Origin of the sequence: Marinobacter alkalisoli, assembly GCF_045449795.1 — a bacterium.
GTDB lineage: Bacteria > Pseudomonadota > Gammaproteobacteria > Pseudomonadales > Oleiphilaceae > Marinobacter.
In genome coordinates, this window is sequence record NZ_JBJJLB010000043.1 from 1 (window position 1) to 49,053 (window position 49,053).

44 protein-coding genes are annotated in these 49,053 nt (G+C 59.2%); 21 read left to right on the forward strand and 23 right to left on the reverse strand.

The annotated features are described in order from the left end of the window. Positions 1-88 precede the first annotated feature (88 nt). Positions 89-355 carry a hypothetical protein gene (locus tag ACJO3M_RS18600; RefSeq protein ID WP_012137124.1) on the reverse strand — a complete coding sequence of 89 codons (267 nt, stop codon included), beginning with the start codon at positions 353-355 and terminating at the stop codon, positions 89-91. Between the two features lie 134 nt (positions 356-489). Next, a complete protein-coding gene (locus ACJO3M_RS18605; RefSeq protein ID WP_407002879.1) occupies positions 490-2,049 on the reverse strand; it encodes an inorganic phosphate transporter in 1,560 nt (519 codons plus the stop codon). A gap of 250 nt (positions 2,050-2,299) precedes the next feature. On the opposite strand from ACJO3M_RS18605, the gene ACJO3M_RS18610 reads away from it, so the two are divergent. From ACJO3M_RS18610 to ACJO3M_RS18620, 3 genes are all read left to right on the forward strand, one after another. Continuing rightward, complete coding sequence (locus ACJO3M_RS18610; protein ID WP_407002880.1) at positions 2,300-3,403, forward strand: GGDEF domain-containing protein; 1,104 nt, start codon at positions 2,300-2,302, stop codon at positions 3,401-3,403. Positions 3,404-3,493: 90 nt separating this feature from the next. Beyond that, a complete protein-coding gene (locus tag ACJO3M_RS18615; RefSeq protein WP_407002881.1) occupies positions 3,494-3,940 on the forward strand; it encodes a flavodoxin in 447 nt (148 codons plus the stop codon). A gap of 108 nt (positions 3,941-4,048) precedes the next feature. Continuing rightward, complete coding sequence (locus ACJO3M_RS18620) at positions 4,049-6,613, forward strand: EAL domain-containing protein (protein WP_407002882.1); 2,565 nt, start codon at positions 4,049-4,051, stop codon at positions 6,611-6,613. A 31-nt stretch (positions 6,614-6,644) separates the two neighbouring features. Here the strand turns inward: ACJO3M_RS18620 and ACJO3M_RS18625 are convergent, their stop codons facing one another. From ACJO3M_RS18625 to ACJO3M_RS18635, 3 genes are all read right to left on the reverse strand, one after another. Next, entirely contained in the window at positions 6,645-7,508 is an 864-nt protein-coding gene (locus ACJO3M_RS18625; RefSeq protein WP_407002883.1) for an acyl-CoA thioesterase, read from the reverse strand. Positions 7,509-7,577: 69 nt separating this feature from the next. Continuing rightward, the gene (locus ACJO3M_RS18630) at positions 7,578-8,732 is read right to left on the reverse strand and encodes an NAD(P)/FAD-dependent oxidoreductase (RefSeq protein WP_407002884.1); all 1,155 of its coding nucleotides are present in this window, start codon (positions 8,730-8,732) and stop codon (positions 7,578-7,580) included. Positions 8,733-8,774: 42 nt separating this feature from the next. Next, positions 8,775-8,942 (reverse strand): rubredoxin, encoded by a 168-nt coding sequence (locus ACJO3M_RS18635; RefSeq protein ID WP_008173532.1) that lies wholly within the window; start codon positions 8,940-8,942, stop codon positions 8,775-8,777. 263 nt (positions 8,943-9,205) lie between these two features. Between ACJO3M_RS18635 and ACJO3M_RS18640 the strand changes: the two genes are divergently transcribed. The 5 genes from ACJO3M_RS18640 to phoR all read left to right on the forward strand — a co-directional run bounded on the left by ACJO3M_RS18640 (position 9,206) and on the right by phoR (position 13,581). Continuing rightward, entirely contained in the window at positions 9,206-9,763 is a 558-nt protein-coding gene (locus tag ACJO3M_RS18640; RefSeq protein WP_407002885.1) for a hypoxanthine-guanine phosphoribosyltransferase, read from the forward strand. After that, entirely contained in the window at positions 9,744-10,325 is a 582-nt protein-coding gene (locus tag ACJO3M_RS18645; protein WP_407002886.1) for a chorismate--pyruvate lyase family protein, read from the forward strand. Before ACJO3M_RS18640 ends, ACJO3M_RS18645 begins: the two co-directional genes overlap by 20 nt. Before the next feature lie 83 nt (positions 10,326-10,408). After that, positions 10,409-11,296, forward strand: coding sequence for a 4-hydroxybenzoate octaprenyltransferase (gene ubiA / locus ACJO3M_RS18650; protein WP_407002887.1), 888 nt, complete (start codon positions 10,409-10,411; stop codon positions 11,294-11,296). A 235-nt stretch (positions 11,297-11,531) separates the two neighbouring features. Further along, the gene (phoB, locus tag ACJO3M_RS18655; protein ID WP_406989423.1) at positions 11,532-12,224 is read left to right on the forward strand and encodes a phosphate regulon transcriptional regulator PhoB; all 693 of its coding nucleotides are present in this window, start codon (positions 11,532-11,534) and stop codon (positions 12,222-12,224) included. A gap of 40 nt (positions 12,225-12,264) precedes the next feature. Continuing rightward, positions 12,265-13,581, forward strand: a complete 1,317-nt coding sequence (gene phoR / locus ACJO3M_RS18660) for a phosphate regulon sensor histidine kinase PhoR (RefSeq protein WP_407002888.1) — start codon at positions 12,265-12,267, stop codon at positions 13,579-13,581. On the opposite strand, the gene ACJO3M_RS18665 is transcribed toward phoR, so the two are convergent. Further along, on the reverse strand, positions 13,582-14,469 hold the full coding sequence (locus ACJO3M_RS18665) for a response regulator (protein WP_407002889.1): 888 nt from the start codon (positions 14,467-14,469) through the stop codon (positions 13,582-13,584). It abuts the gene before it with no gap. Positions 14,470-14,753: 284 nt separating this feature from the next. Between ACJO3M_RS18665 and ACJO3M_RS18670 the strand changes: the two genes are divergently transcribed. Genes ACJO3M_RS18670 through ACJO3M_RS18680 form a run of 3 tightly spaced genes read left to right on the forward strand, consistent with a single transcriptional unit; the run spans position 14,754 to position 17,695 of the window. After that, positions 14,754-15,950 carry a lytic murein transglycosylase gene (locus tag ACJO3M_RS18670; RefSeq protein ID WP_407002915.1) on the forward strand — a complete coding sequence of 399 codons (1,197 nt, stop codon included), beginning with the start codon at positions 14,754-14,756 and terminating at the stop codon, positions 15,948-15,950. Positions 15,951-15,968: 18 nt separating this feature from the next. Then, positions 15,969-17,000 carry a metal-dependent hydrolase gene (locus tag ACJO3M_RS18675; protein WP_407002890.1) on the forward strand — a complete coding sequence of 344 codons (1,032 nt, stop codon included), beginning with the start codon at positions 15,969-15,971 and terminating at the stop codon, positions 16,998-17,000. A 2-nt stretch (positions 17,001-17,002) separates the two neighbouring features. Beyond that, a complete protein-coding gene (locus tag ACJO3M_RS18680) occupies positions 17,003-17,695 on the forward strand; it encodes a pseudouridine synthase (protein ID WP_407002891.1) in 693 nt (230 codons plus the stop codon). Positions 17,696-17,702: 7 nt separating this feature from the next. Here the strand turns inward: ACJO3M_RS18680 and ACJO3M_RS18685 are convergent, their stop codons facing one another. Then, entirely contained in the window at positions 17,703-18,182 is a 480-nt protein-coding gene (locus ACJO3M_RS18685; RefSeq protein ID WP_407002892.1) for an asparaginase domain-containing protein, read from the reverse strand. Between the two features lie 24 nt (positions 18,183-18,206). Further along, the gene (pbpG, locus tag ACJO3M_RS18690) at positions 18,207-19,148 is read right to left on the reverse strand and encodes a D-alanyl-D-alanine endopeptidase (protein ID WP_407002893.1); all 942 of its coding nucleotides are present in this window, start codon (positions 19,146-19,148) and stop codon (positions 18,207-18,209) included. Between the two features lie 304 nt (positions 19,149-19,452). Between pbpG and ACJO3M_RS18695 the strand changes: the two genes are divergently transcribed. Further along, complete coding sequence (locus tag ACJO3M_RS18695; protein ID WP_407002894.1) at positions 19,453-22,062, forward strand: EAL domain-containing protein; 2,610 nt, start codon at positions 19,453-19,455, stop codon at positions 22,060-22,062. Here the strand turns inward: ACJO3M_RS18695 and ilvD are convergent. The 4 genes from ilvD to ACJO3M_RS18715 all read right to left on the reverse strand — a co-directional run bounded on the left by ilvD (position 22,046) and on the right by ACJO3M_RS18715 (position 27,277). Beyond that, entirely contained in the window at positions 22,046-23,722 is a 1,677-nt protein-coding gene (gene ilvD, locus ACJO3M_RS18700; protein ID WP_407002895.1) for a dihydroxy-acid dehydratase, read from the reverse strand. The two genes, ACJO3M_RS18695 and ilvD, sit on opposite strands and share 17 nt — an antisense overlap. 70 nt (positions 23,723-23,792) lie before the next feature. Continuing rightward, the gene (locus ACJO3M_RS18705; protein WP_407002896.1) at positions 23,793-25,337 is read right to left on the reverse strand and encodes a flavin-containing monooxygenase; all 1,545 of its coding nucleotides are present in this window, start codon (positions 25,335-25,337) and stop codon (positions 23,793-23,795) included. Positions 25,338-25,496: 159 nt separating this feature from the next. Beyond that, positions 25,497-26,420 carry a ferritin-like domain-containing protein gene (locus tag ACJO3M_RS18710; protein WP_407002897.1) on the reverse strand — a complete coding sequence of 308 codons (924 nt, stop codon included), beginning with the start codon at positions 26,418-26,420 and terminating at the stop codon, positions 25,497-25,499. A gap of 29 nt (positions 26,421-26,449) precedes the next feature. Further along, positions 26,450-27,277: an SDR family NAD(P)-dependent oxidoreductase gene (locus tag ACJO3M_RS18715; protein ID WP_407002898.1), complete on the reverse strand. Its 828-nt coding sequence runs from the start codon at positions 27,275-27,277 to the stop codon at positions 26,450-26,452. Positions 27,278-27,373: 96 nt separating this feature from the next. Here ACJO3M_RS18715 and ACJO3M_RS18720 point away from each other — a divergent pair, with 96 nt between their 5' ends. Further along, positions 27,374-27,988 (forward strand): TetR/AcrR family transcriptional regulator, encoded by a 615-nt coding sequence (locus ACJO3M_RS18720; protein WP_406989436.1) that lies wholly within the window; start codon positions 27,374-27,376, stop codon positions 27,986-27,988. Positions 27,989-28,094: 106 nt separating this feature from the next. Further along, entirely contained in the window at positions 28,095-28,721 is a 627-nt protein-coding gene (locus ACJO3M_RS18725) for an HPP family protein (RefSeq protein WP_407002899.1), read from the forward strand. A gap of 24 nt (positions 28,722-28,745) precedes the next feature. Here the strand turns inward: ACJO3M_RS18725 and ACJO3M_RS18730 are convergent, their stop codons facing one another. Beyond that, a complete protein-coding gene (locus ACJO3M_RS18730; RefSeq protein WP_406989438.1) occupies positions 28,746-29,036 on the reverse strand; it encodes a type VI secretion system PAAR protein in 291 nt (96 codons plus the stop codon). Between the two features lie 188 nt (positions 29,037-29,224). Here ACJO3M_RS18730 and ACJO3M_RS18735 point away from each other — a divergent pair, with 188 nt between their 5' ends. Continuing rightward, positions 29,225-31,639 carry a phosphoketolase family protein gene (locus ACJO3M_RS18735; protein ID WP_407002900.1) on the forward strand — a complete coding sequence of 805 codons (2,415 nt, stop codon included), beginning with the start codon at positions 29,225-29,227 and terminating at the stop codon, positions 31,637-31,639. Positions 31,640-31,672: 33 nt separating this feature from the next. Here ACJO3M_RS18735 and ACJO3M_RS18740 read toward each other — a convergent pair whose 3' ends face one another. The 3 genes from ACJO3M_RS18740 to ald all read right to left on the reverse strand — a co-directional run bounded on the left by ACJO3M_RS18740 (position 31,673) and on the right by ald (position 34,081). Beyond that, positions 31,673-32,281, reverse strand: a complete 609-nt coding sequence (locus tag ACJO3M_RS18740) for a Yip1 family protein (RefSeq protein WP_407002901.1) — start codon at positions 32,279-32,281, stop codon at positions 31,673-31,675. Positions 32,282-32,367: 86 nt separating this feature from the next. Next, positions 32,368-32,940: a glutathione S-transferase family protein gene (locus ACJO3M_RS18745; RefSeq protein WP_407002902.1), complete on the reverse strand. Its 573-nt coding sequence runs from the start codon at positions 32,938-32,940 to the stop codon at positions 32,368-32,370. Between the two features lie 22 nt (positions 32,941-32,962). After that, positions 32,963-34,081 (reverse strand): alanine dehydrogenase, encoded by a 1,119-nt coding sequence (gene ald, locus ACJO3M_RS18750; protein WP_407002903.1) that lies wholly within the window; start codon positions 34,079-34,081, stop codon positions 32,963-32,965. Positions 34,082-34,188: 107 nt separating this feature from the next. Between ald and ACJO3M_RS18755 the strand changes: the two genes are divergently transcribed. After that, complete coding sequence (locus ACJO3M_RS18755) at positions 34,189-34,992, forward strand: dienelactone hydrolase family protein (RefSeq protein ID WP_407002904.1); 804 nt, start codon at positions 34,189-34,191, stop codon at positions 34,990-34,992. A gap of 21 nt (positions 34,993-35,013) precedes the next feature. Here the strand turns inward: ACJO3M_RS18755 and ACJO3M_RS18760 are convergent, their stop codons facing one another. The 7 genes from ACJO3M_RS18760 to ACJO3M_RS18790 all read right to left on the reverse strand — a co-directional run bounded on the left by ACJO3M_RS18760 (position 35,014) and on the right by ACJO3M_RS18790 (position 44,151). Further along, on the reverse strand, positions 35,014-35,709 hold the full coding sequence (locus ACJO3M_RS18760; RefSeq protein ID WP_407002905.1) for a lysophospholipid acyltransferase family protein: 696 nt from the start codon (positions 35,707-35,709) through the stop codon (positions 35,014-35,016). A 165-nt stretch (positions 35,710-35,874) separates the two neighbouring features. After that, complete coding sequence (locus tag ACJO3M_RS18765; protein ID WP_008172950.1) at positions 35,875-36,081, reverse strand: cold-shock protein; 207 nt, start codon at positions 36,079-36,081, stop codon at positions 35,875-35,877. Positions 36,082-36,320: 239 nt separating this feature from the next. After that, complete coding sequence (gene crcB, locus ACJO3M_RS18770; protein ID WP_407002906.1) at positions 36,321-36,701, reverse strand: fluoride efflux transporter CrcB; 381 nt, start codon at positions 36,699-36,701, stop codon at positions 36,321-36,323. Positions 36,702-36,718: 17 nt separating this feature from the next. Beyond that, positions 36,719-39,166 carry an acyl-CoA dehydrogenase gene (locus tag ACJO3M_RS18775; protein WP_407002916.1) on the reverse strand — a complete coding sequence of 816 codons (2,448 nt, stop codon included), beginning with the start codon at positions 39,164-39,166 and terminating at the stop codon, positions 36,719-36,721. Between the two features lie 102 nt (positions 39,167-39,268). Continuing rightward, complete coding sequence (gene rapA / locus ACJO3M_RS18780; protein WP_407002907.1) at positions 39,269-42,130, reverse strand: RNA polymerase-associated protein RapA; 2,862 nt, start codon at positions 42,128-42,130, stop codon at positions 39,269-39,271. Between the two features lie 60 nt (positions 42,131-42,190). Next, positions 42,191-42,949: a sulfate transporter CysZ gene (gene cysZ, locus ACJO3M_RS18785; RefSeq protein ID WP_407002908.1), complete on the reverse strand. Its 759-nt coding sequence runs from the start codon at positions 42,947-42,949 to the stop codon at positions 42,191-42,193. Between the two features lie 536 nt (positions 42,950-43,485). Continuing rightward, on the reverse strand, positions 43,486-44,151 hold the full coding sequence (locus ACJO3M_RS18790; protein WP_407002909.1) for a class I SAM-dependent methyltransferase: 666 nt from the start codon (positions 44,149-44,151) through the stop codon (positions 43,486-43,488). A gap of 136 nt (positions 44,152-44,287) precedes the next feature. On the opposite strand from ACJO3M_RS18790, the gene mnmH reads away from it, so the two are divergent. The 5 genes from mnmH to ACJO3M_RS18815 all read left to right on the forward strand — a co-directional run bounded on the left by mnmH (position 44,288) and on the right by ACJO3M_RS18815 (position 48,783). Then, positions 44,288-45,379 carry a tRNA 2-selenouridine(34) synthase MnmH gene (gene mnmH, locus ACJO3M_RS18795; protein WP_407002910.1) on the forward strand — a complete coding sequence of 364 codons (1,092 nt, stop codon included), beginning with the start codon at positions 44,288-44,290 and terminating at the stop codon, positions 45,377-45,379. 62 nt (positions 45,380-45,441) lie between these two features. Continuing rightward, positions 45,442-46,299 carry a mechanosensitive ion channel family protein gene (locus ACJO3M_RS18800; protein ID WP_407002911.1) on the forward strand — a complete coding sequence of 286 codons (858 nt, stop codon included), beginning with the start codon at positions 45,442-45,444 and terminating at the stop codon, positions 46,297-46,299. A gap of 154 nt (positions 46,300-46,453) precedes the next feature. After that, the gene (locus ACJO3M_RS18805) at positions 46,454-47,011 is read left to right on the forward strand and encodes an aminoacyl-tRNA deacylase (protein ID WP_407002912.1); all 558 of its coding nucleotides are present in this window, start codon (positions 46,454-46,456) and stop codon (positions 47,009-47,011) included. Between the two features lie 80 nt (positions 47,012-47,091). After that, positions 47,092-48,387, forward strand: a complete 1,296-nt coding sequence (locus ACJO3M_RS18810; protein ID WP_407002913.1) for an FAD-dependent monooxygenase — start codon at positions 47,092-47,094, stop codon at positions 48,385-48,387. Positions 48,388-48,417: 30 nt separating this feature from the next. Further along, entirely contained in the window at positions 48,418-48,783 is a 366-nt protein-coding gene (locus tag ACJO3M_RS18815) for a histidine triad nucleotide-binding protein (protein ID WP_407002914.1), read from the forward strand. Positions 48,784-49,053 lie beyond the last annotated feature (270 nt).

Sequence of the window (49,053 nt, forward strand, 5' to 3'; positions counted from 1 at the left end):
CATGGATGGCGGAGCGGAGCGTACAGGGACGTATTCACAGCGTGTTTTTGAAGCCGCCCCCGCACCGCTCACTCCCCCCAAGGCAAGATCAATACAACGCCTCTTCGTCATCCAGCACTTCGTGCAGGATATCCAGGAACATGTGATCCGCCTCACTCCAGTTCTCGGGGATACGGATCGTAGTGTTGGCGCTGATTTCCCTGGCAATCACCTCATTGGCCTTCGGCTCATTACGGTGCTTGCGGGCAATTTCCACGGATTTGACCGCAATGGTCGGATCGCTCAGTACCTTCTTGATGAACACTCGCAGCTCATCGATCATGCGGGCCTGACGGCTTTCGGCAGACGAACTCATCATTTACTCCCGGATAGTTTGACGTTCAGGGGACAGCCCTCAACCTACAATAAACAGTATGGCCAATTCGGCGGACTGCAACCAGCCCGTAAAGATTCTGCCCGCTTCACCAACGAAGCGGGCGGAGGCAGGCATTACATCAGCAGGCCGCGCAGAGTGAAGAACAACATGGCGGCCATCAGCGCGGAGGCTGGCACGGTGATGATCCACGCCGCCACGATGCGGGTCAGGTGGGAGCGCTTGACCATTTCCTCGCGATAGATTTTCTTCAAGCGCTTGCGCTCACCCTTGGACAGCGGCACCTGCTTTTTCTTCTTGGCCTCTTTGAGCAGATTCTCCATCTCCTCGACCGAGGCATTGCGGAAGTCTTCCAGGAACGGGCGCAGGCTCTCCCGCTCGGCTTCGTCATGGTGTTCCATGATCTTGTGAAGCTGGGTCGCGTAGTTGGACTTGAGGTATTCCCGCAGGAAGCCCACACCGAACACGCCACCAATCGCGATGTGGGTGGAGCTGACCGGCAGGCCCAGCTGGGAGGCAATGATAACGGTCAGGGCGGCGGACAGGGCAATACAGAAAGCCCGGGTCTTGTCGAGCTCGGTAATTTCACTGCCGACGGTCTTGATCAGGCGCGGGCCAAACAGCATCAGGCCCACTGAAAGCCCCAACGCACCCACCAGCATGACCCACAACGGAATGGCGGCGGCGGTGACCACAGCACCCGCGGACAGGGCATCATTGATGGCGGCCAGGGGGCCAATCGCGTTGGCCACGTCGTTAGCGCCGTGAGCGAAGCTCAGCAGAGCGGCTGCGAAAATCAGCGGCCAGGTAAACAGGGTGTTCACGCCAGCGGCGCTGTTTTCCATGGTGGCCGCGCGACGGCCAACCGCGATCCGCATAATCACGAAGACCATTGCAGCCACCGCCAGGCCAACCAGTGAGGCGCCCAGGAAATCCACCTGGATGATTTTTTTGACGCCCTTGACCATCAGGTAGGTGCCAAACGCCCAGGCCATAATGGCCACCAGCCACGGCACGAACGTCCGCGCCGCCGGAATCAGGTTCTCGCGATAGAGCACGGTCTTTTTGATGGCAAACAGGAACAGCGCCGCCAGCACACCGCCCATGACCGGAGAAATCACCCAACTGGCAACAATCTTCGCCATCACCGACCAGTCAGCGATACCCCAGCCGCCGGCGGCAATCCCCGCGCCCAGCACGCCGCCTACAATCGAGTGGGTGGTGGATACCGGCGCACCCATCCAGGTTGCCAGATTCAGCCACAGAGCCCCCGCCAGCAGGGCAGCGGTCATCAGCCAGACGAAAGCGTTGACGTCTCCCAGGCGGTCAGCAGCGATAATCCCGCCCTTGATGGTGGACACCACGTCACCACCGGCGATGATGGCGCCGCCGGCTTCGAATATGGCGGCAATCAATACTGCTCCACCCAGGGAGAGCGCACCCGAACCAACCGCCGGGCCCACGTTGTTGGCGACATCGTTGGCGCCAATATTGATGGCCATGTAGCCACCGATAACGGCGGCTGCCATCAACAGCATATTGTTGGGCATGCCACTGCTCAGCTGACCAACGATCAACCAGATGCCAAGCAGGAAAAATAAACTGAAGCCGATGCGATATCGTTCGGTGGTAGGACTGGTGAGAAGGGTATCAAGAAATCCGCTTTTCGGGGCCATAACAAATCAGGTCTCGTGGATGCTGAATGAGTTGCAACGTGTCGCGCCATCCCGGCCAGTCAGATTACGCCGTCCCTGGGGGTAGTCTACACTGCGTCGCAACTATAAATTTTTTGCCATGAAATTGAAACAAAAGGCGACAATGCCAGGCATTGTGAAATATCGGGGGAAATGGTGCCAATTCCCGTCAGGTTCACTCATAATCGTTGCTAAAAAGCATCAAAATACAAAAACAGCAATCTAGGCCTGAATGAAAGACTCGACCGCTTCCAGCCACCAGGGCGTCGGAGAAACCGAGGACATCCGGATATCCCGGATTCTGACCTGGCTTTCTCTCATGGCCATCCTGTTCCTTACAGGCATCGGCGCCAAAGCCTGGTTCGCCAGCCACTACGATCACGCCATGGTCTTGTGGGCTTTTGCCGTTCCCCTTGCGGCAAACATGCTGTGGTTCGCCCATACAGGCAACCGGACGATACAAAAGACCGGGTTGATTGCCACCGTCGGCGTGCTGTTTGCCTACCTCATTGCCTCCGGCGGAGAAAACAATACCGGTCCGTTATGGTTCTATGTCTTTCCACCCCTGCTGTTCTACCTGACCAATCTGAAAACAGGTACGGCCATTCTGTTATTCTGCTATCTGGTTGCCATTCTGGTCTTTCGGTTCCCGGAGCTGCCCATGGTCAGCGCCGAATACTCCACGGACTTCAAGATCCGCTTCTTTGCCACCCTGACCTTCGAGTCCATCTTCTGTTTCGTGCTTGAATCCAGCCGACTGAAAGTGAGAAATGAGCTGTTGACGCTGGCCCGGGTCCATGAACACGCCGCCCGCACCGATGAACTGACCAGTCTCGCCAACCGTCGGGAGATGCAGCATCGGTTGGCCGCCGAGTTTTCCCGCTACCAACGATCGGGGCATCATTTCTCGATTGCGCTGATCGATCTGGACCTGTTCAAGGGCATTAACGACCAATATGGCCACCACGCCGGGGACGAGACACTGAAAACCTTCTCCGATCTTACCCGCCGGATTATCCGCCAGTCTGACGTTGCTGCCCGCTGGGGCGGCGAGGAATTCCTGTTGTTACTACCGGACACCTCCCTGCTGCAGGCCCTTGCACTGGCCGAACGTCTTCGCTCTGAGGTGGAAAACTCCCACTTTACATTCCACGGGCAACGACTGCCCGTCTCCATCAGTGCCGGGGTCTGTTCCATCGCCAAGGCCGGCTCGGTTGATGAGCTGCTGAAACAGGCGGATATTCACCTTTACAGCGCAAAAGAAGCTGGCCGCAATCAGATTGCCCCCCGGGTACGACCCCGTCAGGACGAAGGCGGCAACCGTCCTGCCACCTGACCTTGAGACTACGCCGGCCAGTCGCTATGATCATCCGCCAACGTGACCGGCGGCCATTCAGGGCCGCTGCAGACAGAAACAGGTTCAACCATGGCAGCAATACGAATTCTCGTGGGCAGCGTGTACGGCGGTGCCCTGTTGACGGCAAGGGCCATCAGAAAGGGGCTGGAATCCGAGGGCCACTCGGTGACCGTGCTGGAGAATCCGGCTCTCGATGACATTACCAGCAACGACGATGCCCTGCTGGTGTGCACCTCCACCACCGGCCAGGGTGAAGTCCCCCCCAACCTTCTGCCTTTTTACCTGTCCCTGCGGGAACAGTTGCCACAACAGCCGGGCCGCCCGTTCGGCGTCATCGTGCTGGGCGACAGCTCCTACGGCGACACTTTCTGTGGCGCTGGCGATTTGCTGGAGGAAGCCCTGTATGAAACCGCCGCCCGCAAAGTCGGTGAGACCTTGAGAATCGATGCACTGGAAACCACGGAACCGGAAATGGAAGCCCTGCCCTGGACTCGGAACTGGATCACTACCCTGTAATCCTGTGGCCTGAACTACAGCTGACCGGAAATATCCCGCATGCGGTCTTGAGCGGTAACCGGGCTGAGGCCATACTGCAGGAAACAAACATAACAAGCTTGGTATTTTGTGCGCCATATTGCTCTGATTTTCGCCCTGATCGGCGGCTTTATCCTCATGGCCCCCGGCGCTCACGCGGAACCGTCGGCATCGTCCCGACTGCCACAACCGTCGATTGCTTTCCTGAAGGCCCCGCCAGCAAAGAAAGATGCCGTGCCTGGACTGCTGGACCGGCCGGACTGGCAGCCGCTGGCGGAAGAGACGCCGAATTTCGGGTACGTGACTGACAATTACTGGTATCGGATGCCGCTGGAGAGCAGCCCTGGCAATCAGGTGCTGGAAATCAGCTATCCGCAACTGGACTATGTCAGGTTTTATCTGCTGGCGGACGGAGAGATAGTCCAGACCGTGGTCACCGGGGACCACCTGCCGTTCTCGGAAAGACCGCTCTATCACCCCAGCTTCCTGATTCCCTACACCGTCGAGCCCAACGTCGAGTACGAAATCCTGCTCTCGGTGAAAACCAGCGGCGCGCACCAGGTACCGATCCGGCTCTGGCAACAGAACGCCCTGTTCGATGCCCTGACTACGGAGGACCGGCTACACAGCCTCTATTACGGCATCCTGATCACCACCATTTTCTTTAACCTGTTTATCTTCCTGGCACTGCGGGAAGCCACTTACCTGTACTACGTGCTGTCGACATTCAGCTACCTGTTCCTGATGGCCACCCTGCGGGGGGTGACGTTCCAGGTCTTCTGGCCAGACAACCCGTGGCTGCAGAATCAGGTTATGCTGATGGTGGTGCCGTTCGCGGTGCTGTTTGCACTGCTGTTTGCGCGCTCGTTCCTTCGCCTGTGGGAAGCCGCCCCAAGAACCGACCTGCTGCTCCAGTTTCTCAGCGGTGTCAGCCTGCTGGCGATCCTTGGCACCTTCGTGCTGGAGTTCAACACGTCCATCAAGTCCTCGGTGGCCCTGGCGCTGTCAGCGTTCCTGGTGCTGATCATCATTGGCCCACTGCAGTGGATAAGGCGCAACCCGCAGGCGGGTTTTTACACCATTGCCTGGGGACTGCTGATCATTGGCACCATGCTGACCGCATCCAACAAATACGGATTATTGCCAACCAATTGGCTGACCACCTACGGCATGCAGGTAGGCTCGGCCCTGGAAGCCATTCTGCTGACCATCGCCCTGGCGAAACGCCTATACAACGAACGTGAAGACAGGCTCCACGCCCGGGAGGCGGAACTGAGAGCCATGGCCGCACGACGCTCGGCGGAACTGCGGATGATGGATCAGGCACTCCACAACCCGCTGACCGGATTACCCAACCGCACCTGCTTTGAAATGATGATTAACGACCTCATTGCCCGGGTACCGGATCGGAGATACGCCATTGCGGTGATCCACCTGAACAACCTCCAGTCCATCACCAAGACCCTGGGCCACCGCAATACCGATCGCCTCATTGAACTGGCCGCGACCCGGTATCACAGTGTTGTACGAGAGATTCCGGGAATACTGGCGATCGAGGAAACAGACCAGCGCTCGGTTTATCTGGCCTCCCTGGAGCCCGCCACCTTCGGCTTTGTGGTGGATGCCGACCAGATCAGCGCCGCTCCCCGCGCCATTGTTATCGGCCTTGAGGAACTGCGGGAGCCGATCGATTACCTTGGCATGCAGCTTCCGCTGGATCCGCAGATCGGCACGGCGATCTTCCCCGATCATGCCCAGGACACCAATTCCCTGATTCGTCGGGCCCACATTGCCCAGGACTCGGACGAGGCCCGCGATCGCGGGCTCGCTTACTATCAGCCGACAAGGGATTCCTACAGCGCAGACCGGCTGACACTGGTATCGGAACTCAGACAGGCCCTGCAGAACGACGAACTGGCCCTGCACCTGCAGCCCAAGCTGTCCCTGGCGTCTCATACTGTCGTGGGGCTGGAAGCACTGATTCGCTGGCCACGACGCAAATCGCCCATTCCCGCGGACGAAATCGTTGCCATCGCGGAGCAAACCGGCCTGATCAGACCCCTCACCCGGTGGGTACTGGAGCAGTCGCTGGAGCTGCGTACCCGGCTTCTGGATCGGGGCTGGCCACTGAGTGTTTCGGTCAACATTTCCCCCAACAACCTGAGGGAGCCGGACTTCCCGGACTTCGTACAGCGGCTGATGAACAACCACCATCGCCATCGGGGCGCCATCACCCTGGAAGTAACCGAAACATCCATGATGCAGGACCCCGCCAATTCCCTGAAGGCCCTGAATTCCCTACACTCGGCGGGCATCCCGGTGTCCATTGACGATTTTGGCTCAGGGTATTCGTCGCTTTCCTACATCAAGCAACTGCCGGCCAGCGAGATCAAGATCGACCGCTCCCTGATCACCGATATCACCACCCAGCCGGGAGACCGGGTTATCGTGCAGACCACCATCGACATGTGTCATTCCCTGGGCTACACAGTGGTGGCCGAGGGCGTGGAGGATGAGGAAACCGCAGACCTGCTGAAGACTATGGGTTGTGACATGATTCAGGGCTACTGGCTGACACCGCCCCTGCCCATTGATGAAATGCTGGTGTGGCTGTCGGGCCACACCATGTCCGCCATCAGCCGCAAACTTGGCTGACGGTACCCGGAGTATCCGGGTACCGGAAATGCTAGCGGCGGGAGCGCCTGCGGATCAGGGCTTCCTGAGTGGTGGAAGCCACCAGCCCGCCCCGCTGATTGAAGAAGTTACCACGGTTGAAGCCACGGCCAGCGGAAGCGCTCGGGCTGTCCTTGTCATACAACAGCCACTCATCCATGCGGAAATCCCGGTGGAACCAGATGGCGTGGTCCAGGCTTGCCACCTGCATATTCTTACTCATGAACGTCACGCCGTGGGGGTTCAGAGAGGTCCCCAGGAACGAGAAATCCGAGGCATAGGTCAGCAGGCAACGGTGCAGTACCGGATCATCCGGCAGGTGGCCCTGGGTTTTGAACCAGCTTTGCTTATGGGGCGGGCGGGTTTCCGGCTTGAACGGGTTAACCGGATCCACCGGGCGGATTTCAATCGGCCGATCACGGGTCAGGCTATCCCTTAGCCGCTCAGGAACGTGGGGCGCCAGCATTTCCCCGTACTCCTGCTCCGACTTCAGGGATTCCGGATCCGGCGCTTCGGGCATATCCAACTGATGCTCGAAGCCTTCCTCCGCGACCTGGAACGATACCGAACCGGTCAGGATTTCCTTACCATCCTGACGGGCAATCACCCGCCGTACCGAAAAGCTGCCGCCGTCCCGTACCCGCTGAACCTCATAGTCGATCGGCATGCTGTGGTTACCGGGACGCAGGAAGTAGGCATGAAGAGAATGGGGGAGCCGGCCCTCGACCGTGCGACTGGCTGCCATCAACCCCTGACCCAGCACCTGGCCACCAAATACGTTGGGGAAACCAAGGTCTTCACTGTCGCCCTGAAAATGGTCATCCCCGATTGGTGAAAGATCCAGAAGATCCACCAGCTTTCTGGTTACTTCAAGCATGCCTACTCCTGTTGATTCGTTAGCTCACGAATGGATTTCTACCCCAAGCGAGCCAAATTCGCAACAGGCTTAACCGTGAATCGGCGGCACTTCCTTGGACAGTGCCTGCTTCTCCACCGCGTAACTACCGGTGACGGCGAAGCCCAGTACGGTTCCATCCGCTGACTTGAACAGGGCCTTCACGCTGGTGCCGTCCTGCTCAACCTCCCATTCACCCTCCGCATTCGATGGCGGAGGGCAGACGGACGTGGGGCAACACGGTGTCTTGATCAGCACGGGCATAGTGCCGTAGGCCACTTCGGTTCGCTCACTGGTCAAGGTCTTTGCCAGCGCCCGGGCACAAGCCATCAGCGGCAGAACGTAGAGCAATACATGGCCGTCTACTTCCGCGCAGTCTCCCAGGGCGTAGACATCCGGAGCTGACGTCTCCAGCGCACGGTTCACCATGATCCCGCGGTTGATTTCGATGCCGGCAGCCTGTGCCAGATCGGTCCGCGGGCGCAGGCCAACCGCCGAAATCACCAGATCCGCCATCAGGGTCTCGCCATTGGCCAGGGTCAGTTTCACGCCATCGCCGTCACGGTCGATGCGGTCAACAACGGTTTCCAGGTGGAAACGTACACCGTGACTGGCCAGCTCCTCCCTCACCGCTTCAGCGGCCGGCTGTGGCAGCAACCCCGGCATAAGCGTATCGGAAGGCGCAATGACATCCACTTCGTAGTCGCCGTTACGCAGATCGTTGGCAAATTCACTGCCAATCAGGCCCGCGCCCATGATAGCGACGCGCTTCTTACCCGCCAGCGCTTTGCGGAAAGCACGGTAATCCATCAGGTCGTTGATGGAATACACACGATCCTGGCCGTCACCGTCAATGGACAGGCGGATCACATCCGCGCCCCAGGCCAGCACCAGTTTGCTGTACCGGATACGCTCATCGCCGATCACCAGTTCATGGGCTTCGGTATCGATACCGGTGACCGTGGTGTAGGTCCGCAGGTCAAGATTGAGCTGTTCAATCATCGCCTCGGACGTTGCCTGGGCCAGCTCCTCGGCTTCCTTACCCTTGGTGAATCCGGTAGACAGCATCGGCTTGGAATAACTGAAGCCGTCGTCGGCCGTTACCATGACAATGGGGATTTCCTTGTCCTGCTTGCGGATTTCCCTGGCCAGTGAGTAACCCGACAGACCGGTACCCACGATAACGATAGGGGCTTCTGTAGTCATTCCTGTTCTCCGTCTCTATTGAACCTGTAATGAGTGCTGGCGTTAACCAATCTCGATCATTTCAAAATCTTCCTTACCAACACCGCAATCCGGGCATACCCAGTCTTCCGGCACATCTTCCCACTTGGTGCCCGGCTCGATACCGTCTTCCGGCCAGCCCTCGGCTTCGTCATAGATCAGGCCACACACCACACACTGCCACTTTTTCATAATCTCTCTCCGCAATTTTTGTCAGGGCGCAATGATAATTGTCAGACAATCATGCGCGCAAGTTTTGTAGCAACTGCCCATTACTCATATCGGGCCACCATCATACCCACCCCTCCACAATTGACCAATGCCACTCAGGACAGTGACCTAGCGGTTTTTCTGCCAATAGCAACAAATACCCATGGCACTGCAACCCGGTTGCCCCTCCCTTTGGCCCGACTCCTCCGGTATAATCGCCCGTTTTACGACAGGATCCGACCGCTATGACCGATACCGTCGCCGAAATGAAACAGGTAATGGACGAAGCCGATTGCCTGGTCAGTGAACAGCAGGTACAGGTTGCCATTCGCTCTCTTGCAGGCGACATCACCAACCGTCTGGAAGACAGTAACCCGCTGCTGCTCTGCGTGATGAACGGCGGGCTTATACTGACCGGACAGCTGCTGCCGCTGCTGAAATTTCCGATCCAGGCGGAATACCTCCATGCCACCCGCTACCGGCAGGAAACCACCGGCGGTATCCTGGAATGGAAATTACGCCCGGAAGCGGACATGCAGGACCGCACCATCCTGATCGTGGACGATATCCTTGATGAGGGCACCACCCTGTGCGCCATCGCCGATTACTGCCTGGCCCATGGTGCGAAGGAAGTACTGACCGCCGTACTGGTGGACAAGCAGCACGACCGCAAGGCCCGCCCCGACCTGAAAGCCGATTTCACCGGCCTGGAAGTGGAAGACCGATTCCTGTTCGGCTTTGGCATGGACTACAAAGGCTACTGGCGCAACGCTCCCGGAATTTATGCCGTTAAAGGGCTTTAACCTCCTGGCAGGCGACCACACCGGACCGGCCCGGGCAGACGCCCTGGCCATCCCCCCCACCGACTGGTACCGATCCCTGGCCGCTGCCGGCCTCCGCAACCCCACGGTACACGGTCCGGTGCGTTACTGGCTCCAGGTGGAAGGATCACTGACACGGGAACTGCAGTTACGCTGCACCCGCTCATTCCACGTGGACGTCACCCATGAGGGCTTTGCCCTGCCAACACGGGAAGAAGCCGGCACCCTGAACATCCCGGAACGCCAACTGGCCTGGATTCGTGAAGTCCACCTGTGCGGCGACGGCGAGCCCTGGGTACTGGCCCGCACCATCATTCCCCTGGCCACCCTGCAGGGTGCGGGACGACGTCTTCGCCACCTGGGCCGCAAACCCCTTGGCGCCTGGCTGTTCAGCAATCCCCACTGGCAGCGGGGCCCGTTCGAAACCGGCATCTGCCACACCAACCATCCGGCACAGCCCCCGGTTGCACGACGCTCCCGTTTCTACAGCGGCGACAAGGCCTTGCTGGTGGGTGAGTACTTCCTGCCACGGTTCTGCCACTAAACCCGGCCTTTAACCACCCGCTACCCACTGGCTATAATTCACGCCTGAATCCAAGCCAGACACACCAACCCGGACCACACCCTATGCTGCTGAATGCCATGCCCGACCACATCCAGAGCCGCCTGGCGGATTACGCCAGACTGCTGCGCCTGGACCGCCCCATCGGCAGCCTGCTCCTGCTCTGGCCCACCTATTGGGCGCTGTGGCTGGCCGCCGAGGGCGCGCCCGACATCGGCAACCTCATCATCTTTACCCTGGGCGTATTCCTGATGCGCGCCGCCGGCTGCGCCATCAACGACTTCGCCGACCGCAAGGTTGACCGCCACGTCAAACGCACCAAAGACCGCCCCCTGACCTCCGGCCGCATCGACGCCTGGGAAGCCGTCGCCCTGTTCCTCGGAATCTGCCTGCTGGCTTTCCTCATGGTCGTACTGTTCACCAACCCACTGACCCTGTACCTCTCCTTCGGCGGCGTCATACTGGCCTTCATCTACCCCTTCATGAAGCGCTACACCCACCTGCCCCAACTGTTCCTGGGCGCCGCCTTCTCCTGGGCCATCCCCATGGCCTGGGCAGCACAGGCCAACGAACTCACCCAACTGACCTGGCTGTTGTTCACCGCCAACGTCCTCTGGACCGTGGCCTACGACACCCTCTACGCCATGGTCGACCGTGACGACGACCTGAAAATCGGCGTCAAATCCACCGCCATCCTCTTCGGCGACGCCGACCGCGCCATCATCGGCTTCCTCCAGGCCCTGGTGGTGATCATTCTGGTGATGGTGGGGCAACAGGTGGAACTGGGCGTTATCTATTACCTCGGCGTACTGGCCATGGCCTGCCTGTTCGGCTATCAACAATACCTGGCCCGATTCCGCGAGCGGGAGGGATGTTTCAAGGCCTTCCTGAACAACAACTGGGCTGGGTTTGCGGTGTTTACTGGGCTGGTCATCGACCTTCTCATTCAGTAATTCGTGGAAGGCCCGAACATGGTTGGCGTGCCGGAGTGGGCCGGGCCTCCACAAACCCTGCATTGCCAGGGATGGCAATGCGGAGCCCCCAGGGGTGGGTTTACGGCGTGTCTGGGAAGAGGTGTCTCGTAGCCATGCTAACTCCGGTTCAAAAGCAGTTTGTGTCATATACTTGTAACACTGGGGCGTTGTAATGAAGCAGCAACAATACTAAGTCTGATACAGGTTAATGCTCATGACTGGAAAAACTGTCCTGATCGTCGATGACGAAGCCCCGATCCGCGAAATGATCGCCGTGGCCCTCGAAATGGCTGACTACGACTATCTGGAGGCATCGGACGCCCTCGAAGCGCATGCCCTGATCGTCGACAAACAACCCGACCTCGTCCTGCTCGACTGGATGCTCCCCGGCACCAGCGGCGTGGAACTGGCCCGACGCCTCAAGAGAGAAGAAGCCACCGCCGATATACCCATCATCATGCTGACCGCCAAAGTCGAGGAAGATAACAAAATCCAGGGCCTGGAAGTCGGCGCCGACGACTACATCACCAAACCTTTTTCACCCAGGGAACTGGTCGCGCGCCTCAAAGCCGTACTGCGCCGCGCCACGCCCCCCGGCGTCGACACCCCGATCGAAGTCGAAGGCCTGACCCTCGACCCCATCGGCCACCGTGTCTCCACCGAAGACGGAGCCCTCAACATGGGGCCCACGGAATACCGATTGCTGCAATTCTTCATGACCCACCAGGAACGGGTATATACTCGCTCACAGTTACTGGATCAGGTCTGGGGAGGCAACGTCTATGTGGAAGAACGCACGGTCGACGTTCACATTCGCCGATTGCGCAAGGCCCTGGGCGACCAGTATGACCACTTGATCCAAACCGTCCGTGGTGCTGGCTACCGTTTTTCGACCCGAGCGGCATAATTGGCCGGCACCCGCGCCATACCAATCGTAAGGCTGTTGCATGCAACACAACTGGTCACGATATTTACGACTGATTATCGGCTTCCTGGTCATCTGCACCGCCGCTGGCGCCTTTTTCGGCTACCCGATCTACGGCCTGACCATCGGTCTGGTTGCCTATCTCTGGTGGACACTGATCCAGGCCAAACGCCTTTACCACTGGCTCGGTCATCCCAGTGCCACCAGCGAGGCGCCTCAAAGCGTGGGGTTGTGGGGCGATATCTTTGATGGTCTCCACAAACTGCACCAGAACCACCTCCGCCTCCAGGACCGACTGAGGGCGCAGATCAACCGGGTACAGGAATCCACCAATGCCATGCGTGATGGCGTCATCATGACCGACGCCAGTGGCGCGATGGAATGGTGGAACGGCTCCGCGGAATACCTGCTGGGGTTTCGCCGCAACACGGACCGGGGCCAGTACATCCATAACCTGATACGCACACCGGCATTCAAGGCTTACTTTGATGCCCGGGACTATCGGGATTCTCTGGAGATCCATTCACCGGCCAAACCGCACATCCGCCTGCAAATCCAGATCAGTCTGTTTGGGGACGATGACCGCCTGATCGTCGCCAAGGACGTCACCCGGCTCTACCAGTTGGAACAAATGCGCCGCGACTTCGTGGGCAACGTGTCCCACGAGATGCGCACGCCCCTGACGGTGATCAGCGGCTATCTCGAAACCCTGGTGGACAATGCCGATAGTCTTCCCCCCAAATGGCGGCGCGCCATTAACACCATGGCACAACAGTCCTCGCGGATGGAGGCACTGATTACCGACCTGATCCTGCTGTCAAAGATTGAGACCGGGGAGCAAACCGTCAACGACACCGTGACCGATATCGAAGCCCTGCTCAGACAGATCTGTCACGACGCCAGAGCCCTCAGTGGAGACAAACAGCATGAATTCAGCGTCAACATCACCGATCACCGACTGCTGAAAGGGGATGAAAGCCAGTTACGCAGCGCGTTCTCCAACCTGGTGTTCAATGCGGTGAAGTACACACCGGCAAAAGGCCATATCACCATTAACTGGAGCGCAAACCGCGAAGGCGCCCATTTGTCGGTCCGGGATACCGGCATCGGCATCGATCCGGTGCACATACCACGTCTGACCGAGCGCTTTTATCGCGCCGACCCCAGCCGCCACAAGGAAACCGGCGGCACCGGCCTGGGCCTGGCCATCGTCAAACATGTTCTGCTGAACCACGATGGCAACCTGGAAATCCGCAGCCGGATTGGTGATGGCAGCGAGTTCATCTGCCACTTTCCGAGGGAGAGACTGGTCGAGCGGGCGCCGGAAAAGATCTCCTGATCAGCGACTGCCGGCACGAAAGCGGGCAATAAAGCGGGACAGGTCTTCCATTTTCTTCGGGTCTTCATCGACAAAACGGATGGTGACACTGACAAAGTCGGTGTCCTGCCGCTTGTCGACCGCCTGCAACTGGTGAATATAGCCGTTCAGCCTGGCCATCTGTCCCTCGGCAATTTCGATGTCCACGACCGCCTGATCGAGAATACCGGGAAAATCCTGATCACGCCGGGCGATCACCCGGACCTCCGTCAGGGTGATGTCCTTGACCACGGATTTGAGGGTACTGTCAGCGAACCGGATCGACGCCACGCTCATTGCTCCCCGGGCCACGGGTGATTTTTCACTGGTCCCCGCACCCGACTTCAGCAGCGGCGATGCCGTCGGGCGGTTCTCACCCACAGCAGGCGCAGGCTCGGGCTTCCGCTTCTGGGTCAACAGGTCGGCGGATTCCTTGAAAGCATCCGCCGGGCCACCCATGGATTTGCCGCCACGATCCATCGCGTTTTTCAGTGTTGGTCCCATCACCTTGATGATCTTCTTGCTGAGGCCATCCGGACTGAAGGGCTTGCCGAGGTACTCGGACACTCCCTCCCTGACGGCCTCAACCACGTGGTCCTTGTCACCACGACTGGTGATCATGATAAAGGGAACCTTTTCATACTGGGGTTGCTGCCGCATCCACTGCAGCAGCTCCAGGCCGGACATTTCCGGCATTTCCCAGTCACAAAGGATCAGATCAAACACCGTGCGGGACATCAGCGACTGGGCCCGTCGACCGTTCTGGGCATCGGTGGTTTCAATGACAGGAAAACGCTGGCGCACCGTTCGCTTCACCAGATCCCGGACAAAACTGGCGTCATCAACCACCAGCGCTTTCAGCGTTGCCATGTTTTTCGACCTTCTCACCGCCAACTGGATAAATATACGCAACAAACTATAGAACAAAGCCGGCGGCCAGGGACCCCATGGCTACAAAAACACCACAATTCATATCAACAGTGGAACCGCCGGGTTAAAGAATTGTCACCCAGAGAGGCCCAAACCGGTATTTCCGTTCGTAGAAAAAAGGCTAACATGGGGCAGCCGATGCGAGTTGGACACCTCATCATTCGTTTATCACACCGAGGTTTTGCGTGCTTAAGAGACAATCAGGGACTACCCCAGGCAAAAGGATTCTCCGTTACCTCTCAGTGACTGGCATTCTTGCCGTTTTTTCACTACCGGCATCTTCAGATACCAGCTCCAGTGACAGCTTTCAGGAATGCGTCGCCGGACTGAAGACCCATGCCATCGAAGCGGGAGTGGCGGAGGCCACGGCCAGCGATGTGCTGTCACAGGTGGAGCACCTGGATCGCGTCATCGAACTGGATCGCCGGCAACCGGAGTTCACCACTACCTTTGCCGATTACCTGAACCGACGGGTCAACGACGACCGGATCAGCAACGGGCGCGCGCTGTTACTGGAACACCGGGAACTGCTGGCCAATGTCACCCGGGAAACCGGGGTGCCCGCGCCGTATCTGCTGGCTTTCTGGGGTCTGGAGACCAACTTTGGCACCTACTTCGGCAAAATGTCCGTGCCCAGCTCCCTGGCGACCCTGGCCTGCGATCCCAGGCGCAGCAGCTTCTTCACCGAACAGTTGACGGCCGCGTTACAGATTATTGACGAAGGCGCCATTCCCGCTGAGCAAATGGAAGGCTCCTGGGCCGGCGCCATGGGCCACGTCCAGTTCATGCCCACCGTGTTCCTGAAACACGCCGTGGACGCCGATGGCGATGGCAAGCGCGACCTCTGGAACAGTCTGCCAGACGCGATGATGTCCGCTGGCAAATTCCTCGCAGACCTGGGCTGGGACAGCGACTACCGCTGGGGTCGGGAGGTACTGCTGCCGGAAGACTTCGATTATGAACTGGCCGATGGGCGCCGCCTCACTCTGGACGAATGGAACAAACTGGGAGTGACCGACGCGTTTGGCGACCCGCTGTCGAACGAACCGATCAAAGCCGCGCTGGTGGTGCCATCCGGCCACCGGGGCCCGGCCTTTCTGGCGTACCGGAACTTCAACGTGATCATGGGCTGGAACCGTTCGGAATTCTACGCCATTGCGGTCGGCCACCTGGCGGACCGGATTGCCGGTGCCGGCGCACTGCGGAACCCGCCACCGGAGGATCAGCCAAACCTGTCCCGGGACGATATCCTGGCCCTGCAACAGGCCCTCAACGACAACGGTTTCGACAGTGGCGAACCTGACGGCATCATGGGCCCGGCCACACGCTCGGCCATCCGCAAATTCCAGGCAAGTCATGACATGGTCGCTGATGGTTACCCGGGAGAAACGGTCTTTTCCAGGCTCGACCTTGATCTCTGATGAAGCATAGCTGAGCCCATGGATTCGATAACACAAGCAGCCCTGGGCGCCACCATCGCCGGCGCCGTGGCAGGCAAGACACTCGGACGCTCCGCACTCCTGGCCGGGGCGGTCCTTGGCACCCTTCCGGATCTGGACGTGGTCATAGATTACGGGACCGCGGTGGCCAATTTCACCCAGCACCGCGGATTCACCCACTCACTGTTCATACTGGCGCTTCTGTCTCTGCCGCTGGCCTGGGCACTGTGGCGCTGGAAACCGGTAATCAGCTACCAGCGCTGGCTGGCGCTCACCGGGCTGATACTGCTGACCCACCCCCTACTGGATGCCTTTACTACCTATGGCACCCAGCTGTTCTGGCCACTGGGGCCGCCCATCGCCCTGAACAGCATTTTTATTATTGACCCGCTGTATACCGTGCCACTGCTGGCGGCCATTGCCTGCTTCCTGGTGAGACCGGAAAAAACCGGGAGCCTGATGGCCGGCCTGGGCGTTTCCACGCTTTACCTAGTGTGGACCCTGGTCGCGCAACAGGTCATATCCAACCGGGTTGAACCTGCGCTCGCCGATGCGGGACTCGCGGATGCACCGCGCATGGTCCAGCCAATGCCGTTCAACACCATTCTGTGGCGTGTCACCGTCGTCAATGACGATCGCCGGGTAGAGATGGTGACCGGCTTCCTCGATGGGGACACGCCACTGACGCTGGAGTCGTTCCCCCGGGATCCGGCCCTGGCAGAGCAGGCAAGCACTCTGAAGGAGGGTCAGCGCCTGGCGTGGTTCACCGATGGGTTCCTTCATTATGAACAGGTTGATGACTTGCTGCTGGCCACCGATGTGCGGCTGGGTGTGCCCGGCGCGCATCCGTTTACCTTTGTGCTGGCAAGGTATAATGGCGATGCTCTGGAACCTGCCCCCAGTTATCGCCAGGACCGCCCAGCCCTGCGCCGTGAGTTGCTGGGCGCGCTCTGGGCCAGGCTGACCGGCGCGGCACCGGTCCTGTGCCTGGCGAACCTGGAATTGCCACCGCCGGGGGAAGGCTGCTCGTAATCATGCGACTGGATCAGTTCATTGCCACCACAACTCCGTTGTCCCGCAAGGAAGCCAAGCGGGCCATCGGGCAGGGGCGCGTGATTGTGGACGGTCGGGCGTGTCGTCAGGTAGCCACCCACATCAGCACCGATGCCAGGGTATCTCTGGATGATCATCCGCTGGCCTTGCCCGGAGACCGCTACCTGATGCTCAACAAGCCGCAAGGCGTAGTGAGCGCAACCACCGACAGCGACCACCCCACGGCTCTGGACCTGCTGCCTTCGGGGCTTCGGCCTGACCTTCACATCGCCGGTCGCCTGGATGCCGACACCACCGGGCTGTTATTGCTGACATCGGACGGTCAGTGGTCGCACCGCGTGACTTCCCCCCGGGTAAAATGCCCCAAAACCTACCGCGTCACCCTTTGCGATCCGATCACCGAAGTCGCTCTTCAACAGCTGCGGGACGGCATCGAACTGAGGAACGATCCCAAACCCACCAAGCCGGCCGAAGTGCTTTGGCTCAGTGAGCAAGAGATTGAACTCACCATCGCGGAGGGTCGTTACCATCAGGTCAAACGGATGCTGGCCGCCACCGGCAACCGCGTCTCGGCGTTGCACCGGCTACGCATCGGCGCCATTGAGCTGGACAGCCGTCTTGCGCCGGGCGAGTTCAGGGAACTGACCGAAGCGGAAATCAACGCCATCCCCTGACAAACCCTCAGATTCGTTCGAAGCGCTGGGCTTTCAGGTTCTTGCGAACCGCCCCGGCCTCAAATACCTCGCCGTTCATGGCAATGTAGACACCCGCGGGCAACAGCTGGACCGCCGCCCAGGCAAAGCCAAGGTTGAACACAGCATCGCTGCGCCGCATTCTCGCCGGCTGCATCGCCCCGAGCAGAACGATGGTTTTGTCACCGACCGTCTCCAGCGCCTGCGCGGTTTCCGCCATGGTGTCGGTGCCGTGGGTTATCAGGATCTGACCGGACTCCGACGACGCCACCGCCTGCCGGATCTGCTCTCGGTCCTCATCGTTGATTTCCAGACTGTCCTTTCGCATCAAGCCGGTGATCTTATACCCGTCGTGAATATTGGATTCACTCAGCAGCTCCGGCAACAGGGAGTCGCCGACTTCGAACTCGCTGTTGGCATCGAAATAAACTTTGTCGATGGTGCCACCGGTCGTCATTATCTCGATCATCGGTTTGTTTCCCGCCTACCTTTATCAGTTGACGTCGGCTGTCGAATGCTCACCGACCGCCGTGTTATTCGCCGCTGCGGCGTAGGCAGCGTTCTTTTCCCGTTCATAGGCCTTCGCCGCCGCGGCCACCTTGCCGACCGCGCCAGTGTCCAGCCAGCGGCGGATACGACCGGCATCCCCCATGGGCGAACGAGTCCCCAGCGAATCAAGCAGCACGGTCACCACCTGCTCACCATTCATATTGGACACCATGACCAGACAGCGTCCAGCCTCTGACAGATAACCGGTTTTGCTAAGCGACACGCCCCAGCTATCCCGGTGAACCAGAACGTTGGTGTTACCAAACGACAGGCTGTAACGGGGCTGGCGGAAATGACCAGTGAAGTAGCGTGTGGTGGAATAGTCCCCGATCTGCGGGTGCCTGGCCGCCGCATTCGCCAGCCTGACCAGATCCGAGGCGGTGGAGGTGTTTTCCAGGGACAACCCCGTTGGGTCCACAAACTGTGTGCGGGTCATGCCCAGCTCCCGGGCCTTCTCATTCATCGCCCGGACAAAACCGTCGTATCCGCCGGGATGATGACGCGCCAGGGTGTAGGCGGCGAAGTTTTCCGATGACATCAGGGCAATCCGCAGCATGTCCGAACGGCGCATTTCCGAGCCCACGCGAATTCGGGTGTAGGCGTTGGCCGCTGCAGGCACATGGCGTTCCCGGAATTCCAGCCACTCATTAAGAGGTTCCCCCGAGTCCAGCACGACCAGTGCGGTCATCAGTTTGGTGACCGATGCGATGGGCACAACCCTGTTCGCGTGCTTGTCGAACAGCAGCCCGTTATCGCCCGCGTGTGCCACGGCAGCATTGACGGACGCCAGTTGAACGGGCTCCCCATCACGGTTATGGGCGTGGGCCTGGGATACTGCGATACCGCACATCAGAAGCATCATGCCGGACAGGACAATTCGGAGCATCAATCTACCTCGGGGACATCTCGTTAACGGTGGCAAAGGTGCCGCCTACTATACCAGCGAATCCCGGCGATGGACTGCCCCCTGAAGGAATCGGGCATTAACACTCTTTCAGAAATGCACGGTCCGCGAATATCGTGCCCGCGATCACACTTTTCACTCATCCGTTTTAAACGGCAAATGCAAAACACTATAAAATGCCGTAAAATTACTTGGAATTCATAATGTTACACAATATTTATATTTGTAATCACTGTGTAACGGCCAACTCTGGCATATCGGACAGACCACAGGACCATTTCCCTGAATGGACTCATCGGCAAACCAGCAAACTCACCCGGGCATCCTCCTTGCCAATACCTGGCGAAAAATCCCGGGTCTGATCCGGCGCTGGTTACCCCTTAGCCTCCTTGTTTTCGGCCTGTCTTACGGACTGCTCGCTGTATCATTCCTCGCTTCAGAGCGTGATATCACGCCAGGATACGAGCTGGCGGAACTGGGCACAGAAGATCACGCCGACCACGTGGGAATGGCATTCACACTACACCCGCTGGAAGACATACTGACCGCGCCGGCTTCGTCTGCCCCGTCCTGGACCGCCACGTCAGAGAACCACACCGGCATTGGCTACCTGAACCAGCCGGCCACCTTCCGTTTCACTCTGGACAATCCGGATTCGCAACCCAGGCGCAAGCTACTGGTGGTTGCCGCCCCCTCCCTTGATCACATTACGCCGGCGATGATCACCCCGGCCGGACGAGTTGAACGGCTACCACACATGGGCGATGTCCACCCGTTCCACAACCGCCTCTTTGACCTGCCACAATGGATCTGGCCCGTCACCCTCGAACCGGGCACAACCACATTCCTGTTTGAGGTTGAAAACTCCGGCCCGACCCTGCTGCCGCTCTCCATTCACGAGCCGGAGACCATTCTCGGTGACACCGCCTTCACCCTGGCATGGAAGGCCTTCATCGGCGGATTGCTCGCTTTCGCCCTGCTATTCAACATCAGTATTGTCATCATGCTGCGACGCCCGGGCCTGGCATGGCTGAGTGTGCTGATGGTGGGGGTCATGCACAGCCAACTGGTTATGGACGGATTCGGGCTCTGGTTCCTGTGGCCTGAATGGCCACAGTTAAATGCCTTGCTCAGCGTGTCGCTGCCCTTGTGCCTGATCGCACTGTGCCAGTTCACGCCTCACTTCCTGTCCATCCCCCGCGCGATTGCCGGCATTCTCAATGCCATCAGTCTGATCGCCCTCGCCCTGGCCGTTGTCACCCCGCTGGGCCTGACGTTCCCCGGGCAGGGTTCCCTGCTGGTACTGGCAACGGCTACAGGCGTATTCATCCTTGCGGTGGTGGTGCAACAGCTTCGCCGACATGTCTACGCCCGCTATTACGGCCTGTCGATCCTGGCCATTTTCAGTGGCGCGATTGTGTCGTCGCTGCGCACGATCGGATGGCTCCCGGTTAACAGCTTCACGGATTCTGCCTTTTTCCTCGGTGCCGCCCTCGCGTCACTGATCCTGACCAGCGGTGTGGGTCGGCTACTGCTGGAGGAGCGTAAAAAACGGCTAAGCGCCGATGTGCGGGCGAGACAGGAGGGGCAACTGAGGGCAAGAATCGAAAAGGATTACGACCGGCTGCTGAAAACCCACCGGGTCACCGGTAAACCCAACCGGGCAATCCTGGAAGAATCCCTGGAAACGCTCAACAGTAAAAAGATTCCTTATACCCTCTGCCTGGTCCGCCTACACCGGTTTAACGAAATTGAGCAGACTCTGGGTTATCGCACCGCCGAGGAACTGCTGAAAACCTACCTGCGACGCATGAGCCGTTTCCTTGAGCGTACCTTCGACGTCCGATTGATAAGAATCAACGGCCACGCCCTCGCCAGCATCGACACCCTCAATCACGCCTTTGCTTTCCACCGGCATGGTGACAGCGGCGATGAACAGTACTTCATGGCAGAGTTGGAGACCTGGCTCGGCACCCATTTCCGCGAGGGGCGCTTTGCCTTCTCCTGGAGCCCATCGGTGGGTATTGCCCACGCGCCCGAACACGGCCCCGATGCACCGGGCATTCTTTCATCGGCTGGCTTTGCTTCCCTCAAGGCCGATCAGACCCTGTGCGAATATGATCCGTCCATTGCCGAGTGGCAGTACCGGCAGCAAATCCTGATGCTGGACGTCGAGGAAGCCCTGACCAACGACAGCATGTGGCTGGAATACCAGCCCAAGGTGGGCATTCGTGATGCCCGGGTCAGTTCGGTGGAAGCGCTGATCCGCTGGCAGCATCCCGAATTTGGCAGGGTTCCGCCAGACCACTGGATTCCCCTCGCCGAACAGGTGGGCGTGATTCATCCGGTCACGCTGTGGGTGATTAACCAGGCCTGCGATGACTACGAACACCTGACCTCGAAATTCGGGAGGAATATCTCGGTAGCGGTGAACATATCCGCCAAGGATCTGGCCCACCCGAGGTTTGACCAGGAAGTACTGGAGATCATCACACGCCATAACATGCGCCCCCGGGATCTCATTCTGGAAATCACCGAAACCGCGATGATGGCGGACCCCAAAGCGGCAAGGGCGATGATTCACATCCTGAGCCAACAGGGCTTCCGTATTGCCCTGGATGACTTCGGCACCGGCCACTCATCCCTGGGCACCCTGGCGAGTTTCGACCTGGACGAGCTCAAGATCGACCGTAGCTTTCTTGAGGATATCCTCGACCACCCGGCCCGCCAGCGCATCTTCCGCGCAGCGTTGGAGCTGGGTGAAGCGCTGGATCTGGACGTGGTCGTGGAAGGCGTGGAAGACGAAGCCGTTGCCGTCTGGCTCCAGCAATTCCCCGGCCTCCATGGCCAGGGATATTACTGGGCCCGGCCGGAGCGGGTTACGGCAAATCGGTAACCGCGCCGAGTGATGCGGAACTGACAGTGCGGGCATACTTCGCCAGCACGCCCCGGGTAAAGCGGGGTTGCGGTGCTTTCCAGGCCTTGCGCCGTTTCTCGAGCTCCGCCTCCGATATATCCAGCTCAATGCGGTTGGTCACCGCATCGATGGTGATGGTGTCGCCGTCTTCCACCAGGGCAATCGGACCACCCTCTGCCGCTTCCGGGGTGATATGACCGACCACAAAGCCGTGACTGCCACCTGAGAACCGGCCATCGGTAATCAGCGCCACGTCACTGCCCAGGCCCTTGCCCATGATCGCCGAGGTGGGGCTGAGCATCTCGCGCATACCGGGGCCACCTTTCGGGCCTTCGTAACGAATCACCAGCACATCACCGGCCACCACCGTGCCATCCAGAATCCGCTCCTGGGCCTCTTCCTCGGAATGGAACACTCGCGCCCGACCGGTAAAGTGGGTGCCTTCCTTGCCGGTAATCTTGGCTACCGCACCGGTGGGCGCCAGGTTGCCGAACAGAATCCGCAGGTGGCTGTCGGCCTTGATGGGATTGTCGAAGGCATGAATGATGTCCTGCCCTTCCGGATACGGCGCCACGTCCGCCAGGTTGTCCGCCAGGGTCTGGCCGGTCACCGTCAGGCAGTCACCGTGCAGCAGCCCGCGATCCAGCAGCATTTTCATCAGCGGCTGGATACCGCCGATGGCCACCAGCTCGGACATCATGTAATGGCCGCTGGGGCGCAGGTCCGCCAGTACCGGCACCTTTTTGCCAATCTCGACGAAATCGTCCAGCGACAGCTCAACTCCCACGGTGCTGGCCATGGCCAGCAGGTGCAGAACCGCGTTGGTGGAGCCACCGAGGGCAATCACCACGGTGATGGCGTTCTCAAACGCCTCCCGGGTCATGACGTCCGAAGGTTTGATGTCCTTTTCCAGCAGATTCAGCACCGCCGCCCCGGCGGCCCGGCAGTCCTCCGCCTTGGAATCGGACACCGCGTTCTGCGCCGAACTGCCCGGCAGGCTCATGCCCATGGCTTCAATGGCCGACGCCATGGTGTTGGCGGTGTACATGCCACCACAGGAGCCAGGGCCGGGAATCGCGGTTTCCTCGATCTGCTTCACCTCGATCAGGTCCAGATCGCCACGGGCGTGGGCGCCCACCGCCTCAAACACCGAGATAATGTCGGTGTGGTTCTCCCCGGGCATGATGGTGCCGCCATAAACAAAGACCGACGGGCGGTTCAGCCGCGCCAGGCCCATGATGCAACCCGGCATGTTCTTGTCGCAGCCACCGATGGCCACCAGACCATCAAAACCCTCACAGCCGGCTGTGGTTTCGATGGAATCGGCGATGACCTCGCGGGAAACCAGCGAGTACTTCATGCCCTCGGTGCCATTGGCGATACCGTCGGACACGGTGATGGTGTTGAAGATCAGGGCCTTTCCACCGGCATCGTCAGCACCGGCCGCCGACTCTTCCGCCAGGCGGTTGATGTGCATATTGCAGGGGGTCAGATTGCTCCAGGTCGACGCAATGCCCACCTGGGGTTTGCGGAAATCTTCATCGTTAAAGCCCACCGCCCGCAGCATGGCGCGGCTGGCGGACTTGCCGATGCCATCCACCACCGGGGCGGAATGTCGACGGCGTTTGTCCTCGGTCATCGGTGTCTCCTTACTGAGCGGGTACAGGTTCGCTTCAGATTGTCAGAAAAACCGGCTCACAACAACGCCATCAGGCGCGGATCAGGGCATAGTCCTTCAGATCCAGAGACGCCATCTGCCGCGCATACTGGGTGGCAAACCCCGGGTACATGGTGGCATTGAAGCCATCCTCGGTGAGGTACCAGCTCTTGCAGCCGGAATTCCAGTTGGTCTTCGCCAGCCGCTTCTGGATCTCCCGGTTATGGCGGGCCTGGATATGGGCCTTCACATCCAGCGCCTTGATCTCCAGGGAGCGCAGCACCCGCACCGCTTTCAGGATGTACTCGATCTGGGATTCCATATACACCAGCGCCGAATTGTGACCGGGGCCGGAGTTGGGACCAAAGGTCATGTGCAGGTTGGGGTAACCGGACACATTGATACTCTTGTAGGCCTGGGCCCCGCGCCGCCATTCCTTGCCCAGTTCACGACTGCCAACACCCCTGACCGGGAACGGCGTACCGGCATTACACACATCAAAACCGGTGGCGAACACAATGCAATCGAACTGGTGCTCAATGCCCTCGGCGGTGCGAATACCCTTCTCACTGATCTTAGCGATCGGCCAGGTAACCAGCTCGCAGTTGTCCTGCTGCAGCGCCGGGTAATAGTCACTGGACATCAACACCCGCTTGCAGCCAATGCGGAAATCCGGCTTCAACTGACGGCGCATCCAGGGATCCTTCATCTGACTGTTCAGGTGCGCCTCGGCCACCTTCTCCACCACCCGCGTCAGCGGCGAATTCCACACAATACCCAACGCCACCGACTCATGGCCCAGATACAGCGCCTTGCGCACCGCCTTCTGACTGGCCGGCACCTTGCGGAACAGCGCCCTGTTCCAGCCCGGCGTGGCAAAATCCGGTTTCGGCAACACCCAGCCCGGCGTGCGCTGGAACACCTTCAGCTTCGACGCCTGCTTCACCAACTCCGGAATAATCTGCACCGCACTGGCCCCGGTACCAATCACCGCCACCCGCTTACCGGTGAAATCGTAATCGTGATCCCACCGCGCACTGTGAACCGTGTGCCCCTGGAACGACTCGATGCCCCCAATCTTCGGCAGCCCCGGATTCGACAACGGCCCCTGCGCCATCACCACCGAACGCGCCCGGAAAGTATCCCCCGCCGCCGTCGACGCAGACCAGACCCCCTCTTTCTCGCTGTACTCCAGCCCGGTGACATCCTGGTTGAATCTCACCATCCGCCGCAGATTGAACGAATCCGCCAGATAATGAACATACTTCAGAATCTCCCCACTGCCGGAAAAACTCCGCGACCAGTCCGGATTCGGCGCAAACGAAAATGAATACAGATTCGACGGAATATCACAGGCCGCCCCCGGATAAGTATTGTCCCGCCAGGTACCGCCAATCTCATCGGCCCGCTCCAGAATCACCACATCCCGGATACCGTCCTGCTGCAACCGCAACGCCGTACCAAGACCACCAAAACCCGCGCCGACAATCAGCACCTCGTGAATATGCACGTCCTGTTTAACCGGTTCGGCGACCACCTTGCGGCTCGCTTTCTTCTTACGTAGAGCGGTCTTGGATTTCTCAACAACAGTCGTCATAAAAACTCTCTCAGTTCCTAACAGCGGTTAACTCCCAATGCCGGCAGGCGAGGAGCGGGGGGCTCTTTTCTGCAGGGACAAAGGTGTCTGAGCGCAGCGAGTTCTTTTCCCGAAAGAAAAGAGCCCCCCCGCTCCTTGCCCTCCCCCAAAGGCAATAAGTCAGGCGGTTGTGCGCCAGGTCAGACCCTTGACCCAGGTAGGCACCGGCCCCACCACCCGACTGGGGATATAACTGGTCAACTTCACCAACGCATCCACCGGCACGTGATAAGGATGCGACCGATTCACCACCATCTTCCCGTGCTGACTGATAATCTGGAACCACGGATTACGGCGCCCTTCCGCCGTACGCCCGCCAATCCGCTCATACTTGTTCATCGCGTCATACAGGCGCTCTTCCTTCAGCCCCATGGCCACAATATTGTCCCGCATCTTGTTCAGCAGCGGCGCATAGGCCAGCACACCAAGAATCAGCTTGGGATTGGCCACCGTGCCAATCGCCTTCACCGCCAGCTGGTGCATCCGGCCCTGACCCAGCATCTCCATGACGTGGAAATCCACCCCCAGATGGCGCGCCTCATCGGCGTTGATCTTCTCGAACACCTCGTGGCACAGGGGATCGTCCACCTCCTCCAGCAGGAACTTCAACAAGGCGCCGTCCAGGGCGATCTCCAGCATCGGAATCACCGAACCCAACACCTCCAGCGGCATGTCATCGCTGTAGCGGTCCAGCCATTCAATGGTCAGCCGCAGATTGATATTCGGCTCCGGCAGCTCATCCCCGTCCAGCATGCCCCAGCGGCGCATCAGCGCCATCTCGGCGTTGGCGTGGCGTTGCTCCTCAGCGTGGAAGTAGGTGTAGATTTCACGCAGCGTGTCGGTGGGGGCTTTCTTGGCCATCGCCGCAAACCCCCGGGCGCCCACGTGCTCGATCCACATCAGATCCGCCATGAACGCCTTCAGCTTGGGCCACTGCTCCGGGCTGATCTTGTCTGCGCCCGGCGCCTCCCAGTCGATGTCCGCCAGCGCCCACTGGCTGTCCTTGATTCTGACAAGCATCTTGTCGAGATCGATATTCGCCATAACCTCGCTCCCCTCCCGGATGGAGTCATTCAGTGCAGCCGGCTAACGCCAAAACGGTTGATCAGCCCGGTACCCAGAGCGTAGGTGCGCGGAATCAGACGCTTGGCCCGCCAGATCATGCGGGCATCGAACTGCGGCATAACATAGAGATCGCCCCGGTCCAGAGCGTTCAGGGCATCGTTCACCACCCGCTCCGGCGGCATGCCGAATCGGTCCATCAGGCGATCAAACAGTTTCGAAGATTCACCGATAATGCGGCCGTTGGCCTTGATGTTGGTTTTTACCAGAGTGGGACACAGCGCCGTTACCGAGATACCGGAGCCGGCCAGCTCCGCCGCCATGGTCTCAGTCAGTGCCAGCGCACCGGCCTTGGTGACGTTGTAGGCGCCCATCAGCGGGGCTGCGGAAAAGCTCGCGGTGGAGGCAACATTGATAATGCCTCCGTGACCCAGCTGTTTCAGCTTCGGGGTAAACACATGGCAGCCGTGAATGACGCCCCACAGGTTGATCCCCAGCGTCCATTTCCAGTCCGTCATGGTCGCCTCGCCCACGGATTTACCGCCAACACCGACACCGGCATTGTTGATGACGAGACTGACCGGCCCGGGCAGAACCCGCTCGGCCTCCTCAGCCAGTGCTTCGACCTGGTTGAGCTTGCTGACGTCGCATTTGAACGCCCAGGCCTGGCCGCCCTGCTCTTCCACCAGCGACACGGTTTCCTTCGCGGTTGCCAGGTTGATGTCCGAGCACAGAACAGAGCCGCCCCGGCGGGCAATTTCCAGCGCGAAGGCACGGCCAATACCACTACCGGCCCCGGTTACGACCGCAGCGGCGCCACGGCTGGGTTTATTGGGCAAACGACTTCCGAACATGGAATACCTACACTTAAATTATCAGTGAATGATTCACCCACGATAAAGCGAACGCTTGTTCGGATTCAATTCGGAAAAATTATGGCCAGAAAACCTGTTCAACAACGCGCCAAAGCCACCGTGGACGCCATTGTCGAAGCCGGATTCATTGCCATGGCAGACCGTGGTCCGGCCGCCACAACTACCCGGCAAATTGCTGATATTGCAGGGGTTGGCGTGGGTTCCCTGTACGAATACTTCGAGAACAAGGAAGAGATCTTCCAGGTCATGAGCGAGCGTTTCGTGGCTGACACCATCGCCATGATCCAACCACTGATCCCGACCATTGTTCGGAAACCGATAAAGGAAGCGGTACTGGACCTGCTCGGACACTTCAGGGATTTTCTCCAGGCCGACAATGAGCGCTATCTGAAATGCGCCCGCTACGCCATGGCACTGGATTTCGAACAACACGTGGAACCACTGCAGAAAACCCTGTCGGAACTGGTCACCCAGTACCTGATGCATCACCCGGAAACCCTGAAGATCCGCAACATACCGACCATGAGCTACATCATGATCAATGGCGGTATCTATTCCGTGGTGCGGCACCTGTGTGATCCCGCACCGCCCATCACCTTTGACGAGCTTGCCGAGGGGCTGGCGGATATGGTTGGCCATTACACCGAGCGTGAGATGGCACTGGTTGCACCATAATGGTGCCAAATCGGTAACCGATATCGAAAATTACGATTTGCCTTGACCTATATCAGGCCCTACCATCGTGCACCCTTTTGGTGCCTAAAAGGATGGGCAACAGGTCATGGGACAGAGAAACGAACGACTGCGCTGGCAACTGGTGTCCGGGTTGCTGACCGCCCTGCATCTGGAGCGGCTCGCTGAGCGTTACAGCCGAAAGTCGGTGATGGCAGGCTTCAGCCTGATCAATGGCGGGCTCAGCATCGCCCTGGTGTCGTTCGTTGCACTGGCCACCCAGGAGGCTTTTATCTTTCCGTCACTGGGCGCCACTGCCTTTATTCTTTTCCACGTACCACTGGCAGAACCGGCCTCGCCCCGCAATACTCTGTGCGGTCACTTTGTCGGAGCCGCTATGGGGCTGCTGAGCCTGTATGTGTTTGGCCTGCAGAACCAGCCTTCAGCCTTCCTCAGTGGGGTGGACCTGGCCCGGGTCGGCGCTGCGGCACTTTCCCTGGGACTGACCGGCTGCCTGATGGTGCTGTTCCGCATTGCCCATCCGCCAGCGGGCGCGACGGCGCTGATTGTATCCCTCGGGCTCATGCCCGATCCGGCACAACTGCCGGTTCTCATGGCAGGTGTCAGTCTGTTGCTGGTACATGCCTTCGTGATGAACCGGCTGTCCGGCATTCCCTATCCGCTGTGGTCAGTACGGAAAAGCATCCCGGACGCGGGAGCCGCATCGAGGACCTGAGAGCCGCCGGATACCTTCGGCAATTCAGCTTCCGATAATGACACTACCGCTGCCGATGGTAACGCCGCCACAGGAAACCGCGCTGCCGGTAATGGCTGCAGGAATACCGTTGATCAGCACCGTACCGGAGCCGGCCGCAATTGCGCGCGGGTGAGGCGGGTGTTTGGGTTTGGAGTGCATGGCGAGGGGGTCGCCCAACCGTGCGACCGGTTTGCCATCAACCAGCACGTCGGGGGAGCCTGCAATGACAGGAGTGGGCGGAAAGCCCTGATGGTCCGTTCCGATATCGCCCAGCAATACAATCGCTTTACTCATTCCCTGAATTCCTTCTCTTCCGTGACAATCTGATTTCCAGAAGCCCTATCTTAAAGGCAATACGCTTACATGCCAAACGACCCGGTCTCACCCCCTGCCGGATAGCATGCCAAATGACCTGCATCAAAGGCGGGCCAGGGTGGCTCGTCTACAATTCTGTCATACGTTTATGCCATTGGAGGCCCACCATGTCACCATCCAGCCATTCGGAGTCCGCCGCTCCGACCTCCGGTTGCCCGGATTATGATCTCTGGAACCAGGGTTACGGTGTCATACAGCATTCCCCCGCCACCTGCGCCAGGGCCAAAGCCATGGCTGAAGAACTGGTGACCGAGGGACGACAGCCGGACACCGCCGCAGTGTTCCGCAAGTTGTGCGCACTGGATCGCCTTACCAGCGCGGGCTTATGGCTGGTCGCTCACATGACCTACACCAGGCGGGTGGACATCAGTGGTCAGCCATTGATGGCAGAAGATTTCAAAAGCCATCCCGAGGGCCACACCGGCGGCGCCCTGAACATGGTACCCGCCTACGCCGCCTATCTGGCACTGAACAACCTGACCGGGCAAACCCGCAGCTGGCTCATGGGCCAGGGGCATTGCGTTGCTGCTATCGATGCCCTTAACGTACTAACCGGTAACCTGCATCCGGAACAGCAGGCCCGGTACCTCGGCCCCGAGGGGCTGTCGAGACTGGCATCGGATTTTTACAGCTACTGCCAACGACCGGATGGCGGCATGGAAGCGCCACTGGGCAGCCACGTGAACCCTCATACAGCCGGTGGCATCATCGAGGGCGGCTACCTGGGATTTGCCGAACTTCAATATGCTCACATGCCACTACCCGGTGAATCCCTGGTGGCCTTCCTGTCCGACGGTGCCGCCGAGGAGCAACGGGGCAGCGACTGGATACCCCGATGGTGGCGGGCTGAAGACTGCGGCATGGTGATGCCCATCATGATTGCCAACGGTCGAAGGATCGAACAACGAACGGAACTGGGCACACAGGCGGGCCTGGAGCGATTTGAAGAGCACCTGTCAGGCCGGGGCTTCGCACCGGTGCGTTTTGACGGCCGCGACCCCGCAGCCTTTGTCTGTGTGCTATACGAGATGGAAAAAACACTGGCGGAAAACGGCAGGCAGGCCGCCCGCGGCGAACAACCCTATCCGGTCCAGGTTCCCTACGGCATTGCCGAGACCACCAAGGGCTTCGGCTTCTACGGCGCCGGTCGCAACGCAGCTCACAATTTGCCATTGCCCGGCAGTCCGCGAGTGGATGCCAGGGCCAGGAAACTTTTCCAGACCCACGCCGACCAGCTTTGGGTGGCGCCGGATGAGCTGGCCGGGAGTGTGCGCCAGCTTAATCAGCATCACGATCAGCAACGCCCGCTGGAACGGGATCACGCCCTGGCGATGCGCAATCCGTCGGAACCGATCATTCCGGAGATCCCCCGGGTCAGCGGCCATTGCTCTCCGATGCAGGCCGTCGACGATTTCTTTACCGCGCTGGTGACCGCCAACCCCGACCTGCGGGCACGGGTAGGCAATCCGGATGAACTCGCCAGCAATCGGCTCAACGGCGTTCTGGCTCAACTGAAACACCGGGTGAATGATCCCGAGTGCGATCAGGAATCGGTGCAGGGCAGGATAATCACCGCGCTCAATGAAGAGGCGGTGGTATCTGCCTGTCTCGCCAACAAGGCGGGGCTGAATCTGGTGGCCAGCTATGAAGCCTTCTGCGTGAAAATGCTGGGCGCCATTCGCCAGGAACTGATCTTTGCCCGTCACCAGAAGGAAGTGGGCCGTCCCGCCCGCTGGCTGGGCTTTCCGATCATTGCCACATCCCATACCTGGGAGAACGGCAAGAACGAGCAGTCCCATCAGGACACAACTTTCTGTGAATCTCTGCTGGCAGAAATGAACGACGTGTCGCGGGTGGTTTTTCCCGCCGACTACAACAGCGCACTGGCGGCTTTGCCCGGTATTTATCAGGGCCGGGGGACCCTGACCTGCATGGTAGTGCCGAAGCGGGAGCGACCGTGCCTGTTTAACGAGAAAGAAGCACAGGCACTGGCCCACAACGGCGCGTTAGTGGTGGACGAGGACACTTCCAGTGGAGAACCATTGCTGCTGATTGCCAACGGCGCCTACCAGCTATCAGAATTGATGCGCGCCTGCGACCGGCTGAGGGAGACTGGCACACCCTTTCGGTTGATCTATCTACAGGAGCCGGCCCGTTTCCGCCAGCCACGGGACGCTTGCGAAGCAACGGTCTGCCTTTCCGAGTTTGAACGGGAGCGACTGTTTCCCGCCCGGCTTCACCGTCGGGTAGCGTTGACCCACATGCGCCCGGAGGTGTTCCGCGGGCACCTGCATCGACTGTTTCCCGAACCACGGCAATCCCGGGTGCTGGGTTACATCAACCGAGGTGGCACTCTGAACGAGGCCGGCATGCTGTTTGCCAATCGTTGTTCCTGGGCCCACGCCCTGACAGCGTGCGCCAATGTCATGGAACGCCCTCCGGGTGAGTGGCTTTCCAGCACCGAACTCGCTGCCGTGGAGGGCCAGGGAAATCCCTCTGTGATTACCGGTAACCGGACGTAGGCAAGGCGCCAGGTTCTGGCGAAGGGTCAGCCCTCAACTGGTGAAAACAGGACCAAACCCCATATTCCAGATCAGAACCGATCCGACACGGGTAGACACCAGGATAACCAGTGCCACCGTCAGCAGCGCACCGCCGTACATGACAGCACGCTCTTTCTCGATTCCCATCACGATGGGTAGCCCGTCATACATCAACCAGGCGCCGTAACAGGCAGCCACGAGAAATACGATGGCGTTAAACCAGGGCACCGGATACAACAGGGCAAAACCGGCCAGGAACAGCGGGGTGCACGAATAGGATACCAGGGCTATACCATTTGAGGGCACATGCTCTTCCACGGCCCCGTAGGTCCTGGCCATCCAGTTAACGGCGTAACCCAGTGCAAACACACCTACCAGCATGGCGAGGTACGTCAGGACACTGAGCTGCAGGGCGCTGATTTCCGTCAGTTTGATCAGACGATCGTCACCCACGGTCCAGCCAAAATAGGCTGTTGATATGTAGGCGCATATGGGCGCAATCGCCGCCAGAACCAGCACATAGGCGACGTACAGACGGCGGGGTGGCGCGTGTTCTTTCCGGATGGAATTCCACTCGTCATCGGGGTGGGTAAAAAGACCAAACGCGTGTGACAGGAGCATTGCCGCCCTCCATTATTGTTATCGACTGCTATCTATTACGCTTCACCTTAAAAGCTAGATCAGAACGGCAAAAAACTCCAGTTAATTCAGCTATTACGGGGATCGGTTTCAGCGACCCAGGGCCGCTCCTTCTGGCGATCCCGGAAAGACAACAGACTCTCGACCCCCTCGAAACTCACCAGGTCGCGGAAATCCAGCCAGTCCACCAGGCAATACAGACACATTGCCGGGTAATTCCACTCTTCGAACTGACCATCATCAACCATCGCCGCCAGCGTTCTCAGCGTGGTCATGATGCGCTCTCGCTGCAGGTTGAAGAACATCACATCCGCCTGAGTGTCCAGGCCAGAGCGCTCCGAGAGCAGCAGCGTGACCGCTGAATCGTTGGCAGCGTCGACCAGGGTGAGCTGGTTCTGCTGGTTCCAGGTCAGCGGATCCCGGCCCTGCTTGGCACTCAGATAACGGGCAATAATGCGGGAATCGTAAATCTCCTGGTCACCGTCCACCAGCATCGGAATCTTCAACGCCGGATTGTTGCGGCGAAGTTCGTCACGCCCTTCACCATAAATGTCGAGGTTGACGAAGTCATGGGGCTCTTCATCCAGCAATATACGAATACGGCGAACGTAAGGTGATGTCGTGGAACCAATCAGTTTCATGTGCTCTCCAGTCGTCAGCGGGTTAAGTCCCGAACAGCGAAGCGGGGTCCGTGAAGGCATGCCCGGTTGCCTCGGCTACCTCTCTGTAGGTTATCCGTCCCTGATAGACATTCAGGCCGTGCAGCAGGTGAACGTCCTCCCTCATCGCCTGCTCCGGTCCCTTGTTGGCCAGTGCCACAATAAAAGGCAGCGTGACATTGTTCAACGCCAGCGTTGAGGTGCGGGCCACGGCGCCGGGCATGTTGGCCACGCAGTAATGTACCACGCCATCAACCTGGTAGGTGGGCGCATCGTGTGTGGTCGGCCTGGAGGTCTCGGTGCAGCCGCCCTGATCAATGGCCACATCGACAATCACGCTGCCTTCCGGCATGCGGGACACCATGTCACGGGTCACCAGTTTCGGCGCCGACGCGCCGGGAATCAGCACCCCGCCAATGACAAGATCTGATTCGATAACCGCCTGCTCCAGGGTCTCGGCGGTGGAAAACAGGGTGCTGATCCGGTTCCCATACAAGTGATCCAGTTCCCGCAGTACGTCCATATTTCTGTCCAGCACAGTCACCTGCGCACCCAGCCCAACCGCCATGGCCACCGCATTCTGACCCACCGTACCTCCGCCAATAACCGTGACCCGGGCCGGGGCCACTCCGGGCACACCGCCAAGTAGCACCCCTCGCCCACCCATGTATTTCTCCAGGCAGTGAGCCCCGGCCTGAATCGACATCCTCCCCGCGACTTCCGACATCGGCGCCAGCAATGGCAGCCGCCCATGGCTGTCGGTTACGGTCTCGTAGGCGATGCAGGTGGCCCCGGAGCGCACCAGATCGTCTGTCTGCGACTGGTCGGGCGCCAGGTGAAGGTAGGTGAACAGGGTATGATTCGCCGTCAGCAAGGTGCGTTCGTCAGCCTGAGGCTCTTTGACTTTGACAATCAGACCGGCACTGGCAAACACCGCGGGGCCATCGTCGAGGATCTGAGCGCCTGCGTCACGGTAGAGCTGGTCAGAAAACCCGATGGCGGCACCCGCTCCGGTTTCCACAAACACCTCATGATTATGGGAGGCCAATTCCCGCACGGCCGCCGGAGTCATACCCACGCGGTATTCGTGATTCTTTACTTCCCTGGGGACGCCTATCTTCATTACCAGTACCTCTCAGGTCCGTGACTGACGGTGTTTCCTGAAGCAAAGTGTAGTAAAAAGGTGAGATACCGGAAGAAACATCAAGCCAGCAAGGAGCAGGAACGACCATGAAGATGATCACAACCACCCTATCCGCCGTCACGATCGCAATGTCACTGGCCAGCACACAGGTAATCGCCGACATGCAGACCGAAACCGTCGAATATTCCGTTAACGGGGACACCTTCACCGGCTATCTCGCCTGGGACGATGACGTCGATGGCAAACGCCCGGGTGTACTCGTCGTCCATGAATGGTGGGGGCACAACGAATTTGCCCGCGACCAGGCGGAAAAGCTGGCCAAAGCCGGCTACACGGCCTTCGCGCTGGACATGTACGGTTCTGGCAAGGTCGCCGACCATCCTGACGACGCCAAACAGTTCATGCAGGAAGCCACCAGTGACATCGACAACATCAAATCCCGCTTCGTGGCAGCAATGGAATTGCTGCAGGAGCACGACAGCGTCGATGGCGACCGCATTGCCGCCCAGGGGTACTGTTTCGGTGGCGCCGTGGTACTGAACATGGCGAGGCTGGGTGTCGATCTGGATGGCGTGGTGAGCTATCACGGCGCTCTCGGCAGCCCCATCAAGGCCGAGGCCGGCCAGGTCAGCGCCCGCGTGCAGGTCTATACCGGCGGAGCCGACCAGATGGTGCCGTCTGATCAGGTTGCCGGTCTGGTCACGGAGATGCAGGATGCGGAAGTGGACCTGACCCTGGTGTCATTCCCGGGCGTTCTGCACTCTTTCACCAACCCGGAGGCCGACAGGATTGGAAAGGAATTCGACATGCCTGTCGGCTATGACAAAGCCGCAGCTGACCGTTCCTGGGACGGCACACTGCGTTTCTACAACGAGATTTTTGCGGAATAAGCGGACACGAGAAGAATCGCGTTACAGGGCACCAGCAATGGTGCCCTTCACTTCCGCCATCAACTCGTCTACCGACTTGTCACTGGTAGTAACCGGCGGATGGATAACGATTTCAATAATACCAGGACTGAAAGCCGCAGTACCCTTGGGCAGGCGATCGTGAGAGCCCCGGATGGTCACCGGAAGTATCGGCAACTTCCCGTCCCTGGCAATCACAAAACCGCCTTTCTTGAACGGCAGCAAGTGGCCATCCAGGGAACGCGTGCCTTCCGGGAACAGCAGTATTCCGGTGCCATCCGGCAACTGGGCAACACCGCGCTTGATACTCTCCAGGGCAGCGCTGCCTTTTGAGCGGTCGATAAACAGGTTTCTCGAGGTTTCCAGCGCCAGCCCGAACAGCGGCACCTTTCTCAATTCCTTCTTGATGACCCAGCGATATTGCAGTCCCAACGCCAAGACCAGTGCCGGCGGATCAAAGTAGGACGCGTGGTTGCTGAGAATCACGTAGCGTTGCCCCGGCACGATGTTCTCCCTGCCGGTCACCACCAGGCGGATACCGGTTACCTTGAGGATGGTCCACGCAAAGACCTGGGTACCATGGAAGGCGGCATCACCACGCTTGCCCACCAAGGCAGCAATGACGATCGGGAAGAACAGCAGAAGGGTCAGCAGGGCAGCCCAGAACAGAATCCAGATTGCTTTGACGAATTGCAGCATAGAAGGGGTTCCTGAACATCTCAATAACGCCAGTCAATAACGGGCAACAGGGGCGTAAAGATTACACAGGGAACCTGGAATCACAAATTTCAGGAGGGGCCAAAGGCATAAAAAAAGGCAGCCGAAGCTGCCTTTTTTGGCGGTTATTGCTTAATCCGGGAGGGATTACAGAGCAACAACGTTCTCCGCCTGAGGACCTTTCTGGCCCTGGGTAACGGTGAACTCAACCTGCTGGCCTTCTGCCAGAGTTTTGAAACCGCTGCCCTGAATAGCGCTGTAGTGAACAAAAACGTCCGGGCCGCCTTCACGAGTGATAAAGCCAAAGCCTTTTGCTTCGTTGAAGAACTTAACAGTACCGGTAGTAGTAGACATACTTAAACTTCCTGAAATCAATCATATTATCTGCTGCCAGACACCTTCGTGGTGCAGGGTCAGCGTTTGACGGAAATACAGAACTCGCGGAATCAAAAACAGGACGGTCACTACTAACTGCGGAGGTACGTCTTATTCATGAAATGCTTTGCTGAATCTTTCCTACGCAAAATACTCTACTCCTGATTCAGGGGATTGCCAAGAGTATTTTTAATAATTTCTGTAGGTATAGATACCCATCACCCGCGAAGCAGGCCAAACGTATAAATTCCCAGCGCTGTCATGAGGATGGAGCCGACCACATGAGCCAATACACCGGCAATGGCCATACTCCACTTGCCCTCCTGGATGGCGGCGAACATCTCCAGCGAGAAAGTGGAAAAGGTGGTTAACGCACCGCACAGACCAGTGATGGCAAACAGTCGCCATTCCGGGGCCAGGGAACTGCCATGCATGAAAAAGCCGATTAACAGCCCCACCAGCCACCCGCCTGTAAGGTTCGCAGCCAGCGTACCCAGCGGGATGACGTGGTAACTGGCGTTCAGCCACAAACCCAGCGCCCAACGAAGGTTGGCGCCGATCACGGCGCCAACACTCACGGCAACAAAGGACAGCCACATATCAGATCACTGCCCGGTTATGCAGGATTATGATCAATCACCGTGTCCTTGTTACGGGCAAACTCATCAAACGGGAAGTCGTCCACGGTGAGCATTTCCAGCACCACCGTCTCGTACTGCCGCATGAAGTCTGCCTCTTCCTTGGTGTATACACCGGCTTCCAGAGCCGCTTCGAAGCGCTCTTCCGGATGCAGCGCGGTCATTGGCAATTCGCCCTTGGCGTAGGCCTTGGTAACCTTGCGATAGAGCTGCTCGGCCTTGTCGTAATCCTGCAGAAGACCGTTGTAGCGGGCCACCGGATTTTCCACCTTGCCTTCGCCATCGGTGGTCCAGGCACTGGCAATCAGCTTGCTGCGGATCGGGGTGTCGGTGGAGATCGCACGGGCCAGACTGCGTGCCAGGTCATCATGGGGTGCGTCCCAGCGGCGACCGAGCGGCATGGTCACAGCGCGCAGAGCCATCGCCACCGGACGGTTGGGCAGATTCTGGAGGAATTCATCCAGTGCGTTTTCCGTGCGGTGGAGCAACAGAGCCAGGCTGTACTCCATCACTTCCTTCTCACCTTCCACCGGCTGGGTTTCGTGCCAGTTCTTCAGCACCATGGACGCCAGATACAGGTTGGACAGCATGTCACCCAGCCGCGCGGAGATCAGTTCACGCATTTTCAGTTCACTGCCCAGGGTGGTCATGGCGGCATCACCGCACAGGCCAAAGGCGGCACTGAAGCGGGCAACGGCCTGGGCGTACTTGCGGCTGGCGCTGTCGAACGGTACGTCCGCACGGCCTATTCCCAGGGCCTGGGTGAAGGCACGGGCAGCGTTGCCAAAGATCAGACCAGCGTGCCCGAAGAAGGCATCATCGAACGCGTCGATGTCGTCATTGTCCTTCGCAGCCAGCTCCTTGAGCACGTAGGGGTGGCAGCGGATAGCGCCCTGACCGAAGATCATCAGGCTGCGAGTCATGATGTTGGCGCCTTCCACGGTGATGGACACCGCGGCACCACTGAAGCCGATACCGAGGTAGTTACGGGGTCCGAGAGTGACCGTCTTGCCACCGTGAACATCCATGGCATCGGTCAGCACACTGCGCTGGAACTCGGTCAGGTGATACTTGAGGATCGCCGACGGCACGGCCGGTTTCTCGCCCTTGTCGATCATGTTGGCGGTGTGGTTTACCGCTGCCTGGGAAATGTAAGTCTTGGCGGCAATCCGCGCCAGGGGCTCCTGCACCCCTTCCATATCCGCGACCGGGGTATTGAACTGACGACGAATCCGGGTGAAGCCACCGGCAGTGCCCACAGCATAAGCCGCAGCACCGGCCGCCCCGGATGGCAGGGTGATACAGCGACCCACGGACAGGCATTCAACCAGCATACGCCAGCCCTGACCGGCCATTTCCTGACCACCGATAATGTAATCCAGCGGAATGAAGACATCTTTGCCCTTGATCGGGCCATTCAGGAACGGATGACCAATCGGGCAATGACGGCGACCGATTTCCATCCCCTTGGTGTCTCGGGGAATCAACGCACAAGTGATGCCGTAGTCTTCCGTATCGCCCAGCAATCCGTCCGGGTCGAACATGCGGAACGCCAAGCCGACCACGGTGGCGATCGGTGCCAGGGTAATCCAGCGTTTCTCGAAGTTGAGCCGGATGCCCAGTACTTCCTTACCGTCAACCTCCTGCTTGCAGACAATGCCGGTGTCCGGCAGGGAGGTGGCGTCCGAACCGGCGCGGGGACCGGTCAGACCGAAACAGGGGATCTCACGCCCGTCCGCCAGGCGCGGCAGGTAGTGGTTCTTCTGCTCTTCGGTACCATACTTGACCAGCAACTCGCCCGGGCCGAGGGAATTCGGCACGCCTACGGACACCATCAGCATCTCGTTGGCCGCCAGCTTCTGCAGCACCGCGGTTTGAGCCTTAGCCGAGAAATGCAGGCCGCCGTATTCCTTCGGGATAATCATGCCGAAGAATTTCTCTTTCTTCAGGAAGTCCCACAGTTCTTTCGGCAGATCGGCACGCTCGACCGCCAGGTCCCAGGCGTTACACATGGAGATGGCCTGGTTGCACTGGTTATCCACAAATGCCTGTTCTTCATCGCTCAGGCCGGTGTTGCGATTGATCAGCAGGTTGTGCCAATCCGGCTGGCCGGTGAACAGTTCACCATCCCAGCCCACAGTGCCCGCTTCGAGGGCGACCTTCTCCGTCTCGGAAACCTTGGGCGCCACCTTCTTGAACATGGCGAAAATGCGCGGTGTCAGCCAGCTCTGGCGGAATCCCGGCAGTCCGGCTGCAGCGGTTACGCCGGCACCGATAAACAGAATCAGCGCGAGTGTTCCGGAAGCAAATATCAGGGACAACAGCCCCACCACCACCATCACACCAATGGCCGGCTTGGCGCCGGACTCCCGGCGCGCCACGGTCAACAGACCGGCCACCGCGATCACGAACAGAATGAAAGTCATCATAAGGTCTCTCTGTCATTCATGGATTGAATATCGAAGACTACATTTCGTTACGTTCAAGGTAACCGATCAGATGATTCCTGGCCAGTAATCACATCATGATCAGGCAGTTACAATCACCCGAATGCCTTCCAGGGACAGGCTGGCCTGCGTGAGCGCCGATTTTGCCGCCTCGAACTGGTCCTGGAAAAATCCGATCTCTTCGTCCCGGATGGCCGGGTTCACTTTCTTCAGCGCCTCAAGACGACGGATTTCCGGCTCAAACACCCGGTTTAACTGTTCCAGTGCCTTTTCACGCATCGGTTCCAGATGAGGGTCCGCCAGCCCCTCGGCGTGATCAACCATGGTTTCCACCTGTGGCCGGATCTGCGGCACGATCGCCTGCGCAGTGCGCCGACGGATATTGGAGCAGAGATCGTTCAGGCGGTCATGGGGCAAGGCGGCGGACAGATCGCGACCATTGACATCCACCAGCAAACGCAGCGGCGACACCGGCAGATAGCGTGACAACTGCAATGATTCGGGTGCCGGGCAGTGCACCGTGAACAAAGCTTCCAGCAATAAAGTACCTGCAGGCAGAGCCTTGACCGACAGACTGGCGAGCGCGGCCTTGCCGAGGCCGGAACTGGTCACCGAGTCCATCACGCCGGTCACCAGCGGGTGCTCCCAGCTCATGAACGCCATGTCTTCGCGCTCCAGCGCCTGCTGCCGGCTCCAGGTGACGGTCAGACCATCTTCCGGCAACTCGGACACATGCCCGGCGTGATAGTGCTCGCCAGGCTTGAGCACATCGGCTTGCTCGGAATGATCTTCGATATCCACGCCGAGGATATCGAACGCGTCGACCATATAATCCCGCACCTCAGCGGAGCCCTCTTCCTCTTCGATCTGCCCAATCAGGTCATTCGCCACGTCGCGGCGACAGGAATTCATTTCGATCAGTGCATCGCGCCCATTCTGTAGCAGCGTACGCAGGCGTTCGGCCTCCGCGCTGGAATCCGCCAGCACGGTGTCCAGTTCTGCAAATTCGCCATCCACCACGCGCTGCCACTCGGCCTGGACCTTGTCCTGCACCGCAACGCCAACGGAACAGCTCTCACCAAAGGCATTGAGGCCTTCATGGAACCAGCGGAACTGGGCCTCCTGAACCGTGCCTTCCAGATAGGGAATGTGGATGTCGATAGTGTCGGACTGGCCAATACGATCGAGCCGCCCGATACGCTGCTCCAGCAAGTCCGGGTTGGCTGGCAGGTCAAACAACACCAGGTGGTGGGCGAACTGGAAGTTGCGCCCCTCGCTGCCAATCTCGGAACAGATCAGCGCCTGGGCACCCTGTTCGGTGTCGGAGAAATAGGCCGCCGCCCGGTCCCGTTCAATCAGGCTCAGGTGCTCGTGGAACGCCGCACTGCGGATACCGGCCCGCAGCTGCAGATAATGCTCCAGCGCCATGGCCGTGCTGGCGTGGGCACAGATAACCACCACCTTGGCCGGCTTCAGGCTGGTCAGGTTTTTTTCCAGCCAGGCCACCCGGGGGTCGTCCGCCAGCCACTGCTCTTCGTCCAGCGCACGTTCCGGCGCCAGATTTCCGAGGCCAAACCGGTGGGGCTGATAGCTGTCGGGACACGGCAGGGGGACCGGCAGGACACGACGTTCCGGGAAGCCCTGAATCGCAGCCCGGGTGTTACGGAACAGCACGCGCCCGGTACCGTGGCGATCCAGCAGGGCATCGATGATGGCCTGTTGCGGCTCGGGGGACTCTTCCAGCACAGCCAGCTCGTCACCCAGCCAGTTCTCCAGGGCCGCCCGGTCTTCCGGCGTCAGGCTGTCACCGTTGTCCTGCAGGCGGCGCACCACCTCATTGATGGCTTCGTACTGCTGCTCTTCCTCACGGAAGGCCTCAAGATCGTGGAAACGGGCAGGGTCCAGTAGCCTCAGGCGGGCAAAGTGGCTGGCCACGCCTACCTGTTCCGGCGTTGCGGTCAGCAACAACAAGCCCCGGCTGGCCGCCGACAGGTCTTCCACCAACTGGTATTCCGGGCTTACCTGCTCCGGACTCCAGGCCAGATGATGGGCCTCGTCCACCACCATCAGGTCCCAGCCGGCCGCCACCGCATCCTTCTGGGCCTGCGGGCTGGACTTCAGGAAGTCGAGGCTGCACAGAACCAGTTGATCGCTTTCAAACGGATTGACCGAGAACGCATCCCCGAACACCTTGTTGACCAGGGCGTCGACGTCGTCCTCACTTTCAGACAGCGCATCGTAGCGGCCCTGATCGATAATGGAGAATCGCAGGTTGAAACGCCGCAGCATTTCCACCAGCCACTGGTGAATCAGCGAATCCGGCACCACGATCAACGCCCGTTTCGCGCGACCGGTGTGCAGCTGATAGTGAAGGATCAGGCCCGCTTCAATGGTTTTGCCGAGGCCCACTTCGTCGGCCAGCAACACCCTTGGCGCATGGCGGCTGGCCACTTCGTGGGCAATGTAGATCTGGTGAGGCAGGTGCTGGGTACGGGCCCCGATCAGGCCCTGGGCGGAGGATGCCCGCAAACGATCCTGGTGCTGCAGGGTCGCAACGCGAAGCCGGAAGGCGCCGTTGCGGTCAAACTGGCCGGCAAACAGGCGCTGATGGGGCGCAGAGAAATTCACCGAACTGCTCAACTTGACTTCGGATATCTGCTGGATGTCTTCGCCATCGTCGGCGTGGTACATCATCACGCCACCCAACTCTTCCACCGCACGCACGGTATAGCGATCGCCATCGAAGGTCTCGATCTCTTCACCGATCTGGTAAATGATGCGGGACAGGGGGGCGTTATCAATAGCGTAGGTGCGCTCTTCGTCGGCTGCCGGGAACCCGAGGGTGACCCGACGTCCCGAGATGTCGGTGACAATTCCAAGCCCGAGACCGGTGTCGCTGTGGCTGACCCAGCGCTGGCCGATGACAAAATCCGATGCGTCCAAGAAACCTCCGTCGCGTTTCAATTCAGGGTGTCTGTTAAGTCGTTGTTTCCGTAAGTGTCATTAATTCAGCTGTTTGTAGTCTGCGCCGCTCTCACGCACCCAGTAAGCCGCCGCGCCACACACCGCCGCCGGTACCACCACCAGGTTCAACACCGGCACCATGGCGGCCAGCGCCACCGGCAGACCAAATCCGAAGGCAGACAGCCGGGTATCTCCCAATAGCTTGCGCAATGCTGGGAAACTGACCTTATGATTGTCCGCCGGGTAATCCACGTACTGCAGCGACATCATCCAGCAGTTAAAGAGGAACCACAGCACGGCAGCCACCAGGTTAACCACCGGAATCAGCCCAATGATCAACAGGCCGATGGCCCGCGGCAGGTAATAGAGAATTTTCTGCACCTCACGCCACAGGGCGCGGGGAATGTCCCGGATGATCTCGCCCCAGCCATCGTCGGTGCTGACCTCCTGGCCGGTAAGGTGCTTCTCGGTCAGCTCCGCCAGGTAGCCATAGAAGGGTGACCCGATCAGGTTCGCCAGAATGACAAACCCGTAGGCCAGCATCAGCAGAATCACCACGCCGTACAGAATCCAGAACAACCAGTCCAGGCTCTGCAGCCAGGCCCAGTCAGGCAACCAGCCCATGGCGGCAGCGATCATGGCGGCGAACAGTTCAGCGAGAAAATAGAACAGCAAACCGAACAGCAGGATGTTGATAATCAGGGGAATAACCACGAACAAGCGCAGGCCAGGCTGGCGAATCAACCTGAAACCTTCACCGAGGTAGCCCAGGCCACGAAAAAAGTTTCCCTTCAACATAGGTGGCATTACCTCCGCTTCAATGACAGTGACGGGGCGCAAAGCATACCATGTTGCCACACTCACCACAGCCCGATGAGATCCCGGATTCACGGATGTGAGAATTTCTCCAGTTCTCTTGTGCGATATTTCCTACAAGCTCGTAAGCCCTTGCGGAAACATTGCGTAGGCACTCCGATCACATAAAACCGCAGCTCAACTAACTTACTGTTTTACCTAAACTAACCAAAGGCGTCATACAAATGACGGCGTAAGGACCTGCGTATGTCACACGTTTGTCAGACCAGGGTTGCTATAGTGGATTCGTCAGGGATGACAGGGAAACGGAAGACGCACAGGACGCACCCCGGCAACTGGATGCAGGGAGAGGCAGGGATACATGGACGCCTCGCTTAAGGGAAATCTTTCTGGATAGCTGGCTCGGACGCTGGCACCACGGAGTGGCTCAAGGATAACGCAACAAGGCAGTTGCAAATTTCGCAAGGACGCGACGACCTGTTCCGAAAAGGGCAGCCTGAGGGTTGCCCTTTCTTTTTCTATGCTCCCGGTAACCCTTCCACCAGATAAATCCTGACCTGATTGAATTCTTCGAACTCGTTGAGGTCCGGCCAGGTCCTGCCTTCAATCACCGTTTGACGCTGGTACCGCTCGTCACCCAGATTCCTGACCCGGGAATCCGCAAGCAGCACCTGGGGGGCGACGCTATGAAATGCCTGTAGCAACGGCTTGTTCTCCGGATCATAGAGCACATCCGCCGCCGTCACCACGTCGATACCTTCCGGCTTGGCATGCCAGTCTTCACACAGAGTCACCGCAACGTTGTTTAGCCGCGCATTGGCAGTAGCGGCGTCGAGCGCAGCCGGATCAATATCACAGACGATGGCTTCAGCTGCACCCGCCATCGCTGCGGCAATCGCCACCACACCGGAGCCGGAACCGAAGTCCAGCACCCGCTTGCCTGCCACCCGTTGTGGGTTCGCCAGGATCCAGGCCGCCAACACCTGCCCGCTTGCCCAGCAAAAGGACCAGTAGGCGGGTTCCGCCACCACAGCCTGCGCTTCCTCATGACTCAGCGGCCCTTCCAGTACCGTGGGATCAAACAGATAGAGGGCAATTTGCGGACACCCGGCCGGTCGGGTAACCGCAACCCGCCCACGGCTGAGGGTCTTCTGCAGGTGTTGGTTGAGTACGTCCTCGTTCATCACGGCTCCGGATCGCTGGTTATGAAAGCGCTGCATTGTAGCTTGTGCCAGCGGACAGCCATACCTGCAGGCGAGCAAAAAACCACCGTCTCCGTTATACTGCAGCGACATTTTTCCTACGACCCAAACCACTGAAATGGCCTCCAGACCCGATACCGACGATTACCTCTCCCTGTTTCTGAATGATACGCCGATGATGGACGTCCGCGCCCCGACGGAGTTCAACAGGGGCAGCTTCCCGTGCGCGGAGAATGCCCCGCTGATGAATGACGAGGAACGTCACCGGGTCGGCATCTGCTATAAGGAAAAGGGCCAGGACAAGGCCATTGAACTCGGCCACCAACTGGTTTCCGGTGACATCAAGGGCCAGCGCATTGAGGCCTGGAAGCGCTTCATTGCCAATCATCCCGACGGCTACCTGTTCTGTTTCAGGGGCGGGCTGAGGTCGCGGTTAACGCAACAGTGGATCCGCGATTCAGGCATCGATTACCCGCTGATCAAGGGCGGTTACAAGGCGCTTCGACGTTTCCTGATCGACAGCCTGGAATCCGTGGCAGCGTCTTCCGGGTTCATCATCCTGAGCGGCCGTACTGGCACCGGGAAAACCCGGGTGCTGCAACAGCTGCCCAACCCGGTGGATCTGGAAGGACTGGCCAATCATCGGGGTTCCAGTTTCGGCCGGAAGGTAACGCCCCAACCTTCGCAAATCGATTTCGAGAACCGTCTGGCGGTGGCCATGCTCAAAGCCAAACATCGTATCGGTGGCCCGATTTACCTGGAGGATGAAAGTCGGCTTGTGGGACGCTGTGCGCTGCCGGACAGCCTGAAGGAGCGAATGTCCGAAGCTCCCCTGATGGTGCTGGAGCAGCCAATGTCGGAGCGAGTTGCTATTATCCGCGAAGATTATGTCGAAAACATGCTTGCCGACTATACTGCCCGGGACGGCTCCGAGGCCGGCTGGCTGAACTTCCATGACTACCTGCTCAGCGCACTGGACCGGATCCGCAAGCGACTGGGCGGAGAAAGGCACAAACACCTTCGGGAGTTGATGACCGAAGCTCTGGATCAACAGCGGGACCAGGGCGATCCGGGCGGTCACAATCGATGGATCCAGACACTGCTGGAAGACTATTACGACCCGATGTACGACTATCAACTGAATCAGAAGAAGGGGCGAATTGTGGTCCAGGGCCCTCCGGCTACCATCATTGACTGGGCCAATCGCTAAACAGTTTCGTAGGAAAACCTGAATATTCACCTGAAAACTAACGAAGAACAAGGAGTCGCCTGATGGAAGATCTGTTTGGTGCAGACGGAAAAGCCTCTGAGATTGTCGATCAGGGTATCACCCTGATCATGAGCTACGCGCCTAAAGTCGTTCTTGCAATTATCACCCTGATTGTCGGCCTCTGGCTGATCAAGCGATTTGTTGCCGTCCTCGATGCCAAGTTGAGCCAGAAAGACCCGACACTGAACAAGTTCCTGTGCGGTCTGATCGGTACAATCCTCAAGATCCTGCTGCTGATTTCCGTCGCCTCCATGGTCGGCATTGCCACCACCTCATTCATTGCCGTCCTCGGTGCTGCCGGCCTGGCCATCGGCCTGGCCCTGCAAGGCAGCCTGGGCAACTTTGCCGGTGGGGTGCTGATCCTGATCTTCAAGCCATTCAAGGTGGGTGACACCATCGAGGCCCAGGGCTTCCTCGGTGCGGTCGACGAGATCAGCATCCTGTATACCATCGTCAACACCTTCGACAACCGCCGCGTCGTCATCCCCAACGGCAGCCTGTCCAATGCAACCCTGGTGAATGTCAGCATTTATGACAAGCGCCGCTGCGACATGACGTTCGGCATTGGCTATGACGATGACATCGACAAGGCCAAGGCCATCTGCCAGCGCCTGTTCGAGGAAGACGATCGCTCGCTGATGGATCCGCCGCCAAGAATCTGCGTGGGCGGGCTTGGTGACAACTCCGTCGACATCATGTTCCGAGCCTGGGTAGCCACTGACAATCTCTGGCCGTACTACTGGGATATGCAGGAAAAGGTGAAGAAAGCGTTCGATGAAGAAGGCATCACCATTCCTTTCCCACAGCGCGATGTACACGTTTACACCCACTCAGGGGAATCGGGACAGGTGACTCAATAATACATCCGGTTACTCGCATTCTGCTCAGCCTCAACTAAGCTGACGATAATGGCGCTGGTTCTCCACCAGGGGAGCCAGCGACAGGCCACCGGGGTCAGGCATAGAACAACCACCGGCCCCAGTTCGCTGTCATTGCTGGTAGGAGGTTGTCACTATGCCGGTACAGCAATTGAAGGATTTCCTCGATCAGGCCAACGTGGAATACATGTGCCTGTCCCACCCTCCAGCGTTCACCGCCCAGGAACTGGCCCACCACGTAAAAATTGCGGGTGACCGGGTTGTCAAAACCGTCATCATAGAGCTCGATGGAAAAATGGCCATGCTGGTCATGCCCGCCACCTGGCGTATTCGCTGGGACCGCCTCTCCGGCATCCTTGATACCGATTTTGTCGACCTTGCCGACGAGCAGGAATTCCAGGACCGCTTTCCCGAGTGCGAAGTCGGCGCCATGCCTCCCTTCGGCAATCTGTTCGAAATGTCAGTCTATTGTGCCGAAGCCCTGACGGAACAGCAGGAACTGGCGTTTGCCGCAGGCACGCATACCGAATCGGTACATATGAAAACCACCGATTTTCTGGAACTGGTACAGCCGATGGTGCTCAACCAGGGGTTCACCAAGCCGGGCGCCCAGAAACCAGCCTGGCTGGCAAAAGGCCGTCGTCGCCCGGAACATCTATCCAGATCTCGGGTACCAAGGGCCGCCGGCTACTGACCGACGGTGCCGGACAGTGTCGGGTCGCTTGTCTGAAATCTTCCATCGCGTAAACTGGAAGCCTCAGACAGGAACCCGTTATGACTCAAGCTTTTGACATAGTTGTTGCCGGTGCCGGCATGGTGGGTGCAGCCCTGGCCACGGGCCTGGGCCAGAGCGGTTTCCGCGTGGCCCTCGTTGACAAAGCCGGCGCTCCATCCTTCGACGCCAGTTCGCCTCCCGACATTCGTGTTTCCGCCCTCAGCGCCGGGAGTGAACGCTACCTGCAGCAACTCGGCGCCTGGTCACGGATGTTGGCCATGCGAACCACGGTATACCGCCGTCTTGCGGTCTGGGACCAGACGCAACATTCCCTCAGCAGCCTCATCCCCCGCAAACTGGGCGAGGTCGTCTTTGACGCTGCCAGCCTCTCGGCCACCCATCTGGGCCACATTGTTGAGAATCGGATCACCCAGCAGGCGCTGTGGCAATGTGCCGAAGAGCCGCCCTCCGTGACTGTTCTCTCGGGCAACGGCGTGACCAAGGTGGATAACGGCAACGATCAGGCAACCGTGACCCTGGAAGATGGTAGCGAACTGACCTGTGAACTGGTGATTGGCGCCGACGGTGCCCTGTCACGGATACGGGACATGGCGGGTATTGGCGTCACCCGTGACCAGTATGCCCAGCAGGCCATGGTCGTCTCGGTGCGTTACCTGGGGCCGGTGGAAGACATCACCTGGCAGGCCTTCCATCCGTCCGGCCCCCGGGCCTTCCTGCCACTGCACAGCGCGGGCGATCAACACCCCGGAGAACGCTGGGCATCACTGGTCTGGTACGACGCTCCCGGAGAACTCGCCCGACTGAAGTCGCTGGACACCGAATCTCTGATGGAGGAGATCCAGAAGGGCTTCCCCACTGACCTGCCACCACTGACACACGTCGATGCCCGGGCCAGCTTCCCCATCGCCCGGCAACACGCGAAACAGTACAGCAATGGGCGAGTAGTTCTGGTCGGCGACGCTGCCCATACCATCAACCCATTGGCTGGACAGGGCGTCAACCTCGGCTTCCAGGACGCCGCCTGTCTGCAATCCCTGATTCGCGAGGCCCGACGGGCCGGCTGCGATCTCGCTGACCCACAGTGGCTTGCACGCTACGAGCAGCAACGGCGCCCCGCCAACCGCCGCATGATGCTGGCGATGGACGCCTTCTACCACCTGTTCAGCAACCGCATCCCGCCGATTCACCTGTTACGCAACCTCGGCCTGGGGGCGGCCCGCGCCCTGCCCTTCGCCCGCAACCAGGTCGCCCGCTACGCCATGGGGATCGACGAGGAACTGCCGGCGGTTCTCAAACAGATCACCGCCCGTTTACCGGGGCTGAATCAGTTCTGAAACCGGTATAAAAAAACCAAGGAGCCCTACATGTCAGAAACGATTTTCACCAAGATCATCAACCGGGAAATTCCGGCAGACATTCTCTACGAGGACGACCTCAGCCTGGCGTTCAGTGACATCAATCCGCAGGCACCGGTGCATTTTCTGGTGATCCCGAAAAAGCCCATCGCCACCATCAATGACATCACCGAAGCCGACCGCGAGCTGGTCGGACATCTGTATCTGGTAGCAGCGCAGGTTGCCCGGGAAAAGGGGGTAGCAGACGATGGCTATCGGGTGGTGATGAACTGCGGCGAAAACTCCGGGCAGACGGTGTTTCACATCCACCTGCATGTACTGGCCGGCAAGCCACTGGGTTGGCCTCCGTATACTGACAAGATGAAGCAGGCCTGAGGCTTTGGGAGTAGGCAAGCGGGCCGGTAATGCTGTTTGGGACACGCTCAAGGCATCCATGCGCGCTTAGCTTTGGCCATCCATGGCCAAAGATAGTCCCAAACAGCATTACCGGCCCACTTGCTCGTACCTTGGTGCCAATGCTTCGAAAAGACTTGAGCGCACTTCGGTGATAGTAAATCCGGGCTTCTCCCAGCCCCGGTTGGCCGGTGTGTGGTTCGGCTTTCCGGGACTATCTTTCGCCATGGATGGCGAAAGCTAAGCGCCCAC

Coding starts and splice junctions, on each gene's coding strand:
- ACJO3M_RS18600 (WP_012137124.1), bottom strand. CDS start 355: ATGAGTTCGTCTGCCGAAAGCCGTCAGGCCCGCATGATCGATGAGCTG.
- ACJO3M_RS18605 (WP_407002879.1), bottom strand. CDS start 2,049: ATGGCCCCGAAAAGCGGATTTCTTGATACCCTTCTCACCAGTCCTACC.
- ACJO3M_RS18610 (WP_407002880.1), top strand. CDS start 2,300: ATGAAAGACTCGACCGCTTCCAGCCACCAGGGCGTCGGAGAAACCGAG.
- ACJO3M_RS18615 (WP_407002881.1), top strand. CDS start 3,494: ATGGCAGCAATACGAATTCTCGTGGGCAGCGTGTACGGCGGTGCCCTG.
- ACJO3M_RS18625 (WP_407002883.1), bottom strand. CDS start 7,508: ATGCTTGAAGTAACCAGAAAGCTGGTGGATCTTCTGGATCTTTCACCA.
- ACJO3M_RS18630 (WP_407002884.1), bottom strand. CDS start 8,732: ATGACTACAGAAGCCCCTATCGTTATCGTGGGTACCGGTCTGTCGGGT.
- ACJO3M_RS18635 (WP_008173532.1), bottom strand. CDS start 8,942: ATGAAAAAGTGGCAGTGTGTGGTGTGTGGCCTGATCTATGACGAAGCC.
- ACJO3M_RS18640 (WP_407002885.1), top strand. CDS start 9,206: ATGACCGATACCGTCGCCGAAATGAAACAGGTAATGGACGAAGCCGAT.
- ACJO3M_RS18645 (WP_407002886.1), top strand. CDS start 9,744: ATGCCGTTAAAGGGCTTTAACCTCCTGGCAGGCGACCACACCGGACCG.
- ubiA (WP_407002887.1), top strand. CDS start 10,409: ATGCTGCTGAATGCCATGCCCGACCACATCCAGAGCCGCCTGGCGGAT.
- phoB (WP_406989423.1), top strand. CDS start 11,532: ATGACTGGAAAAACTGTCCTGATCGTCGATGACGAAGCCCCGATCCGC.
- phoR (WP_407002888.1), top strand. CDS start 12,265: ATGCAACACAACTGGTCACGATATTTACGACTGATTATCGGCTTCCTG.
- ACJO3M_RS18665 (WP_407002889.1), bottom strand. CDS start 14,469: ATGGCAACGCTGAAAGCGCTGGTGGTTGATGACGCCAGTTTTGTCCGG.
- ACJO3M_RS18675 (WP_407002890.1), top strand. CDS start 15,969: ATGGATTCGATAACACAAGCAGCCCTGGGCGCCACCATCGCCGGCGCC.
- ACJO3M_RS18680 (WP_407002891.1), top strand. CDS start 17,003: ATGCGACTGGATCAGTTCATTGCCACCACAACTCCGTTGTCCCGCAAG.
- ACJO3M_RS18685 (WP_407002892.1), bottom strand. CDS start 18,182: ATGATCGAGATAATGACGACCGGTGGCACCATCGACAAAGTTTATTTC.
- pbpG (WP_407002893.1), bottom strand. CDS start 19,148: ATGCTCCGAATTGTCCTGTCCGGCATGATGCTTCTGATGTGCGGTATC.
- ACJO3M_RS18695 (WP_407002894.1), top strand. CDS start 19,453: ATGGACTCATCGGCAAACCAGCAAACTCACCCGGGCATCCTCCTTGCC.
- ilvD (WP_407002895.1), bottom strand. CDS start 23,722: ATGACCGAGGACAAACGCCGTCGACATTCCGCCCCGGTGGTGGATGGC.
- ACJO3M_RS18705 (WP_407002896.1), bottom strand. CDS start 25,337: ATGACGACTGTTGTTGAGAAATCCAAGACCGCTCTACGTAAGAAGAAA.
- ACJO3M_RS18710 (WP_407002897.1), bottom strand. CDS start 26,420: ATGGCGAATATCGATCTCGACAAGATGCTTGTCAGAATCAAGGACAGC.
- ACJO3M_RS18720 (WP_406989436.1), top strand. CDS start 27,374: ATGGCCAGAAAACCTGTTCAACAACGCGCCAAAGCCACCGTGGACGCC.
- ACJO3M_RS18725 (WP_407002899.1), top strand. CDS start 28,095: ATGGGACAGAGAAACGAACGACTGCGCTGGCAACTGGTGTCCGGGTTG.
- ACJO3M_RS18730 (WP_406989438.1), bottom strand. CDS start 29,036: ATGAGTAAAGCGATTGTATTGCTGGGCGATATCGGAACGGACCATCAG.
- ACJO3M_RS18735 (WP_407002900.1), top strand. CDS start 29,225: ATGTCACCATCCAGCCATTCGGAGTCCGCCGCTCCGACCTCCGGTTGC.
- ACJO3M_RS18740 (WP_407002901.1), bottom strand. CDS start 32,281: ATGCTCCTGTCACACGCGTTTGGTCTTTTTACCCACCCCGATGACGAG.
- ACJO3M_RS18745 (WP_407002902.1), bottom strand. CDS start 32,940: ATGAAACTGATTGGTTCCACGACATCACCTTACGTTCGCCGTATTCGT.
- ald (WP_407002903.1), bottom strand. CDS start 34,081: ATGAAGATAGGCGTCCCCAGGGAAGTAAAGAATCACGAATACCGCGTG.
- ACJO3M_RS18755 (WP_407002904.1), top strand. CDS start 34,189: ATGAAGATGATCACAACCACCCTATCCGCCGTCACGATCGCAATGTCA.
- ACJO3M_RS18760 (WP_407002905.1), bottom strand. CDS start 35,709: ATGCTGCAATTCGTCAAAGCAATCTGGATTCTGTTCTGGGCTGCCCTG.
- ACJO3M_RS18765 (WP_008172950.1), bottom strand. CDS start 36,081: ATGTCTACTACTACCGGTACTGTTAAGTTCTTCAACGAAGCAAAAGGC.
- crcB (WP_407002906.1), bottom strand. CDS start 36,701: ATGTGGCTGTCCTTTGTTGCCGTGAGTGTTGGCGCCGTGATCGGCGCC.
- ACJO3M_RS18775 (WP_407002916.1), bottom strand. CDS start 39,166: ATGACTTTCATTCTGTTCGTGATCGCGGTGGCCGGTCTGTTGACCGTG.
- cysZ (WP_407002908.1), bottom strand. CDS start 42,949: ATGTTGAAGGGAAACTTTTTTCGTGGCCTGGGCTACCTCGGTGAAGGT.
- ACJO3M_RS18790 (WP_407002909.1), bottom strand. CDS start 44,151: ATGAACGAGGACGTACTCAACCAACACCTGCAGAAGACCCTCAGCCGT.
- mnmH (WP_407002910.1), top strand. CDS start 44,288: ATGGCCTCCAGACCCGATACCGACGATTACCTCTCCCTGTTTCTGAAT.
- ACJO3M_RS18800 (WP_407002911.1), top strand. CDS start 45,442: ATGGAAGATCTGTTTGGTGCAGACGGAAAAGCCTCTGAGATTGTCGAT.
- ACJO3M_RS18805 (WP_407002912.1), top strand. CDS start 46,454: ATGCCGGTACAGCAATTGAAGGATTTCCTCGATCAGGCCAACGTGGAA.
- ACJO3M_RS18810 (WP_407002913.1), top strand. CDS start 47,092: ATGACTCAAGCTTTTGACATAGTTGTTGCCGGTGCCGGCATGGTGGGT.
- ACJO3M_RS18815 (WP_407002914.1), top strand. CDS start 48,418: ATGTCAGAAACGATTTTCACCAAGATCATCAACCGGGAAATTCCGGCA.